Origin of the sequence: Aliihoeflea sp. 40Bstr573, from assembly GCF_024105655.1 — a bacterium.
In the GTDB taxonomy this organism is placed as follows: domain Bacteria; phylum Pseudomonadota; class Alphaproteobacteria; order Rhizobiales; family Rhizobiaceae; genus Aliihoeflea.
In genome coordinates this window covers 56347-113361 of the sequence record NZ_JAAAMH010000006.1, presented here as the reverse complement: position 1 = coordinate 113361, position 57015 = coordinate 56347, and the positions used below count along the sequence as shown (strand labels likewise).

General features: G+C 65.2%; 53 protein-coding genes (2 of these 53 cut by a window edge). 27 read left to right on the top strand and 26 right to left on the bottom strand.

What is annotated here, in order from left to right:
* Positions 1 to 178, top strand: partial view of an adenosine kinase gene (locus GTK01_RS09935; protein WP_252925724.1) — the end only. Its footprint begins 815 nt before the window's first position; the window shows 178 of its 993 coding nt (coding positions 816-993); its start codon lies beyond the left edge, outside the window; its stop codon occupies positions 176 to 178.
* 15 nt (positions 179 to 193) lie between these two features.
* Here the strand turns inward: GTK01_RS09935 and GTK01_RS09930 are convergent, their stop codons facing one another.
* From GTK01_RS09930 to gyrB, 3 genes are all read right to left on the bottom strand, one after another.
* Complete coding sequence (locus GTK01_RS09930) at positions 194 to 832, bottom strand: trimeric intracellular cation channel family protein (protein ID WP_252925723.1); 639 nt, start codon at positions 830 to 832, stop codon at positions 194 to 196.
* Positions 833 to 984: 152 nt separating this feature from the next.
* Positions 985 to 1644, bottom strand: a complete 660-nt coding sequence (grpE, locus tag GTK01_RS09925) for a nucleotide exchange factor GrpE (protein WP_252925722.1) — start codon at positions 1642 to 1644, stop codon at positions 985 to 987.
* A 115-nt stretch (positions 1645 to 1759) separates the two neighbouring features.
* Complete coding sequence (gene gyrB / locus GTK01_RS09920; protein ID WP_252925721.1) at positions 1760 to 4234, bottom strand: DNA topoisomerase (ATP-hydrolyzing) subunit B; 2475 nt, start codon at positions 4232 to 4234, stop codon at positions 1760 to 1762.
* A gap of 276 nt (positions 4235 to 4510) precedes the next feature.
* On the opposite strand from gyrB, the gene GTK01_RS09915 reads away from it, so the two are divergent.
* The 3 genes from GTK01_RS09915 (at position 4511) to GTK01_RS09905 (ending at position 8536) form a co-directional block, all read left to right on the top strand.
* Complete coding sequence (locus GTK01_RS09915) at positions 4511 to 6403, top strand: PAS domain-containing sensor histidine kinase (protein ID WP_252925720.1); 1893 nt, start codon at positions 4511 to 4513, stop codon at positions 6401 to 6403.
* A 117-nt stretch (positions 6404 to 6520) separates the two neighbouring features.
* On the top strand, positions 6521 to 7912 hold the full coding sequence (locus tag GTK01_RS09910; RefSeq protein WP_252925719.1) for a M20/M25/M40 family metallo-hydrolase: 1392 nt from the start codon (positions 6521 to 6523) through the stop codon (positions 7910 to 7912).
* Between the two features lie 6 nt (positions 7913 to 7918).
* Entirely contained in the window at positions 7919 to 8536 is a 618-nt protein-coding gene (locus GTK01_RS09905) for a ribonuclease D (RefSeq protein WP_252925718.1), read from the top strand.
* A gap of 49 nt (positions 8537 to 8585) precedes the next feature.
* On the opposite strand, the gene GTK01_RS09900 is transcribed toward GTK01_RS09905, so the two are convergent.
* Positions 8586 to 9692 carry an acyltransferase family protein gene (locus GTK01_RS09900; RefSeq protein ID WP_371924310.1) on the bottom strand — a complete coding sequence of 369 codons (1107 nt, stop codon included), beginning with the start codon at positions 9690 to 9692 and terminating at the stop codon, positions 8586 to 8588.
* A 204-nt stretch (positions 9693 to 9896) separates the two neighbouring features.
* Positions 9897 to 10586, bottom strand: coding sequence for a ribulose-phosphate 3-epimerase (rpe, locus tag GTK01_RS09895; RefSeq protein ID WP_252925717.1), 690 nt, complete (start codon positions 10584 to 10586; stop codon positions 9897 to 9899).
* A gap of 271 nt (positions 10587 to 10857) precedes the next feature.
* Between rpe and rpsU the strand changes: the two genes are divergently transcribed.
* A complete protein-coding gene (rpsU, locus tag GTK01_RS09890; protein ID WP_252925716.1) occupies positions 10858 to 11127 on the top strand; it encodes a 30S ribosomal protein S21 in 270 nt (89 codons plus the stop codon).
* 64 nt (positions 11128 to 11191) lie between these two features.
* Here rpsU and GTK01_RS09885 read toward each other — a convergent pair whose 3' ends face one another.
* Both GTK01_RS09885 and hrcA read right to left on the bottom strand, forming a co-directional pair.
* A complete protein-coding gene (locus GTK01_RS09885; RefSeq protein WP_252925715.1) occupies positions 11192 to 11368 on the bottom strand; it encodes a hypothetical protein in 177 nt (58 codons plus the stop codon).
* Positions 11369 to 11566: 198 nt separating this feature from the next.
* Positions 11567 to 12634, bottom strand: coding sequence for a heat-inducible transcriptional repressor HrcA (gene hrcA, locus GTK01_RS09880; RefSeq protein WP_252925714.1), 1068 nt, complete (start codon positions 12632 to 12634; stop codon positions 11567 to 11569).
* Between the two features lie 157 nt (positions 12635 to 12791).
* Here hrcA and rph point away from each other — a divergent pair, with 157 nt between their 5' ends.
* The 7 genes from rph (at position 12792) to GTK01_RS09845 (ending at position 18299) form a co-directional block, all read left to right on the top strand.
* On the top strand, positions 12792 to 13508 hold the full coding sequence (gene rph, locus GTK01_RS09875; protein WP_252925713.1) for a ribonuclease PH: 717 nt from the start codon (positions 12792 to 12794) through the stop codon (positions 13506 to 13508).
* A gap of 4 nt (positions 13509 to 13512) precedes the next feature.
* Positions 13513 to 13938: a VOC family protein gene (locus GTK01_RS09870; RefSeq protein ID WP_252925712.1), complete on the top strand. Its 426-nt coding sequence runs from the start codon at positions 13513 to 13515 to the stop codon at positions 13936 to 13938.
* A gap of 2 nt (positions 13939 to 13940) precedes the next feature.
* Entirely contained in the window at positions 13941 to 14588 is a 648-nt protein-coding gene (gene rdgB, locus GTK01_RS09865; RefSeq protein WP_252925711.1) for an RdgB/HAM1 family non-canonical purine NTP pyrophosphatase, read from the top strand.
* A 213-nt stretch (positions 14589 to 14801) separates the two neighbouring features.
* A complete protein-coding gene (gene hemW, locus GTK01_RS09860; protein ID WP_252925710.1) occupies positions 14802 to 15953 on the top strand; it encodes a radical SAM family heme chaperone HemW in 1152 nt (383 codons plus the stop codon).
* Positions 15954 to 16144: 191 nt separating this feature from the next.
* Positions 16145 to 17041 (top strand): 16S rRNA (cytidine(1402)-2'-O)-methyltransferase, encoded by an 897-nt coding sequence (gene rsmI / locus GTK01_RS09855; protein WP_252925709.1) that lies wholly within the window; start codon positions 16145 to 16147, stop codon positions 17039 to 17041.
* Positions 17034 to 17393 carry a YraN family protein gene (locus tag GTK01_RS09850; protein ID WP_252925708.1) on the top strand — a complete coding sequence of 120 codons (360 nt, stop codon included), beginning with the start codon at positions 17034 to 17036 and terminating at the stop codon, positions 17391 to 17393. The genes rsmI and GTK01_RS09850 overlap by 8 nt, the downstream gene beginning before the upstream one ends.
* Before the next feature lie 81 nt (positions 17394 to 17474).
* Positions 17475 to 18299 carry a cyclase family protein gene (locus tag GTK01_RS09845; RefSeq protein WP_252925707.1) on the top strand — a complete coding sequence of 275 codons (825 nt, stop codon included), beginning with the start codon at positions 17475 to 17477 and terminating at the stop codon, positions 18297 to 18299.
* Here the strand turns inward: GTK01_RS09845 and GTK01_RS09840 are convergent.
* Positions 18296 to 19663, bottom strand: coding sequence for a cytochrome P450 (locus GTK01_RS09840; RefSeq protein ID WP_252925706.1), 1368 nt, complete (start codon positions 19661 to 19663; stop codon positions 18296 to 18298). The genes GTK01_RS09845 and GTK01_RS09840 overlap by 4 nt on opposite strands.
* Positions 19664 to 19928: 265 nt before the next feature.
* On the opposite strand from GTK01_RS09840, the gene GTK01_RS09835 reads away from it, so the two are divergent.
* Positions 19929 to 20372, top strand: coding sequence for a response regulator (locus tag GTK01_RS09835; protein WP_252925705.1), 444 nt, complete (start codon positions 19929 to 19931; stop codon positions 20370 to 20372).
* 179 nt (positions 20373 to 20551) lie between these two features.
* Here GTK01_RS09835 and GTK01_RS09830 read toward each other — a convergent pair whose 3' ends face one another.
* The gene (locus GTK01_RS09830; protein ID WP_252925704.1) at positions 20552 to 21001 is read right to left on the bottom strand and encodes a host attachment protein; all 450 of its coding nucleotides are present in this window, start codon (positions 20999 to 21001) and stop codon (positions 20552 to 20554) included.
* 180 nt (positions 21002 to 21181) lie between these two features.
* On the opposite strand from GTK01_RS09830, the gene cysG reads away from it, so the two are divergent.
* From cysG to GTK01_RS09810, 4 genes are read left to right on the top strand one after another with little or no spacing between them, the layout of a single operon-like run.
* Positions 21182 to 22630, top strand: coding sequence for a siroheme synthase CysG (cysG, locus tag GTK01_RS09825; RefSeq protein ID WP_252925703.1), 1449 nt, complete (start codon positions 21182 to 21184; stop codon positions 22628 to 22630).
* Positions 22627 to 22935, top strand: a complete 309-nt coding sequence (locus tag GTK01_RS09820; RefSeq protein ID WP_252925702.1) for a DUF2849 domain-containing protein — start codon at positions 22627 to 22629, stop codon at positions 22933 to 22935. Before cysG ends, GTK01_RS09820 begins: the two co-directional genes overlap by 4 nt.
* Before the next feature lie 16 nt (positions 22936 to 22951).
* Positions 22952 to 24622, top strand: a complete 1671-nt coding sequence (locus GTK01_RS09815; RefSeq protein WP_252925701.1) for a nitrite/sulfite reductase — start codon at positions 22952 to 22954, stop codon at positions 24620 to 24622.
* Complete coding sequence (locus GTK01_RS09810; protein ID WP_252925700.1) at positions 24622 to 25143, top strand: DUF934 domain-containing protein; 522 nt, start codon at positions 24622 to 24624, stop codon at positions 25141 to 25143. The genes GTK01_RS09815 and GTK01_RS09810 overlap by 1 nt, the downstream gene beginning before the upstream one ends.
* Here the strand turns inward: GTK01_RS09810 and GTK01_RS09805 are convergent.
* The gene (locus tag GTK01_RS09805; protein ID WP_252925699.1) at positions 25140 to 25835 is read right to left on the bottom strand and encodes a UTRA domain-containing protein; all 696 of its coding nucleotides are present in this window, start codon (positions 25833 to 25835) and stop codon (positions 25140 to 25142) included. The genes GTK01_RS09810 and GTK01_RS09805 overlap by 4 nt on opposite strands.
* A complete protein-coding gene (locus tag GTK01_RS09800) occupies positions 25832 to 27202 on the bottom strand; it encodes a formimidoylglutamate deiminase (protein WP_252925698.1) in 1371 nt (456 codons plus the stop codon). Before GTK01_RS09800 ends, GTK01_RS09805 begins: the two co-directional genes overlap by 4 nt.
* Before the next feature lie 75 nt (positions 27203 to 27277).
* Between GTK01_RS09800 and hutI the strand changes: the two genes are divergently transcribed.
* The 4 genes from hutI to hutU all read left to right on the top strand — a co-directional run bounded on the left by hutI (position 27278) and on the right by hutU (position 32667).
* Positions 27278 to 28474 carry an imidazolonepropionase gene (gene hutI, locus GTK01_RS09795; RefSeq protein WP_252925697.1) on the top strand — a complete coding sequence of 399 codons (1197 nt, stop codon included), beginning with the start codon at positions 27278 to 27280 and terminating at the stop codon, positions 28472 to 28474.
* A complete protein-coding gene (gene hutH, locus GTK01_RS09790; RefSeq protein WP_252925696.1) occupies positions 28471 to 30003 on the top strand; it encodes a histidine ammonia-lyase in 1533 nt (510 codons plus the stop codon). The genes hutI and hutH overlap by 4 nt, the downstream gene beginning before the upstream one ends.
* 202 nt (positions 30004 to 30205) lie before the next feature.
* A complete protein-coding gene (gene hutG / locus GTK01_RS09785; RefSeq protein WP_252925695.1) occupies positions 30206 to 30997 on the top strand; it encodes an N-formylglutamate deformylase in 792 nt (263 codons plus the stop codon).
* Positions 30994 to 32667: a urocanate hydratase gene (hutU, locus tag GTK01_RS09780; RefSeq protein ID WP_252925694.1), complete on the top strand. Its 1674-nt coding sequence runs from the start codon at positions 30994 to 30996 to the stop codon at positions 32665 to 32667. Before hutG ends, hutU begins: the two co-directional genes overlap by 4 nt.
* Before the next feature lie 48 nt (positions 32668 to 32715).
* On the opposite strand, the gene GTK01_RS09775 is transcribed toward hutU, so the two are convergent.
* Together GTK01_RS09775 and gndA are read right to left on the bottom strand one after the other, a co-directional pair.
* Positions 32716 to 34308 carry a TadE/TadG family type IV pilus assembly protein gene (locus tag GTK01_RS09775; protein WP_252925693.1) on the bottom strand — a complete coding sequence of 531 codons (1593 nt, stop codon included), beginning with the start codon at positions 34306 to 34308 and terminating at the stop codon, positions 32716 to 32718.
* A gap of 112 nt (positions 34309 to 34420) precedes the next feature.
* Entirely contained in the window at positions 34421 to 35854 is a 1434-nt protein-coding gene (gene gndA / locus GTK01_RS09770) for an NADP-dependent phosphogluconate dehydrogenase (protein WP_252925816.1), read from the bottom strand.
* Between the two features lie 226 nt (positions 35855 to 36080).
* Between gndA and GTK01_RS09765 the strand changes: the two genes are divergently transcribed.
* From GTK01_RS09765 to GTK01_RS09755, 3 genes are all read left to right on the top strand, one after another.
* Complete coding sequence (locus GTK01_RS09765) at positions 36081 to 37055, top strand: complex I NDUFA9 subunit family protein (RefSeq protein ID WP_252925692.1); 975 nt, start codon at positions 36081 to 36083, stop codon at positions 37053 to 37055.
* Between the two features lie 3 nt (positions 37056 to 37058).
* Positions 37059 to 37826: a sulfite exporter TauE/SafE family protein gene (locus GTK01_RS09760; RefSeq protein WP_252925691.1), complete on the top strand. Its 768-nt coding sequence runs from the start codon at positions 37059 to 37061 to the stop codon at positions 37824 to 37826.
* Positions 37827 to 38052: 226 nt separating this feature from the next.
* Positions 38053 to 39216, top strand: a complete 1164-nt coding sequence (locus GTK01_RS09755; RefSeq protein ID WP_252925815.1) for an MFS transporter — start codon at positions 38053 to 38055, stop codon at positions 39214 to 39216.
* A 92-nt stretch (positions 39217 to 39308) separates the two neighbouring features.
* On the opposite strand, the gene GTK01_RS09750 is transcribed toward GTK01_RS09755, so the two are convergent.
* From GTK01_RS09750 to GTK01_RS09725, 6 genes are all read right to left on the bottom strand, one after another.
* Positions 39309 to 40142 carry an alpha/beta fold hydrolase gene (locus GTK01_RS09750; RefSeq protein WP_252925690.1) on the bottom strand — a complete coding sequence of 278 codons (834 nt, stop codon included), beginning with the start codon at positions 40140 to 40142 and terminating at the stop codon, positions 39309 to 39311.
* A complete protein-coding gene (locus GTK01_RS09745; RefSeq protein WP_252925689.1) occupies positions 40139 to 41248 on the bottom strand; it encodes a branched-chain amino acid ABC transporter permease in 1110 nt (369 codons plus the stop codon). The genes GTK01_RS09750 and GTK01_RS09745 overlap by 4 nt, the downstream gene beginning before the upstream one ends.
* 4 nt (positions 41249 to 41252) lie before the next feature.
* On the bottom strand, positions 41253 to 42248 hold the full coding sequence (locus GTK01_RS09740) for a branched-chain amino acid ABC transporter permease (protein WP_252925688.1): 996 nt from the start codon (positions 42246 to 42248) through the stop codon (positions 41253 to 41255).
* A gap of 199 nt (positions 42249 to 42447) precedes the next feature.
* Complete coding sequence (locus tag GTK01_RS09735) at positions 42448 to 43167, bottom strand: ABC transporter ATP-binding protein (RefSeq protein WP_252925687.1); 720 nt, start codon at positions 43165 to 43167, stop codon at positions 42448 to 42450.
* Positions 43164 to 43928, bottom strand: coding sequence for an ABC transporter ATP-binding protein (locus GTK01_RS09730; protein ID WP_252925686.1), 765 nt, complete (start codon positions 43926 to 43928; stop codon positions 43164 to 43166). The genes GTK01_RS09735 and GTK01_RS09730 overlap by 4 nt, the downstream gene beginning before the upstream one ends.
* A 193-nt stretch (positions 43929 to 44121) precedes the next feature.
* Complete coding sequence (locus GTK01_RS09725; protein ID WP_252925685.1) at positions 44122 to 45315, bottom strand: substrate-binding domain-containing protein; 1194 nt, start codon at positions 45313 to 45315, stop codon at positions 44122 to 44124.
* 192 nt (positions 45316 to 45507) lie between these two features.
* Here GTK01_RS09725 and GTK01_RS09720 point away from each other — a divergent pair, with 192 nt between their 5' ends.
* A complete protein-coding gene (locus GTK01_RS09720; protein WP_252925684.1) occupies positions 45508 to 46068 on the top strand; it encodes a LuxR C-terminal-related transcriptional regulator in 561 nt (186 codons plus the stop codon).
* A gap of 3 nt (positions 46069 to 46071) precedes the next feature.
* On the opposite strand, the gene GTK01_RS09715 is transcribed toward GTK01_RS09720, so the two are convergent.
* The 3 genes from GTK01_RS09715 to GTK01_RS09705 form a co-directional block, all read right to left on the bottom strand.
* Positions 46072 to 46806: an SDR family NAD(P)-dependent oxidoreductase gene (locus tag GTK01_RS09715; RefSeq protein WP_252925683.1), complete on the bottom strand. Its 735-nt coding sequence runs from the start codon at positions 46804 to 46806 to the stop codon at positions 46072 to 46074.
* 86 nt (positions 46807 to 46892) lie between these two features.
* On the bottom strand, positions 46893 to 49076 hold the full coding sequence (locus tag GTK01_RS09710) for a transglycosylase domain-containing protein (RefSeq protein ID WP_252925682.1): 2184 nt from the start codon (positions 49074 to 49076) through the stop codon (positions 46893 to 46895).
* Positions 49077 to 49211: 135 nt separating this feature from the next.
* Complete coding sequence (locus GTK01_RS09705) at positions 49212 to 49469, bottom strand: DUF1344 domain-containing protein (protein WP_252925681.1); 258 nt, start codon at positions 49467 to 49469, stop codon at positions 49212 to 49214.
* Positions 49470 to 49753: 284 nt separating this feature from the next.
* Between GTK01_RS09705 and GTK01_RS09700 the strand changes: the two genes are divergently transcribed.
* Positions 49754 to 50293, top strand: a complete 540-nt coding sequence (locus tag GTK01_RS09700) for a superoxide dismutase family protein (protein WP_252925680.1) — start codon at positions 49754 to 49756, stop codon at positions 50291 to 50293.
* Between the two features lie 9 nt (positions 50294 to 50302).
* Here GTK01_RS09700 and GTK01_RS09695 read toward each other — a convergent pair whose 3' ends face one another.
* From GTK01_RS09695 to GTK01_RS09680, 4 genes are all read right to left on the bottom strand, one after another.
* Positions 50303 to 50914: a LysE family translocator gene (locus tag GTK01_RS09695; RefSeq protein ID WP_252925679.1), complete on the bottom strand. Its 612-nt coding sequence runs from the start codon at positions 50912 to 50914 to the stop codon at positions 50303 to 50305.
* Positions 50915 to 50921: 7 nt separating this feature from the next.
* Entirely contained in the window at positions 50922 to 53858 is a 2937-nt protein-coding gene (polA, locus tag GTK01_RS09690; protein ID WP_252925678.1) for a DNA polymerase I, read from the bottom strand.
* 315 nt (positions 53859 to 54173) lie between these two features.
* A complete protein-coding gene (locus GTK01_RS09685) occupies positions 54174 to 54410 on the bottom strand; it encodes an Lrp/AsnC ligand binding domain-containing protein (RefSeq protein WP_252925677.1) in 237 nt (78 codons plus the stop codon).
* Between the two features lie 43 nt (positions 54411 to 54453).
* Complete coding sequence (locus GTK01_RS09680; protein ID WP_252925676.1) at positions 54454 to 55284, bottom strand: alpha/beta hydrolase; 831 nt, start codon at positions 55282 to 55284, stop codon at positions 54454 to 54456.
* Between the two features lie 134 nt (positions 55285 to 55418).
* Between GTK01_RS09680 and GTK01_RS09675 the strand changes: the two genes are divergently transcribed.
* Positions 55419 to 57015 carry the 5' portion of a bifunctional salicylyl-CoA 5-hydroxylase/oxidoreductase gene (locus GTK01_RS09675; RefSeq protein ID WP_252925675.1) on the top strand. 692 nt of this gene lie beyond the right edge of the window, so 1597 of the gene's 2289 nt are visible here — the first part of the coding sequence; its start codon is at positions 55419 to 55421; its stop codon lies off the right edge, out of view.

The window sequence follows — 57015 nt, the reverse complement described above, 5'->3', positions numbered from 1 at the left end:
CACCACCGGCGCCGGCGACCTCTACGCCGCCGGCTTCCTCTACGGCTATACGAGCGGCCGCACGCTCGCCGATTGCGGCCGCCTCGGCTCGCTGGCCGCGGGCCTCGTCATCCAGCAGATCGGCCCTCGCCCCATGCTCAGCCTGAAAGAGGCGGCCGAGGAACGTGGGCTGATCTAGAGGCGCCGTTGAGCGTCACCTCGTGTGCGTATCCTCCGGCGCCCGTCCCGGCCGGCTCTTGTAGGGCGGGAATGTCCAGCCATAGGCCAGCGCCCCTCCGCGCACGAAAAACGCCATCGAGAAGGCGATGAGCGCCGCGCCTCCGGCGGGCGAGCCGCCGAGGTCGGCGAGCACGTAGACGACGGAGCCGGCCAGCGCGGCGGTGACGTAAATCTCCGGGCGCAGCAGCACCGACGCCTCGCCCGCCAGAATGTCCCGCAATATGCCGCCGAAGGTCGCTGTAAGGACGCCGGTCACGACCGCAATGACCGGCGAGCCCGTCACCTCGAGCCCCTTGTAGGCGCCGAAGACGCAGTAGGCGGAAAGGCCCACCGCATCGAGCCAGAGCAGAAGCCGGTATCGCGATTCGACCAGATGTGCGCCGAAGAACACAGCAACCGCGACAACGCCGCAGACCAGCAGGTAGTTGTGATTGGCGATCCAGAAGACCGGGACGTCGAGAACCAGATCGCGGAACGTGCCGCCGCCGATTGCCGTGACGCCGGCAAGGAACAGGAAGCCGATGATGTCGAGCTGCTTGCGCGAGGCGGCCAGCCCGCCCGTCGCGGCGAAGACAGCGATGCCGGCATAGTCCAGGAAAAGAAGCAGGTTCAATTCGCCCTCCCTGGCAAAGTGGCGCGTCGATCATCCGAACAAGCCCGGGTTAGGGAGGAATGAAACCGCAGAGTCGACGCCGGCCGATATACGATTGCCTACGAAAAAGGCGCCCATGCGGCGCCCTTCTTCTCCCCGTTTCCCGTTTTGCGTCAGGCGTCCTTCTCGGACTGCGGGTTGGGCGGGCCGGGCTCTGCAGGCGCATCGGCGGCTCCCGCCTTGGGGCCGCCCTTCGAGACGCCGACCATGGCCGGGCGCAGCACGCGCTCGCCGATCACGTAGCCGCTTTGAACCACCTGCAGCACCGTATTGTTCGGCACGTCGGGATTGGGGATTTCGAACATTGCCTGGTGGAAGTTCGGATCGAAGCGTTCCCCCTCCGGCGCGAGCCGCTTGACGCCATGGCGTTCGAGTGCCCCGAGCATGTCGCGCTCGGTCATCTCCACGCCCTCGATCAGCGACTTGAAGCCGGCATCGTCCGAGGCTTTCGCCTCGGCCGGGATGGCGTCGAGCGCGCGGCGCATGTTGTCGGAGACCGCCAGCATGTCGCGGGCGAAATTGGCGACCGCGTAGCTCTTGGCGTCGGCCACCTCGCGCTGCGTGCGGCGGCGCAGGTTCTCCATCTCGGCTGCAAGGCGCAGCGCGCGATCCTTCAACTCCTCGTTTTCCTTTGCAAGGCGCATGAACGCCTCGAAATCGGCTTGGTTATCCTGGCCCTCGGCGATGTCCGCGCTGGCCTCGACATTGATGTCGGCCGGCCCGCCGGCATCGGTCTGGTCAGTCGCGCGTTCGTTTTCCGGACGATCGTTCATGGCTGATCCCGTCTTTCCTGCCAAATTCGTAAAGTGCCGCCGATATCGATGTTCGAGGCGCCAAAATCAAGGGGCCGCGCCCGAAAGCACGGCCCCGCATTCATCAATCGTCGCGCTAGATGTCGAGATTCGCGACCGACAGCGCATTGTCCTGGATGAACTCGCGGCGTGGCTCGACCTCGTCGCCCATCAGGCGCGAGAAGAGCGAATCCGCGTCGGTCGCGTCGTTGACCTTGACCTGCAGGAGCGAGCGCGCATTGGGATCGAGCGTCGTTTCCCAGAGCTGGTCGGCGTTCATTTCGCCAAGGCCCTTGTAGCGCTGCAGCGAGATGCCCTTGCGGCCCGTCGCGAAGATCGCGTCGAGGAGCGCCATCGGGCCGGAGATCACGTCCGTCTTGTCGTTGCGGCGCAGGACGGGCTGCTGCATGTAGACCTCCTGCAGCCGCGCCGTGTAGCGGTCGATCGCGCGCGCGTCAGCCGAGCCGATCAGGCCGGCGTCGAGCGTGACGACCTCGCGCACCGAGCGCACGGTGCGCTCGAACACGACGCCGCCAGCGCCCTCGTTCGACGGGTTGACGCGGCCTGCCCAGCCGCGTTCCGTCTCTTCGGAGATCATGTCGAGCCGCTCGGCCACCGTCTGGACGATGCCCGGCACCTGGGCCGGATCGCTCATGCGCTCGGCATTGAGAGCGCCGGCGATCGCCGCCTGCTCGACCACCGCGCGCGAATAGCGGGTGTGGAGGCCCTGGATCAGCGAGCGCACGGCGAGCGCGTCGTTGATGACGGCGCGCAGATCCTGTCCGGCCCGCACCTCGCCGCTCGAAAGCTCCAGCGACGCCTCGTCGAGCCCCTGCCCGATCAGATAATCCTCGAAGGAAGGCTCATCCTTGATGTACTGCACCGACTTGCCGCGCGAGACTTTGTAGAGCGGCGGCTGGGCGATATAGAGGTGCCCGCGCTCGATCAGCTCCGGCATCTGGCGGAAGAAGAACGTCAGGAGCAGCGTGCGGATATGCGCGCCGTCGACGTCGGCGTCGGTCATGATGATGATCTTGTGGTAGCGCAGCTTGTCGGCATTGAACTCGTCCTTGCCGATGCCGGTGCCGAGCGCGGTGATCATCGTGCCGATCATGTCGGAGGAGAGCATCCGGTCGAAGCGCGCGCGTTCCACGTTCAGGATCTTGCCGCGCAGCGGCAAGATCGCCTGGTTCTGGCGCGAGCGCCCGCCTTTTGCCGATCCGCCTGCCGAGTCGCCCTCGACAATGAAGATTTCGGACTTGGCCGGATCGCGCTCCTGGCAGTCGGCGAGCTTGCCGGGCAACGAGGTGATGTCGAGCGCGCCCTTGCGCCGGGTCAGTTCGCGCGCCTTGCGCGCGGCCTCGCGCGCGGCGGCGGCCTCGATGACCTTGCCGACCAGCACCTTGGCTTCGCCGGGATGCTCTTCGTACCAGGTCCCCAATGCCTCGTTGACGAGGCCTTCGACGACCGGCCGGACCTCGGAGGAGACGAGCTTGTCCTTGGTCTGGGAGGAAAATTTCGGGTCCGGCACCTTGACCGAGAGCACGGCCGTCAAACCCTCGCGACAGTCGTCGCCGGTGATCGAGACCTTCTCCTTCTTCGACAGGCCGGAAGCCTCGGCATAGCCGGTGACCTGACGCGTCAGCGCGCCGCGGAAGCCGGCCAGATGCGTGCCGCCGTCACGCTGGGGGATGTTGTTGGTGAAGCAGAGCACATTCTCGTGGTACGAATCGTTCCACCACATCGCCACCTCGACGGTGATGCCGTCGCGCTCGGCCTTGATGGCGATCGGCGCGGGGATCAGCGGCTTCTTGGCCCGGTCGAGATATTTGACGAACTCTTCCAGCCCGCCCGCGTAGAGCAGTTCCTGAACCTTCACGTCGGCATGGCGCTTGTCGGTGAGGACGATGCGCACGCCCGAATTGAGGAAAGCGAGTTCGCGCAGCCGGTGTTCGAGCGTGCTGTAGTCGAACTCGATCATGGTGAAGGTTTCGTCGGACGGGAAGAAGGTGATCTCTGTGCCCGAGCGCCCTTCGTTCGTGCCGGGTTGCCGGTTCTCGACATAGGTCCCGGTCACGGTCAGCGGGCCGTCCGCATTGCCGTGTGTGAACGACATTTCATGAACCTTGCCGTTCCGCCGGATCTTCATCTTCAGCCACGAGGACAGCGCATTGACGACCGAAACGCCAACGCCGTGCAGGCCGCCTGAAACCTTGTAGGAGTTCTGGTCGAACTTACCGCCCGCATGGAGCTGGGTCATGATGACCTCGGCCGCCGAGACCCCCTCGCCCTTGTGGAGATCGGTCGGAATGCCGCGGCCGTTGTCGGTCACGGTCACCGATCCATCGGGGTTCAGCGTCACCTGCACGAGGTCGGCATGACCGGCAAGCGACTCGTCGATCGCGTTGTCGACGACCTCATAGACCATGTGGTGCAGGCCAGATCCGTCATCGGTGTCGCCGATATACATGCCGGGGCGCTTGCGCACCGCGTCCAACCCCTTGAGAACCTTGATGGATTCGGCGCCATATTCGGCCGGGCTGCCGGGCAGGTCTTCGGGCGTGTCGTTCATGAAATTCCGATCTTCGTGGATAATCCCGCTCCGGCATGCAACGGTCAGCCGAATCGTGGGTTCTGATAGGCGGAATATAGGGATTTGAGCCGGATGCTCCAAGCTCACACCGTGGTCAATGCACGGATTATCCGCCCGAATCGGGCATTTTTACAGCCTCGGCCACCCCGCTCGCGCCAATATGCCCGGCTTGGTCTCATTCTTGATTGCGATCCGGGGCGACCGAATTTCAAATAGGCCTTACGTCCTGCCGACAAACACCCCTGCCCGAACCCGATGACCCCAGCCCAAACAGCCCGATCCGAGACCGCAGGCGCCATCAGCGCCGCCCGCCTATTCGAGACGACCGACTGGGCGGCGACCGACATGGGTGCGGCTGCCGGATGGCCGCGCGAACTCCTCGGCGCCGTGTCCATGGTGCTGGAAGCGCCGGTGCCGATGTGCCTTTTGGTCGGCGATGCGGCGTTGATGATCTACAACGATGCCTATTCGGTGCTCGCAGGAGGACGTCATCCCGGCTGTTTCGGGCAGCCGCTGCTCTCGGCATGGCCCGAAGTGGCCGAATTCAACCAGTCGGTGCTGGAGAAGATCCACGCCGGCGGGACGTTGTCCTTTCGCGACCAGCAGCTCGAATTCTTCCGCAACAAGACCCCCGAAACCGTTTTCCTCGACCTGCACTACAGTCCCGTGCGCGACATCGCCGGGCGCGTGATCGCGGTGATTGCGCTGGTCCAGGAGACCACCGGACGGGTCAACGCGCAAAAGGCGCTCGTGCAGAATCTCCAGCAGCTGGAACTGGCGGTCGAGGGAACCGGCTTGGTCGGCTATTGGGACTGGAACGTGGCTGACGACATCGTGACCGCGGATGCCAGCTTCGCCTCGCTCTACAACGTCGATGCCGCGTCGGCCGCAAGCGGCGTGTCCATCGCCCATTTCCTCAAGGCAATCCATCCTGAGGATCGGGATATGCTCGGTGGCCAGATCGACGCGGCGCTCGCCGCGCGCGGCCAGCTGCGCTCCCAATACCGCATCGTGCGTCCGTCCGGCGAAATTGTGTGGCTGTTGGCTCTTGGACGCGTGACGGGTGGCATCGATGGCGAGCCCCTGCACTTGCCGGGCGTCGCCATCGACATCACCGACCAGCAGCGCTCACAGATGGCGCTGGCCGAGTCGGAAGCGAAATTCCGGGCGATTGCGGACACCATGCCGCAAATGGTCTGGTCGACGACGCCTGACGGGCTGCACGACTATTACAACGCGCGCTGGTACGAGTTCACGGGCGCACCTGTCGGCTCGACCGACGGCGAGGGCTGGAACGACATGTTCCATCCCGATGACCAGGAGCGCGCCTGGGAACGATGGTCGCATTCGCTGAAGACCGGGGAGCCCTATGAGATCGAATACCGGCTCCGCCACCATTCGGGCGAGTATCGCTGGACGCTCGGCCGCGCCCTTCCGATCCGCGACGAGGACGACAACATCATCCGCTGGTTCGGCACCTGCACCGATATCCACGAGGCGATGATCGCCGCGGAAGAGCGCGAGGTCATCGCGCAGGAACTGTCGCACCGGATCAAGAACATCTTTTCGGTGCTCGGCTCCATCGTCAGCCTCACCGCACGGTCGCGGCCCGAGGCGCAGGGCTTCGCCGAGGAGCTTCGGGCCCGCATCCTTGCGCTTGGCACCGCGCATGAGTTCGTGCGACCCCGCGCGCTCGAGGGATCCGGCGAAACGTACGCTTCGCTGCATGGCCTCTTGCGTGCGCTCCTCGCCCCCTATGACGATGATGGACGCCACGTTACGATCAGCGGCCCCGACCTGCCGATCGCCGAAGGCGCCGCGACGCCGCTGGCGCTGGTCTTCCACGAACTTGGAACGAATGCGGCCAAGTATGGAGGCCTGTCCGGCGCTGGGAGCCGCGTCGACATCACGACGGCCGCCGTCGGCGAAAACTACCGGGTCACCTGGAAGGAACGCGTCGCGGACGCCGCCTCGGCCTCGCGTGAAGGTCTGGAGGGCGGGTTCGGCTCGCGGCTGATCGAGCTCAGCATTCGGGGCCAGATGGCCGGCACGATCGAACGCGTCTTCGAGCCGGACGGCCTTCGGGTCGAGATCTCGTTCCCCGTCTGGGCGCTGTCACGCGCTGCAAGGCTGCGCCGCGGGGTCTGATGCAAGGGGCCGGTGTCGCGGACCCGTCCGGCATCAAGGCGGCGCTTCCTGTCGCGCATTGCCAGCATCGCGCCAAACCGACTAGGGTCCGGCCCGACTGAATCGAAAGGCCTGCCCATGTCCGATATTTCTCCCGTCCTTTCCCGGCTCGACGCCGAGCTCGACGCCAGCGTCGAGCGTCTCGCGGCCCTCATCAAGATTCCCTCGATCTCCACCGATGATGCCTATGCCGCCGAGTGCCAGCGCGCCGCCGATTGGCTGGTCGCGGACCTGACATCGATCGGTTTCGAGGCATCCGTTCGCCCGACAGCCGGCCGTCCGATGGTCGTCGCCCACCACGCCGGTCCGGCGGGCCGGACATCGCCGCATGTCCTCTTTTACGGCCACTACGATGTCCAGCCGGTCGATCCCCTGGAACTGTGGCACGCCGATCCGTTCGAGGCGAAGGTGGTCGAGCAGGACGGCGTCAAGGTGATTACCGGCCGCGGCTCGGCCGACGACAAGGGTCAGTTGATGACCTTCGTCGAAGCCTGCCGCGCCTACAAGGCCGTGCATGGCGAGCTGCCCTGCGCCGTCACCATACTGTTCGAAGGCGAGGAGGAGTCCGGCTCGCCCTCGCTGAAGCCCTTCCTGGAGGAAAACGCGAAGGAACTGACGGCCGACTTCGCGCTCGTGTGCGACACCGGCATGTGGAACGCCGAGACCCCCGCCATCTCGACCGCGCTGCGCGGCCTCGTCGGCGAGGAGATCACGATCAAGGCGGCAGACCGCGACCTGCACTCGGGGTCATATGGCGGCGCGGCGGCGAACCCGATCCGCATCCTGGCGAAGATCCTTGCCGACATTCATGACGAAACCGGCCGCATCACCATACCCGCCTTCTATGACGGCGTCGAAGAGACGCCGAGCCAGATTCTGGAATCATGGAAGGGACTCGGCGAGACGGCCGAAACCTTCCTTGGGCCCATCGGTCTGTCGGAACCTTCGGGCGAAAAGGGCCGCCACGTTCTCGAACTCGTCTGGACCCGTCCGACCGCCGAGTTCAACGGCATTTCCGGCGGCTATACCGGCAAGGGATTCAAGACGGTGATCGCCGCAGAGGCGTCCGCCAAGGTATCCTTCCGGCTCGTCGGCACCCAGGACCCGGTCGCCATCCGGGCCAATTTCCGCAAGTTCGTCGAGGAGCGGATACCGTCCGATTGCTCGGTCGAGTTTCATCCGCATGGCGGCTCGCCCGCCATCAATCTGGGCTACGACGCGCCGTTTCTCGTCAAGGCGCAGACCGCGCTGACGGAAGAGTGGAACAAGCCGGCCGTCATGATCGCCATGGGCGGGTCGATTCCCATCGTCGGCGACTTCAAGCGCATGCTTGGCATGGAATCGCTGCTCGTGGGCTTCGGCCTCGACGATGACCGCATCCACTCGCCGAACGAAAAATACAATCTCACCTCCTTCGCCAAGGGCCAGCGCTCCTGGGCGCGCATCCTCGACGCACTTTCCAAGGCTTGAAACTCCATGACCGTCCGTTTTCACAAGGGCGACCTGCCCGACCTCGAAAATTATCGCGGCCTCGCCGTCGCCATCGACACCGAGACGCTGGGCCTCAACCCGCATCGCGACCGGCTCTGTGTCGTCCAGCTCTCGCCGGGCGACGGGACGGCCGACGTGGTGCAGATCGCGCCCGGCCAGAAGGATGCGCCCAACATCGTCGCGCTCTTGAACGACCCGCAGAAGACCAAGCTCTTCCACTATGGCCGTTTCGATATCGCGGTTCTCTACCATGCGTTCGGCGCCATGGCAGGGCCGGTCTTCTGCACCAAGATCGCCTCGCGCCTGACGCGAACCTATACGGATCGCCACGGGCTTAAGGACGTGTGCAACGAACTTCTCGGCATCAGCCTGTCCAAGCAGCAGCAATCGTCGGACTGGGGCGCGGCGCAGCTATCGCCCGAACAGCTCGACTATGCCGCCTCCGACGTTCTTTATCTTCACCAGCTGCGCGAAAAGCTTCTGGAGCGCTTGCGCCGCGAGGACCGGATGGCGGAGGCCGAGGCGTGCTTCGCCTTCCTGCCCACCCGCGCCAAGCTCGACCTGATGGGCTGGCCGGAAGAAGACATCTTCGCCCATAGCTAAAACGAAAAGCGAGCCTCACGGCTCGCTTTTTTCCCAGGATGTCGATGACTTACTCCGCCGCGACCATGCGGCCTTCTCCTCCGCGCCGTGCGTCGATGCGCGCCCAGGCGGGCCGCTCGAACAGGAACCGGCCATATCCGGTGAGCTGGACGAGGCCGTAGAGCATGACCGGGCCGAGGATGCCGGCGACGGTGACCAGCGCCGAGATCGTGCCGGTATCGAGCCCGGTCCGGATCAGCAACGCGCGGGAAATCGCCATCGGCAGGAAGAAGGCGAGATAGATCACGATCGAATGCGCGCCGAGCCAGGAGAGCCATCGGCTCCAGCGCCTATCAGCGACGAGCGCGGCGATAGCCACCACCGCCAGCGCGCCGGCAAGGCCGAGCGCCAGCGAGACGAAGGGCAGTTCGGCAAGCCCGTGTGTCGCGCCGGACTGGCCGAGTTCCGCCGTCAGGAGATGCGCGAGATGGGCCGGCGTCGAGGTGAAGACCAGCCAGCCATTGACCGGCGCCCATAGCGCCAGGATCGCCAGCGCCACCACCGGCCGGGCCTGCAGCCAGGCCGCGATGCGAAAGATGTTGGCGGCGAAGGCATAGCCTGCAAAGAAATAGACGAAGCGCGACGCGAACTCGTCGGCCAGCATCCAGCCGGTTTCGATCGGCAGAATCTCGAGCGCTGCCGCGGCGGCGAAGACGAGCACAACAGGCAGATTCTTGACCAGCCGGGTGAGGACGAAGAAGATCGGCAGGATGTAGATGAACCAGAGCGTTCCGAAGGGTTCGACGAAGGCCACCAGATAGTGGTGCAGCGGCGCCGCCGCGCCTTCCTCTATCGCGATTCCCGGCGCTTTGAACGCGAACTGGATGGTCAGCCAGAGCACGTAGAAATAGACGAAATGAACGACCTTGCGGTCGAGATAGCGCATCCAGGGACGGTCAATGACCAGACCGAGGAAGAGGCCGGAAATCAGGAAGAAGTCGGGCATCCGGAACGGCCGGGCAAACTCGACGACATAGTGCAGCCAGCCATGATCGTGCATCGCCTTGCCGACGCCAAGCGTCGAATGCATCATCACGACGAAGATGATGCAGATGCCCTTGGCGGCATCGACCCAGCCGACGCGGTCGGCGAATGGGGCTCGGTTGGCGGTCTGCACGGCGGTCACTCCGAACGATGAGGCTTTGTCCAGAGCAATACGCGGATAAGTTCGCCGATGTGTTAATGGCGGGTTAAAAACCGGCTGAAACCTTAACGAAAGCTGAAGTCTTGCGGTAAAATTTGCCTAAAATTGCTCCAAAAACACCGCCGTTCCGGCCATTTCGCGCTGGAAGTCGGGGCTTTTCGCGACGTGGGGACAAGTTCAGGCGATCAACCCGCGCGCGGCGTCGGAAGCGGTGCGGATCGCCGCGATGTTCTTCGCGTAGCTGTCGACCGAATTGCCCTTGAAGACCGCCGAGCCGGCGACGAGGACATTCGCTCCGGCCTTCGCGACCAGCGGCGCGGTTTCGGGGGTCACGCCGCCGTCGATCTCGATGTCGATCGGGCGGTTGCCGATCATCGCCTTGATGCGGGCGACCTTCTCGACCACCGCGGGGATGAAGGCCTGGCCGCCGAAGCCGGGATTGACGGTCATCAGGAGGACGAGGTCGAGACGGTCGAGAACGTATTCGATGACGTTCTCCGGGGTCGAGGGATTGAGCGAGACGCCGGCCTTCTTGCCGAGGTTCCGGATGGCCTGCAGCGAGCGGTCGAGATGTGGGCCGGCCTCGGCATGGACCGTGATGATATCGCAGCCCGCATCGGCGAAGGCGGCGAGATACTGGTCGGTCGGCGCGATCATCAGGTGGCAGTCGAACACTTTGTCCGTTCTGTTGCGGATCGACTTGATGACCTGCGGACCAAACGTGATGTTGGGCACGAAATGGCCGTCCATGACGTCGAGATGGATCCAGTCGGCGCCCGCCTCCACGATCGCTTCGACCTCGTCGCCGAGCCTGGAGAAGTCGGCCGAGAGGACGGAAGGGGCGATGAGGGTCGGGCTGGTCGTCATGGCTGCAGGATTTTTTCCGAGGCGATTTGCGGTGCGCTTCGCCTAAAGCCTCGAAGCGCCCGAGTCCAGAAGGTGAAGCGATCCGGTTTTGCCTTTTGGCGAAAAGCGCCTATATAGAGGTCATCCCGTCCCTGCTTCGGGCCATTGTCCCGCTACCATGCCGCCTGGCGGCGCAGGGGTGTTCGGTCGGTTCCTTCCGGCAAAATCCGCTTCATCGGCCCGCTCTGGCGGTGTTCGGTGTCATTTCAATTCGAGAAAGGACAGGATCACATTGCAGGTCGTCGTACGTGAAAACAATGTCGAGCAGGCGCTCCGCGCGCTGAAGAAGAAAATGCAGCGCGAGGGCATCTTCCGTGAGATGAAGGCGCGCAGGTCCTACGAGAAGCCGTCGGAAAAGCGCGCCCGCCAGAAGGCGGAAGCCGTGCGCCGCTCGCGCAAGCTCGCCCGCAAGCAGGCGCAGCGCGAAGGCCTGCTGCCGATGAAGAAGAAGCCGGCACGTCCCACGGGCCGCCCGGCTCGCCCCGCGACATCGGCTGCGTAAGCAGCACCCGAACGCAAAAAGGCGGCCCATGGGCCGCCTTTTTTGTTGCCACGACGCCGTTGCGTCAGTGCCGATAGGTGCGCGGGCCGCGCTCGGTCTCTTCCAGCCGCTCCAGCAAGGAGCGCAGGTTGTCGGGTAGCGACTGCTCGGTGCGCAGACCCGGGATCCGGTTGAGAAACCGGCGATTCGTATCCGACCCCAGTTCCCTGGTGATCAGGTTGGATATCTCTGCCTCTCGCATCTCTGTCCGCTTCCTTGCACACATGACTCAAAACCTCGCTTGCATGGGAAGAACCGACGTCGGGGCAGGTTGTTCCGGAAATCCGGGCCATTCGCCGCGAAACAAACAATTGTAGTAAAATTGTACTTAACTCTTTCTGAATCGATCCAGCGCTGCGGGAAGCAACCCGTTACGGTGCGGATGCGACGACTTTCGCCCTCAGCCCAGCATCCGCCCGATGATCTGCGCGGTATAGTCGACCATGGGCACGATGCGGGCATAGTTCAGCCGGGTCGGCCCGATGACGCCGAGTGCGCCAATGACCCGCGCGTCCTTGTCGCGATAAGGAGCGACGACGAGCGAGGAACCGGAGAGCGAGAAGAGCTTATTCTCCGAGCCGATGAAGATGCGCACGCCCGGGCCCTCCTCGGCCAGGTCGAGGAGCTGCAGCATTCCGTCCTTGGTCTCCAGGTCCTCGAAGAGGTGGCGCAGGAGCTCGAGATCGGCCTGCGCGGTGACGTTCTCCAGAAGGTTGGCGTGGCCGCGCACGATGAGCCGCGCCTGAAGCCCCGACCCCTCGCCGGCCCATACCGCCAGCCCGCGCTCCACGAGCCCCTGCGACAGCGTGTCGAGGGCGGTGCGCGTTTCATCTTTCAGTCGCGCGATATCGGCTTTCGCTTCGGCCAATGTGCGCCCACGGATATGGGCGTTGAGAAAGTTCGACGCCTCGACGAGCTGAGAAGAGGTGACCCCGGCTGGCAGGTCGACCACGCGGTTCTCGACGTCGCCATTCTGGCTGACCATCACGGCGAGCGCCTTTTCCGGCTCCAGCCGTATGAACTCGATGTGTTTCAGCGGCACTTCGCTCTTGGCGGTCATGACAAGGCCGGCGCCGCGAGAAAGGCCCGACAGCATCTGGCTGGCATCGGTGAGGATGTGTTCCAGAGTCTGGCCGGAGCCGGACGCACGCACCTGCGCCTCGATCTGCCGACGCTCTTCGACGGTCAGGTCGCCCAGTTCCATGAAGGCATCGACGAAGAAGCGCAGGCCGGCCTGTGTCGGCAGGCGCCCGGCCGATACGTGCGGCGAATAGATCAGACCAAGATGCTCGAGGTCGGACATGACGTTGCGCACCGTGGCCGGCGAGAGCGACCCGGGCAGAAGGCGCGTCAGATTGCGCGAGCCGAGCGGCTCGCCCTCGCGCATGTAGTTGTCAACGATCAGCCGAAAAATTTCGCGTGAGCGGGCGTCGAGATTGGTCAGCGTCAGGTCGTTCACCTTGTGCATGGCATCGCGGTCTTCAGACTCGTCATGCCTGCGAATATAGGCATTCCAGGCGGGTGCGGAACTGGTCTTGCGCGCAACGAGGCCGGTTTTCCTTTGCCTCGCCATCTTGAGGGCGTTAGACGGGGCAAACCCAACCGAACGAAAAGAGTCCTGACCAATGCGGCCATCCAAGCGCCAGCCCGACGAAATGCGGGCGATCTCCTTCGAATGCGGCGTCTCCAAGCATGCGGAGGGCTCGTGCCTCGTCAAGTGCGGCGACACGCATGTCCTGTGCACGGCGAGCCTCGAGGAGCGCGTGCCGGCCTGGCTGCGCAATTCGGGCAAGGGCTGGGTGACGGCCGAATACGGCATGCTGCCGCGCGCGACGGGCGACCGGATGCGCCGCGAGGCGTCTACCGGCAAGCAGGGCGGCCGCACGCTCGAAATCCAGCGCCTGATCGGGCGGAGCCTGCGAGCTGTCGTCGACCTGCAGGCGCTGGGCGAGGTGCAGATCACCGTCGATTGCGACGTCATCCAGGCGGACGGCGGCACCCGCACGGCGGCGATCACCGGCGGTTTCGTCGCGCTGCACGAGTGCCTGCGCTGGATGGAAGCGCGCCAGATGGTGCAGGTGTCCAAGGTCCTGAAAGACCACGTGGCGGCGATCTCCTGCGGCATCCATGACGGCTCGCCGGTCATCGACCTGGACTATCTTGAAGATTCGTCGGCCGGGACGGATGCGAATTTCGTCATGACCGGACGGGGCGGGATCGTCGAAATCCAGGGCACGGCAGAGGGCGAGCCTTTCTCCGAGGAGGAATTCGCGCAATTGCTGGGACTGGCCAAGAAGGGGATTGCAAGGCTGGTGGACCTGCAGAAAATGGCAATGGGGTAGGATAGTGACGGCGATCCTCGAATCCGCGCTCTATGTCGACGACCTGGACGCCGCCGAAGCGTTCTACCGCGACGTGATGGGGCTCGAGCGAATTGCCAGGGTCGAGGGTCGCCATGTCTTCTTTCGTTGCGGCCACGGCGTGCTTCTGCTGTTCGACCCCGCGCAAACCGTGAAGCCGCCGGCGCCCGATGCCAGACTTCCCGTTCCGCCGCATGGTGCGACTGGGCAGGGGCACCTGTGTTTCGCCGGGACCGAGGACGAGATCGAGCGCTGGAAAGCGCAACTGGAAAGCCGGGGCGTCGCCATCGAGGCCGATTTTCGCTGGCCGTCATCGAAACCCGACGAGCCGTCAGGCGGCCGGTCGATCTATTTTCGTGATCCAGCGGGAAACTCGCTCGAGATCGCCAACCCGAAGATCTGGGGACTCTAAGAATGCGCACATTGGACGACCGCAAGATCGTGGTGGCGAGCCACAACAAGGGCAAGCTGGCCGAGATCGCCGACCTGATCGCTCCCTTCGGTTTCGAAGCAAAGTCGGCGGCTGAATACGGCCTGCCCGAGCCCGAGGAAACCGGCACAACCTTCGAGGAGAACGCCTATATCAAGGCGCATGCGGCGGCGAGCGCCACCGGCCTGCCGGCGCTGTCGGACGATTCCGGCCTGATGGTGGATGCGCTGGGCGGCGATCCGGGCGTCTATACGGCAAACTGGGCGGAACTTGCCGACGGCACGCGCGATTTCCAGGTGGCGATGGAGCGGACCCAAAAGCTGCTCGACCAGAAGAGCGCCCACACGCCCCAGGATCGGCAGGGCAAGTTCGTCTCCGTCATCTGTGTTGCCTGGCCGGACGGCCATGCGGAATATTTCCGCGGCGAGGCGCAAGGTACGCTCGTCTGGCCGCCACGCGGCACGCGTGGCTTCGGCTACGACCCGATGTTCCAGCCTGCCGGTCACGAGCGGACCTTCGGCGAGATGAGCGCCGAGGAAAAGCACGGCTGGAAGCCGGGGCAGGACGAAGCGCTGTCGCATCGCGCGCGGGCGTTCCAGGCCTTTGCGCGCGAGATGCTGGGGGCGGGGTGAGTTGGGTATCGCCGGTTTTTCTGAAGTGACCCCCACCCTTTTCAGGGCGAGCCGCGGGTCTCGCCCGTCCTTCGGACCCCCACACAGGGGAGGGAGGACGTCGGCGTTGCGCCTTCTTTTCGGTGCCGGGTCAAGCTTTGGCGGGGAGTCGATATCCCCTCCCCCTTGTGGGGAGGGTAAGGGTGGGGGTGTGCAACGCTCGGGAGGTCTTCGATGACCGACGATCCGGGCTTCGGCATCTACATCCATTGGCCGTTCTGCGCGGCCAAGTGCCCCTATTGCGACTTCAACAGCCATGTCCGCCACCAGCCGGTCGACCAGGCGCGGTTTGCCGCCGCCTTCGACCGCGAGATGGCGACGATGCGAGCGCGCACGGGGACGCGCAAAGTCGATTCGATTTTCCTGGGCGGCGGCACGCCGTCCTTGATGGAGCCGGAGACGGTGGGCGCCGTGCTGGAGAGCGTCGCGCGGCACTGGAGCGTGCCGGACGGGGTCGAGATCACGCTGGAAGCCAACCCGTCATCGGTGGAAGCGGCGCGGTTTCGCGGCTACCGCGCGGCAGGCGTCAATCGCGTATCGCTCGGCGTCCAGGCGCTGAACGATGCCGATCTGCGGTTCCTGGGCCGGTTGCACGATGTCGACGGCGCGCTGCACGCGATCGGGCTGGCACGCGAAATCTTCCCTCGGCTCTCCTTCGACCTGATCTATGCAAGGCCGCGCCAGACACTGGAGGAATGGGCGGCCGAACTCGACCGGGCGATCGGCTATGCGGCGGACCACATGTCGCTTTACCAGCTCACCATCGAGGACGGGACGCGCTTCAAGCTTCTGCATGAGGCCGGCAAGTTCGAGATGCCGGAACCGGACCACGCGGCCGATCTCTACGCACTGACGCAGGAGGTGACCGCAGCGCGCGGTCTGCCGGCCTATGAGATTTCCAACCATGCGCGGCCGGGCGCGGAAAGCCGGCACAATCTGATCTACTGGCACTATGGCGAATATGTCGGCATCGGGCCGGGGGCGCATGGGCGCTTCGTGGAAAATGGCGAGCGGATCGTGACGTTCACCGAAAAGATGCCGGAAGCATGGCTCGAGCGGGTCGAGGCGCATGGCCACGGCATCACCGGAGGCGAGCGCCTGACGCGTGAGGAAGAAGCTGACGAATTCCTGCTGATGGGACTGCGGCTTGCCGAAGGGATCGACCTGGCGCGCTACGAATCGTTGTCCGGGCGATCCTTGTCGTCGAAGCGGATCGCGGTGCTCCAGGAAGAACGCCTCGTCGCGCCGGTCGGCAATTCACGGCTGCGCGCGACGGCGGACGGCATGATCGTGCTCGACGCGGTCGTCGCGGATCTGGCGCGCTGATTGTCGTTTCGCGCGGGCTTGCCGGCGTAATAGGATTCGAAACTATCCTGGATGGTCAGGGGCATGGGCTGGAACCTCCTCGTTTTGCCTTCGAACCGGGCAGATGCCCAAATTGTTCCCAACACGGCGATTTTCGGGCGCCTTGCGGGATGTCGGCGACGGTGTGAGATAAGCGGCGAGAGAGGGCGGCGATGGCGGAAGGCGAGCGGATCTACATGGTGGGCCAGACGCAGATGCGCGCGGCCGCGCTCGAACCCGCGCTCTATCTGGTGGCGACGCCGATCGGCAACCTTTCCGACATCACGCTGCGGGCACTGGAATCGCTGGCGGGCGCGGATATCCTCGCCTGCGAGGACACGCGGGTGACGCGCATCCTGCTCGAGCGCTACGGCATCAGGCGCAGGCTGATGGCCTATCACGAGCACAATGCAGCTGAGGCCGGTCCGAAGCTGATCACAGCGCTGAACGAAGGCCGATCGGTTGCGCTGTGCTCAGACGCGGGCACGCCGCTCGTCTCGGACCCCGGCTTCCGCCTGGTCGGCGAGGCGGTGGAGGCCGGGCATCGCGTGGTGCCGATTCCCGGCGCGTCGTCGACGCTGGCAGCGCTCTCGATCGCGGGACTGCCATCGGATGCGTTCTTCTTCGCCGGCTTCCTGCCGGTCAAGGACAGGCAGCGGCGCTCGCGGCTCCAGGACGTCGCGCGCATTCCCGGCACGCTGATCTTCTTCGAGTCCCCGCGCCGTCTGGCGGCGAGCCTCAATGCCATGCTGGACGTGCTGGGAGACCGGCCGGCGGCCGTTGCGCGCGAGCTCACGAAGACCTTCGAGGAAGCGCGGCGCGGGACGCTCGCCGAACTTGCGGCGCATTATGCAAAGGCGGATACGCCGAAAGGGGAAATCGTCGTCTGCGTCGGGCCGCCGTTGGCGGAAGCCGCGGCTGAGGGGGTGGATGTCGATCGTCTGCTGCTCGACCTTGCGCGCGACATGCCCGCATCCAAGGCGGCCGGCGAAGCGGCGAAGATGACAGGGCAGTCGAAGCAGGATCTCTTCCGCCGGCTGGTGGCGTTGCGGGACGGGAAGGATGGATAGGCTCAAGGCCTACAGGCACGGCAACCGGTCCGAATGGCTGGCGGCTGTCGCGCTGCGGCTGAAGGGCTACCGGATCGTGGCGCGGAACTTTCGCACGAAGGCCGGCGAGATCGACATCGTCGCCCGGCGCGGCGATCTCATCGCGATCGTCGAGGTGAAGGCGCGGCGCGATCTGGCAACCGCGATGGAAGCGGTCGGAAGCGTCGCACAGCGGCGGATCGAGGCGGCGGCGGATCACTGGCTCTCGCGCCAGCCCGACTACGCGCGGCTGTCGGTTCGGTTCGACCTCGTCGCCGTCCTGCCGCGGCGCTGGCCGGTGCATGTGGAGAACCTGTTCCAGGGACGAGCGTAGCTGCCGAAAATTTGCGCTTGCCGCTGCGTCAGTTCCGGTTCACCGTCAGCGTCTCCATCCACCATCCCGCTGGGGGTTCCCATGTGCCATGTCTGCGTCATTGAGAACGTGAAATCGAACATGCTGTCGCGCCGTGCATTCTTTCGCGGGGCAACGGCCACCGCCGCCGGCGCGGCGATCGCAACGGCCGGTCCGTTCGCGCGGCCCGCACTGGCCCAGGCCGCAAGCCGCGCCGAAGACCTGACGCATGAATTCTACGAAGAATTCCCCACCTTCTTCGGCGACCAGCAATTCTTCATCGAGCAGAAGTTCTCGTTCGCGAAGGATACGTTCAATCTCAACGAGTGGCGCATCAACGAGCATACCGGCACCCATATCGACGCACCGCTGCATTTTTCCGCCGACGGGCGTTCGGTTGCCGACATTCCGGTGGAGGACCTGATCTGCCCGCTCGCCATCATCGACATCAGGCAGAAAGCCGAGGCCGATGCGGATGCGCAGGTGACGCCCGACGACATCGAGACATGGATCTCGGCCAATGGCGAACTGCCCGAAGGCGCTTGCGTCGCCATGCTTTCGGGGTGGGGCGAGCATGTGAGCACCGACAAGTTCCGCAATGCCGACGCGGATGGGACGATGCATTTCCCCGGCTTTCACCTCGAGGCCGCGCAGATGCTGATGGAGGCAGGCAACGTCAAGGCAATCGCCGTCGACACCCTGTCGCTCGACCATGGCATGTCACCGGATTTTGCGGTCCACAACGAGTGGCTTCCCTCCGGACGTTACGGCATCGAGGGCATCGCCAATCTCGGCGCCCTGCCGGCATCGGGCGCAACGCTGATCGTCGGCGCGCCGAAAGTGCGCGGCGGCACGGGAGGGCCGGCCCGCATCTTCGCGATGGCCTAGCGGCGGCTGACCCGCATCGGCAGTCCGCCCTGCGGCTGGGTGGTGAGTTTTTGCACCGGCCAGGGCTTCGTTTCGGGCAGGACATCAAAGCGATAGCGCGCCATCAGGACGGCGAGCGCGATGACCGCTTCCTGCATGGCGAAGGCGGCGCCGATGCAGATGCGTGGGCCGGCGCCGAAGGGGAGGTACTGGTAGCGGTCGAGCGCGTCGCGGTTTTCCGGATGGAAGCGGGCCGGGATAAAGGCTTCCGGATCGTCCCAGATCTTGCGGTGGCGATGCACCGTCCACGGCATGACGAGAACCTGCGCGCCCTTGACGATCTCGAGGTCCTCGTAGCGGTCGGCTGCGATCGCCTCGCGGTTGATCGAGGGGGCGGGCGGGTAGAGCCGCATCGCCTCCTCGAAGGCTGCGCGGGTGTAAGGCATGGCGGCGATCCAGTCCTGCGGCGGCAGGTTCCCTGTCATCGCCGCGTCGATCTCCGCCTCGATCTTCTCGCGCTCCCACGGTGCTTCGGCCAGGCAGTAGAGCGTCCAGCCGAGCGCACGAGCAGTCGTTTCGTGGCCGGCGCCGATGAAGGTGATGATGTTGTCCTCGATCTCGGAGCGCGCCAGGCCGTCCGGTCCTTCGGCCTTCAAGAGCAGCGTCAGGAAATCGGCCGGCACGTCCTCGCCGCGATCCATGCGCGTCCTTCTCAGGCGGACCGTGTCGGCGACGATCTTGCGGAAGAAGGCGAGCGATTTCTTGCCGCGGATGCGGGTGAATCTCGGCAGCCAGTCGGGCGCGCCCAGAAGATCCATCGGATCGACGCGGCCCATCGTTTCGAACAGCCGGTCGACCTGATGCGCGAAGGAGCCGGGTTCGCCCGCGATCTCGCCGGAAAACAGCGTTTCGGCGAGGATGTCATAGGTAAGCATGGTCATGTCGCGGGAGATGTCGGCGCGGTCGGCGTCGCGGTAGCGCTCGGCGAAATCGAGCGAGGTCGACAGCATCGCGGATGCGAAGCCATCAATGTTCTTCGGCGTGAAGACCGGCGCCATCGCCTTGCGCGATCGCTTCCACACGTCGCCCTCGGCGGTGAGCAGCCCATCGCGCAGGATGGGGCGCAGGATTTTCTGGCGCACCCGCGCCATCTTGTAGTTCCTGGCATTTTCCACCAGCACGTAGCGGATAAGCCCCGGATCGTTGGCGATGACCAGCGGTCCGCCGATTCCCGTGGAAATGGAGATCCATTTCTCGTTGTAGGAGGGCTCGCCCCAAAGCTCGAGGGGGTTGTTGTAGACGATCCGCATCATCTGCAAGGTGGAAGGCGGCGACTGGCGCGGCCGGGGCGCCGGCGGCACGAAGGGGGCGGGCTTGGCATCCATGGCGACGCTCCTCGGGTTCACCTGAACTTAGGGCGGCGCGGGCACCGTCGCCAGCAACGCCACGCGCGCCTGCGACAATTAGGCCGCCCTCAACGCCTGGAACTTTTCCTTGCCTAACGATTTATGAGACGTAACGGCACCGCAATTGCGAGCCCGCGCGGCTTTCAGTCGCGCAAAGTCAAAATAAAGACTTTTCCGTTAGTCGTGCAACCAACCCGTCACCGACGAGTTAGATTACGCGCCAGCGCTTACAGGTAGACGTGCTTTGGACAACAACTGCAAAATCCTGGTAGTCGAAGACGAGATTTTCGTCGCGATCGAGATTGAATACGTGATCAGCGAGCTCGGTCATGAGCCGATCGGCATCGCCGCCGACCGAGCCGCCGCGCTGGAACTGGGCCACCGCGCCGATGTCGCTCTGGTCGACCTCAATCTGCGTGACGGGGCAACAGGGATCAACATCGGACGCGAACTTGCCAGACGGCACGATGTGACCGTTCTCTTCATGACCGCAAATCCGAGCCAACTGGGCGACGGCGTCCCCGGTACGCTTGGTGTGATCTCCAAGCCAGTGGCGGACAGCGAGCTGCGCGCGGCCATCCGCTACGCGGTCGCCTGTCACACCGAGCACATGGACGCAGAACCGCCAGCGCGGCTCCAGCTTTTCATGACAGCGGATAACGCATCGGCACGCCGCGCACACGGCTAAGAGCGACTGTTCAGAGCGCGTAACAGGCTTGTTGCCCCAGACCCGCGCCGAACTGGATCAATCCCGCGAGCTCGTCTTGCGTAGCAGAGACTGCGAAGCTGCCAAGGCAGCACGTTATGCGTCCAGCTGAACCGAGTGGGAGAACCCGCGACACGATCGTGCCGCGGGTTTGCGGCCTATCAAGCCGCGAGCAGGTGTTTTTCGATCTCGTCGATGGGATGGTTGGTGAGCGTTTTCGGCACTTCCGCGACGATGCGATCACTCACCTCCTTATGGAGTTCCTTGCGCAGGTCGCCAAGCACGGTCGGCGGCGCGACGACGATCAGTTTCTTGAACGCGCCGCGATGGGCCAGCTTATAGAGCCGTTCGGCGATTTCGGCCGCGAAGCGTTCCTTTTCGATGCGGTGCCAGTCGGTCTCCTCCACGGCGCTGCGGTGGCGTCCCCCGATGTTGGGCATGCGCCCGGGTCGATCCGTTCCCTGCTCGTGCGTCGGCGGGTTGTCGTCACGCATCTCGCGAAAGACCTGGAGATTGGGATAGACCGCATCGCCCTCGTTACGAAGAAACAGTGCCTTTTCACCGTCGGCGACCACGACCCAAGCGTCGTGTTCGATCTTGAGAACGGACATGAAACTCTCCTTCGGCTGGTTCCTCAACTGAACGCGCCCCTGCGTACCGGCGTTCCAGGACAAGAGAGAGGAATAATATTCTCCTGACCGGGAGATCGCGCGAAAAGCGATTGTGCCTGGCGGATGGGCGCACGACGCGATTTCTTACCCGCGATGCCCGCTTCGGCGAGAATACCGGCTATGTCGACATTCACCTATACCCCTGCGCCCGCACGGCTGAACGCCTTCCCGATCTTTGCCAAGGTCGAGGGCCGCACAGTCGTCATCGTCGGCGATGGCGACGAGGCACTGGCCAAGGCGCGGCTGATGGCGCAGTCGAGCGCAGATGTGCGCGTGATCTCAGACGAGCCCGAGGCCGAGCTTGCCGGCTGGGCCGAGGCGAACGGCGCTTCAATCATCCGGCAGGCCTATAATGCCTCGCTGATCGAGGATGCCGCGCTGGTGTTCGCCGCAACGGGCGAACACGACCGGGACGCGCGGATCGTCGCCGATGCGCGGGCGCGCAAGATTCCCGTCAATGCCGTCGACCGGCCGGAACTTTGCGACTTCTTCACGCCGGCGCTGGTCAACCGTGCCCCTGTCGCGGTCGCCATCGGCACGGAAGGCGCTGGGCCCGTTCTGGCGCAAATGATCCGCGCGCGCATCGACCAGATGCTGAGCCCGCAACTCGGCCCCCTGGCTTTGCTTGCCGCTAGCTATCGCGATGCGGTCGAGAAGCTGCTGCCGAAGGGCGTCGCGCGGCGCCGGTTCTGGAAGGAATTCTTCACCGGCGAGACCGCCCGCACCGTCGATGCCGGCGATTTCTCGTCAGCGCGGCGGACGGCCTCGCGGCTCCTGCGCGAGCGCGGCGCGGTTCCAGGCCATGTGGCGCTGGTCGGCGCCGGTCCCGGCGCAGAGGACCTTTTGACGCTGCGCGCGCATCGTCTCCTGATGGAAGCCGACGTGATCGTTCACGATGCGCTGGTGCCGGAGGCGGTGATCGCCATGGGCCGACGCGACGCCGAGCGGATCGCGGCCGGAAAGCGCAAAGGCTGCCATTCCAAGACGCAGGGCGAGATCAACGCCTTGCTGGTCGAACTCGGCCGCGCCGGCAAGCGCGTCGTGCGGCTCAAATCCGGCGATCCGCTGGTCTTCGGGCGCGCGGGCGAAGAAATGGCGGCGCTTCGCGATGCCGGCATTTCCTATGAAGTCGTGCCGGGCGTGACCGCCGCCTTCGCGGCCGCCGCAGATTTCGAACTGCCGCTGACGCTGCGCGGCGTTTCGAGCTCGATGGTGTTCACCACCGGGCACGACCTCAAGGGCGCGACGCTGCCCGACTGGGCACGGCTTGCCATCGATGGCGCGACGGTCGCCGTCTATATGGGCCGCTCGATCGCAGCCGACGTCGCCGAGCGGCTGATCGCTGCGGGGCTCTCGCCCGACACCGCCGTCGCGGTGATCGAGAATGCAAGCCTGGAAGGCAAACGCCTCTTCCACGGCACGCTGGCCGATCTGCCCTCGCTGCAGGAACGGACCGACCTTACCGGCCCGGTCATGACCATTATCGGCGACGCCGTCGCCGGCGCCAATTTCAACCGGTCGCAGGCGCTCTACCGCCAGCCGGCGTTCAGCACGGAGAACTCACGATGAAGATCCTGACCGCAAACCGCCTGACCGACGGCGAAGCCGTGTGGCTTTGCGCCGACCATAGCTGGGCCGAGACGATCGATGCGGCCGAGATCGCGCGCGACGCGGCAACCGAGGAAAAGCTGGAGCGCGCCGGCAAGGCGGCTGTTTGCAAGAACGAGGTCGTCGACCTCGCGCTCGTCGACGTCGAGCTCGTCGACGGCCGCATCTGGCCGAAGCGCCTGCGCGAGCGCATCCGCGCCGCCGGCCCCACCAACCGGACCGATCTCGGCAAGCAGGCCCGTCCGGACATTTCCATCGCCGCCTGAGCGAGACGAGGATTTCATGTATCGTTACGACGAGTTCGACCACCAGTTCGTAAAGGCCCGCACCGCAGAGTTCGCCGACCAGGTGGACCGGCGGCTTGCCGGCGAACTGACCGAAGACCAGTTCAAGCCGCTGCGGCTGATGAACGGCGTCTACCTTCAGCTTCACGCCTACATGCTGCGGATCGCCATTCCCTACGGCACGCTGTCGTCCAGGCAGCTGCGGATGCTGGCGCACATCGCGCGCACCTACGACAAGGGCTACGGCCACTTTACGACGCGCCAGAACCTGCAGTTCAACTGGCCGGCACTGTCGGACATCCCGCAGATCCTCGCCGATCTCGCCTCCGTCGAGATGCACGCAATCCAGACGAGCGGAAACTGCATCCGCAACGTGACGGCCGACCATTTCGCGGGCGCGGCCGCCGACGAGGTCGCCGACCCGCGGCCCTATGCCGAAATCCTTCGGCAGTGGTCTTCGGTGCATCCCGAATTCTCGTTTCTGCCGAGGAAGTTCAAGATCGCCGTGACGGGCGCCGAGCGCGACCGCGCGGCGATCCAGGTTCACGATATCGGGCTGCATCTGAAGAAGAACGCGGCAGGCGAGCTGGGCTTTGCCGTCTATGTCGGCGGCGGACAGGGGCGCACGCCCTTCGTCGCCAAGAAGGTTCGCGACTTTCTGCCGGAAGAGGATCTGCTGACCTACACGACGGCGATCCTGCGCGTCTACAACCTCAACGGTCGGCGCGACAACAAGTACAAGGCGCGCATCAAGATCCTCGTCCACGAGACCGGCACGGAAGAGCTGACGCGCCAGATCGAGGCGGAGTTCGCCGCGATCCGCGAAGGCGAATTGAAGCTGCCGCAGGCCGACATCGACGCGATCGAGCGCTATTTCACGCCGCCGGCACTGCCCGCGCGGCCGGAAGGCACGGTCATCGAGACCAGCGCGAAGCTCGCCAACCCGGCTTTCGCAAGCTGGGTGAAACGCAACGTCAATCCGCACAAGAACCCGGACTATGCCTCGGTGACGATCTCGCTGAAGGGCATCGGCGAGGTGCCGGGCGATGCGACCGACGCGCAGATGGATGCGGTGGCAGACCTCGCCGAGGAACTGGCGTTCGACGAAATCCGCGTCAGCCATGAGCAGAACCTGATTCTGCCGCATGTCGCGCGGGCCGACCTGAAGGAAGTCTACAAGCGGCTCGAAGCGATCGGTCTTGCGACCGCCAATGCGGGCCTCGTCACCGACATCATCGCCTGCCCTGGCCTCGACTATTGCGCACTTGCCAATGCGCGCTCGATCTCGGTCGCGCAGGAGATTTCGAACCGCTTCGGCAGCCAGGCGCGGCAGGAGGAGATCGGCGAGCTGAAGCTGAAAATCTCCGGATGCATCAATGCCTGCGGCCATCACCATGTCGGCCATATCGGCATTCTGGGCGTCGAGAAGAAGGGCACCGAGCTCTACCAGATCACGCTCGGCGGCTCGGGGGACGAGAACACGTCGATCGGCGAGATCGTCGGCCGGGGCTTCACCGCCGAGGAGATCGCCGACGCGATCGAGACCGTGGTCGAGACCTATCTGGCGCTGCGGACCGACAAGTCGGAAGACTTCCTCGCCGCCTATCGCCGGGTCGGGGCGGCACCGTTCAAGCAGGCGCTTTATGGCGCTGAAGCGAAGGCTGCCTGATGAGCGAGGGGAATGTGACGCGCCTTTGGACGCAGGCGGGCTTCATCGACGATTTGTGGACGCGCGGCGACGCGGAGACGCCAGCGGGCGATCACGTCATCATGCCGCTCGACGCCTTTCTGGCCGCCATCGAGGCCGGGACGAATGCGGGGCCGCTCGGCGTCCATCTGGCGCCGGGCGAAAGTCACGATGCGATCCTGCCGCATCTGGACCGGCTGTCGCTGATCTCCCTCGGCTTCCCCGCCTATAATGACGGGCGGTCGTTCTCGAAGGCGGAACTCTTGCGCAGCCGGCATGGATTTACCGGAACGCTCCGTGCGCATGGCGACGTGCTGATCGATCTCGTCAACCACATGCTGCGCACCGGATTCGACGAGCTGGAAGTGACGAACGGCCCGACGCTGGCGCGGCTGGAAGCCGGCAGGCCCGGCGGGCTCGGCGTCCACTACCAGCCCGCGGCGAAACAGTCCGCAAAGCCTGCGGATGCGCCGGCCTATGCCTGGCGGCGGGTGCCGGCCTAGAGCTTCGTCACCATGCGATAGGTCGAGGGGTGGATCATGCGCACCAGCGTGATCGGCCTTTCGCCGAGCCAGGTGATGCGCTCGCCGACAAAGACGGGCGCGCCCTTTTCCACGTTCAGCAATTCCGCTTCCGCGCCCGCAGCGTCGGCGTGGAAGGTGAATTCGGCATGGGTGAAGGGCGCCGTCTCGACGAGCCATTCGTTCGGACCGGTTTCGGTGAAATCGGCGTCTTTAGCGGCGGACACGGTTTCAAGCACGATGTAACGATCCTCGAACTGGTAGGGCCGGCGGTCGGCCAGGTGCAGGGCGCGGACATGGCGCAGCAGCGCGTCCGCCGAAAGGCCGAGGCGGGCGCGGATGAGCGGGGGGGCCTCGATCGTCTCGCTCGAAAGCAGCCGGTACTGGTAGGCCGCGCCGCCCGCCTCGACCTCCTGGCGCACGAGCGGAATGACGAAGCGCGCCTCGCGCACCGGATGAAGCGAAACGCGAGTGCCGGCCTTGCGGCGGCGCTCGATGAGCCCGGCTTCGGCGAGTTCGCGCAGCGCGCGGTTGACGGTCGCGCGGGCCGCGCCGAATTCCACCGACAGGGCTTCCTCGCCGGGGATCAGCGCGCCCGGCAGCCAGACGCGGCTGGCGATGCGGCGCGAAATCTCGTCGCGGATGGCGCGGTAGGAGGAACGGGCGGCGGTCACAGACGGTCCATGATCGAGGTCAGGCGGGACTTGTAGCGGGCGGCGATCGCGTCACGCGCGACATGCCGGCCCTGCCTTATCATATGTCGGCCCGCCGACCAGAGATCGGTGACGCAGGTTTGCGAACCCGCGAAGACATAGGCATCGAGCATCATGTCGCCTGCGAGGCCGTGGAGACCGGCGCGGGCCGGGTCGATGGCGAGAAGATCGGCCCAGTTGCCGGCCTCGATGGCGCCTGATGCTCGGCCGAGCGCCTGCGCGCCGCCTGAGGATGCGAGATCGTAGAGCTTTCGGCCAGCCGATCCGCCGGGGTCGGCAAGGACCACGCGCGCGCGGTCGCGCAGGCGCTGCGAATAGTCGAGCTGGCGCAACTCGCCGATGGTCGAGATGGCGATGTTGGAATCCGAGCCGACGCCGAGCCGGCCGCCATTTTGGAGATAGTGGTCGCCATCGAAGATGCCGTCGCCGAGATTGGCCTCGGTGATCGGGCACAGGCCGGCGACCGCCTTCGTGCCAGCAAGCGCTGCCGTTTCCCTTAAGTTCATGTGGGTGCAGTGGATCAGGCACCAGCGCTGCCTCACGTCATGATTGGCAAGGAGCCACTCCATCGGCCGCGCACCGAGGACGTCCTGCGTTTCGGCAAGCTCGGCTTCCTGCTCGGCGATGTGCATGTGGAGCGGCAGATCGGGTTTCCAGCCTGAAATTTCGGCGAGGTCGGACACCGGGACGGCGCGTAGCGAATGTGGCGCAAGGCCGAGGCCGGTATCTGTCGACGCGGCGCCGACGATGGCCTCGCAGCGGGCGACGAGTTCGCCATAGCCGTCGAGATCGTTGGCAAAGCGCAACTGGCCGCCCTTCAACGGCCGGCCGTCCACGCCGCCTTGGACATAGTGGACGGGAAGGAGTGTCAGGCCGATGCCGGTCGTCTTCGCGGCGGCCGCGATGCGGGCCGCGAGTTCGCCTCGGTCGGCGTATGCCGCACCGCCCGGTTGGTTGTTCAGATAGTGAAACTCGGCGACGGCGGAAAAGCCCGCCTCCTGCATTTCCATGAAGGCGAAGGCGGCGATGGCTTCGATATCGTCGGGATCGAGCAGGTCGAGGAAGCGATACATGATCTCGCGCCATGTCCAGAACGAGTCGCGGCCCGATGGGCCACGCCGCTCGGCAAGGCCGGCCATGGCGCGCTGGAAGGTGTGGCTGTGCAGGTTCGAAAGCGCGGGGAGAAGGAGCGGCACGGCTTGATCGTCCGCGCCACGCACCGCTTCCCCCTGCACGGATTCGATCCGCCCATCGGCGCCGAGTACGACCCGGACATCAGCCTTCCAGCCGGAAGGTAGAAGCGCGGTCTGGGCGAAAATGTAGGTCATGGGGAATCCCGATTGACATATTATGTCTATACATAATAGCGTAAACGCGGATTTGAATTTGCGCAAGCGATAGCGATGACCCCGACGCTTCTCACCAATCTCAGCCTGGCCGCCATGACCGCCGATCGGCCGTACGGCCTGATCGAGGATGGCGCGGTCGCCATTCACGACGGGCGGATCGTCTATGCCGGGCCGGGCGGGGATTTCGAGGAGGGGTTCGACGCGTTCGAGACACGCGACATGGGCGGGCGGCTCGTTACGCCGGCGCTGATCGACTGCCACACGCATCTCATCTTCGCCGGCAATCGCGCGCGCGAGTTCGAGATGCGGCTCGACGGCGCCACCTATGAGGAAATCGCGCGGGCGGGTGGCGGCATCGTCTCGACCGTTTCAGCCACGCGCAAAGTCTCCCAGCAGGAACTGGCGCGTCAGGCGCTGCCCCGCCTCGACGCGATGATCGCGGAGGGGGTCGGCACGGTCGAGATCAAGTCCGGCTACGGGCTGACCGTCGAGGACGAACTGAAGATGCTGCGCGCCGCGCATGAGCTCGGCCGCCTGCGCCACGTGCGGGTAAAGACGAGCTATCTCGCCGCACACGCCGTACCGGCCGAATACAAGGGCCGCGCGGATGCCTATATCGACGAGGTGGTCCTGCCCGGCATGGAAGTCGGCGCCGAAGAGGGGCTGATCGACGCGGTCGACGCGTTCTGCGAGGGCATCGCGTTCAGCCCCGAGCAGATTTCCCGCGTCTTCGACAAGGCAACCGCGCTTGGCCTGCCGGTCAAGCTCCATGCCGAGCAATTGTCGGACCTGGGCGGGGCCAAGCTGGCGGCATGGTACGGCGCACGTTCGGCCGATCATCTGGAATATCTGGGCGCCGAAGGCGTGGCGGCGATGGCGGAGGCGGGAACCGTCGCAGTGCTCTTGCCGGGCGCGTTCTACACCTTGCGCGAAAAGCAGATGCCGCCGGTCGAGGCGCTGCGCGCGGCGGGCGTTCCGATCGCCGTGGCCACCGACTGCAATCCCGGCTCCTCGCCGCTCGCCTCGCCGCTTCTGGCGATGAACATGGCCGCGACGCTGTTCCGGCTGACGCCGGAGGAGGCGCTGGCAGGTCTGACGCGCAACGCCGCGCGGGCGCTCGGGCTGGGTGAAGAGATCGGAACGATCGAAGCCGGCAAGCGCGCGGAACTGGCCGTGTGGGATGCCGAGCATCCGGCCGAACTGGTCTACCGGATCGGATTCAATGCCTTGAGCGAGAGGATCGTAGCTTGACCATCACCCTCACCCCTGGGGCCGTCACGCTCGACCAGCTTCAGGCGATCTACTGGAACGGCGCGTGCGCGCGGCTCGATGAGGCCTGCCGGCCGGGCATCGCAAGCGCTTGCGCAGTGATCGACCGGATCGCGAAAGGCGACGCCGCTGTCTATGGCGTCAATACGGGGTTCGGGAAGCTTGCCTCGGTGAAGATCGCGGCGGCGGATGTGGCGACGCTGCAGCGCAATCTCATCTTGTCGCATTGCTGCGGCGTGGGCGCGCCGCTGGCGCCGGAGATCGTGCGGCTGGTGATGGCGCTGAAGCTTGCTTCGCTGGGGCGCGGGGCGTCGGGCGTCAAACCTTCGACCGTCGAACTGATCGAGGCGATGCTGGAAACGGGCGTCGTTCCGGTGATACCGGAAAAGGGCTCGGTGGGAGCGTCCGGCGATCTCGCGCCGCTGGCGCATATGACGGCTGTGATGATCGGAGAGGGCGAGGCTTTTTTTGCCGGGGAACGATTGGTCGGACGGGTCGCGCTGGAGCGCGCGGGGCTCAGCCCCATCACGCTTGCCGCCAAGGAAGGACTGGCGCTGATCAACGGCACCCAGGTATCGACCGCGCTGGCGCTTGCAGGGCTCTTCAAGGCGCATCGCGCGGCCAATGCGGCGCTTGTGACCGGGGCACTCTCGACCGACGCGGCGATGGGCTCGTCTGCGCCGTTCCATCCCGAGATCCATGCGCTGCGCGGCCATCAGGGGCAGATCGATACCGCGGCGGCGCTCTGGGCACTGCTCGACGGATCGGAAATCCGCGAAAGCCATCGCGAGGGCGACGAGCGCGTGCAGGACCCCTACTGCATCCGCTGCCAGCCGCAGGTCGACGGCGCATGCCTCGACATTCTGCGCCAGGCGGCGCGAACCTTGGTCATCGAGGCGAATGCGGTGACCGACAACCCCCTGGTGCTGTCGGACGGACAGGTGCTTTCGGGCGGGAACTTCCATGCCGAACCGGTGGCGTTTGCCGCCGACCAGATCGCGCTCGCCATCTGCGAGATCGGCGCGATCGCGCAGCGGAGGATCGCGCTCCTGGTCGATCCGGCACTCTCCTTCGGCCTGCCGGCGTTTCTGGCCGCAAAGCCGGGGCTGAATTCCGGCCTGATGATCGCCGAGGTGACCTCGGCCGCGCTGATGAGCGAGAACAAGCAGATGGCGCACCCGGCCTCGGTGGATTCGACGCCGACCTCGGCCAACCAAGAAGATCATGTGTCGATGGCCTGCCATGGCGCACGACGGCTGCTCGCGATGACCGACAATCTGGCAGCCATCATCGGGATCGAGGCGGTGACCGCGGCGCAGGGGCTGGATTTTCGCGCGCCCTTGAAGACGAGCGCTGCGCTGCAAGCGGCGTATGGCGTGGTGCGCGGGTCGGTCGCGGGGCTGGAGGTGGACCGGTACATGGCCGGGGATCTCGAGGCGGCGGCGGAACTGGTGCGGTCCGGGGCGCTGAATGCGAGCGTGGGGGATGTGTTGCCGGGGTTGGTATGGTGAGGGTTTTTGCGAAGCGGACCGCCATGCTCTCGGTGAAGGGGACCCCCACCCTTTATCCCTCCCCACAAGGGGGAGGGATACATCCACGCTGCGAGCAGTATTGCAGCGAAGGATCAAGCATTCATTGTGACGCCGACGACTCCCTCCCCCTTGTGGGGAGGGGTACGGGGTGGGGGTCCCCGTCGAAAGAAGGGGTGTCTCCATGAGACCTGTTTCCGTCACCCAGGGAACCTCGCCCGTCATTCTCGGCATGCCGCATGTCGGGACCTATGTGCCCGATGCGGTAGCCGCGAAGCTCAACGCGGAAGGCCGCAAGCTGCGGGACACGGATTGGCACATCGACCGGCTGTATGAGGGGCTTCTGCCGGGTGCGTCGGTGGTGAGGGCGAATTTCCATCGCTATCTGATCGACGCCAATCGCGACCCGTCGGGCGTCAGCCTCTATCCAGGGCAGAACACGACCGGGCTGGTGCCGCAGACCGATTTCGACAACCAGCCGATCTGGACGGACCTGCCGGACGCAGCGGAGTGCGAACGGCGGCTCGCGGAATGGCATGCGCCCTACCACGCGGCGCTCGCGGCCGAGGTCGCGCGGGTCAAGGCGACGCATGGGATCGCGGTGGTTTATGACTGTCATTCGATCCGCTCGCGCTGCCCCTTCCTGTTCGAAGGCGAACTGCCGGTGCTGAACATCGGCACCAATGACGGGGGGACCTGCGACCCAGAATTTGAGCGGATCGCGATCGAAATCGCCAAAAATTCGGGTTTCCCTTTCGTCGCCAACGGTCGCTTCAAGGGCGGCTGGACGACGCGCCATTGTGGCAGGCCGCAGACGGGCGTTCACGCGATCCAGATGGAGATCGCGCAATCGGCCTATCTCGCCGACGAGACGGAACCCTGGACATACGATGCGATCAAGGCCGCGCCGCTGCGCCATACGCTCACGACATTGCTCGCCGCACTTGAAGACGCGGCTTTCGGAGGACGCTCATGACCGATCCACGCCACAACATCCGTGAGATCCGCGCGCCGCGAGGCCCGGAAATCACTGCGAAGCACTGGACGACCGAGGCGGCGATGCGGATGCTGATGAACAATCTCGACCCGGACGTGGCGGAGAACCCGAACGAGCTGGTCGTCTATGGCGGGATCGGGCGCGCGGCGCGGACCTGGGCGGATTTCGACCGGATCGTCGCGAGCCTCAAGGATCTGAGCGAGGAGGAGACGCTTCTCGTCCAGTCCGGCAAGCCGGTGGGCGTGTTCCGCACGCACAAGGACGCGCCGCGCGTCCTGATCGCCAATTCCAACCTCGTTCCGCATTGGGCGAACTGGGCGCATTTCAACGAGCTCGATCGACGCGGCCTGATGATGTACGGCCAGATGACGGCCGGCTCGTGGATCTATATCGGCACGCAGGGGATCGTGCAGGGCACCTACGAGACCTTCGTGGAGGCCGGGCGGCAGCACTATGGCGGCAACCTTAAAGGTAAGTGGATACTTACGGCTGGGCTGGGCGGCATGGGCGGCGCGCAGCCGCTGGCCGCCGTGATGGCGGGCGCATCGTGCCTTGCCATCGAGTGCGACGAGACGCGGATCGATTTTCGAAAGCGCACCCGCTATGTCGACGAGAAGGCGACAAGCCTCGACGAGGCGCTCGACATGATCGCGCGCTGGACGAAGGCCGGCGAGGCGAAGTCGGTCGGGCTTTTGGGCAATGCGGCCGAAATCTTGCCCGAACTCGTCAGGCGCGGCGTCAAGCCGGACATGGTGACCGACCAGACCTCGGCGCACGATCCGCTCAACGGCTATTTGCCCAAGGGATGGTCGCTCGCTGAATGGAAGGCGAAGCGCGAGAGCGATCCTAAGGCGGTGGAAACGGCCGCGCGCGCGTCGATGCGCAGCCACGTCGAGGCGATGGTGGCTTTCTGGAACGATGGCGTTCCGACGCTCGACTACGGCAACAACATCCGCCAGGTGGCGAAGGAAGAGGGCTTGGAGAACGCCTTCGTGTTTCCCGGCTTCGTGCCGGCCTATATAAGGCCCCTGTTCTGTCGCGGCGTCGGGCCGTTCCGCTGGGCGGCGCTCTCGGGCGATCCCGAAGACATCTACAGGACCGATGCCAAGGTGAAGGAACTGACGCCCGGCAACGATCATCTGCATCGCTGGCTGGACATGGCGAAGGACCGCATCGCGTTCCAGGGCCTGCCGGCGCGCATCTGTTGGGTGGGCCTTGGCGACCGGCACCGGCTCGGCCTCGCCTTCAACGAGATGGTGGCGAAGGGGGAACTAGAGGCGCCGGTGGTGATCGGCCGCGACCATCTCGATTCGGGCTCGGTCGCCTCGCCCAACCGCGAAACGGAAGCCATGAAGGACGGGTCGGACGCGGTGTCCGACTGGCCGCTTCTCAACGCGCTGCTCAACACCGCATCGGGCGCGACCTGGGTGTCGCTGCACCACGGGGGCGGCGTCGGCATGGGGTTTTCGCAGCATGCGGGCATGGTGATCGTCGCCGACGGCACCGAAGACGCCGCGCGGCGGCTTGAGCGGGTGTTGTGGAACGACCCGGCAAGCGGCGTCATGCGCCACGCCGATGCAGGCTACGACATCGCGCTCGACTGCGCCCGCGAAAAGGGGCTGAAGCTGCCGGGGATTTTGGGGAACTGAACGCGGCAACGGGGGCGTTAAGCCCCCGTCCCTCGTCATTTTCGGCGATCAGCGTGCCAGACGTACGACCTGAAGCGACTGGGCAATGCCGGAGAAGGCTGCCGAAAGGATCGAAGCGTTGGCGGCCTCGAAATAGTGCTGCGAGGAGGTTGCGCAGGCTTTCAGCATGTCGCGGGCGACCGGGTCCTCGACCATGAAGGCGACGGTGAATATCTCGATGTCGTGGCCCTTCATATTGGTGCAGATGGCGACCGTGTCCTCGTTGGTTTGCGCGTATGCATCCTTGCCGATCGGGTCGAGATCGCAGCCCTCACCATCCACGGGAGCGCCGCCCTCATCGTCATCGTCGTCATCGTCTTCGTCTTCGCATTCCTTGCGAACATATGTCTGGCGCTCGGACCCGGTCAGTTTGCTCGCCGATGTGGTCGAGCGGCCGTCGCTCTTGCGGTAGAGGAGCGTATTCGAACCGTCCGTCATCAGGACGACGACCTTGCGCGGGCGCAGATTGCCTTCGTCATAGGGCAATCCATCGGCGAAAGGTCCTTTCGGCGAAAGCGTGTTGTGCCCCCAGATGAGGCCAGCTGGAATGAAGGTGTTCGGCGAATAGGAAGGCAGGCTCGTCACCATGCCCGTGATCGCAGCCTTGAGCGCGGCGCGGTCGCTCGTCAGGCGCACGATCGGCGTCACGCATTTCTGCCGCACATCGGTGTAGCCGGGATAGCGAACCGCAGGATTGGCATCGGTGAGGCGATTGGTCCCGCCCATGCGCGAACCGATGCAGCCAAACCATTTCGTGGTCGACGACGTGGTCTTTTCGGGCTGCGCCTTGGTGCAGACCTCCTTGGGCGGAATCTCAACCGTTTCGTAGTTCCACCCGCCGCCGCAGGTCGTCTCGAAGGTCGCGCCGTCGACTTCCTTGGTGCAGGTGTAAGTTGGGTCTTGCGTGGTCTTGCGCTTTTCGGTCGTGACCGTCGTACAGCTTTCCGCCTTGGCAGGCGTCGTAGTGACAGTCGTCACGTCGTCGGGAACGCTGGTCCACGACGCATTGCGGTAGGCCAGTCCGACATTGACGTTGTCGGCGTAGGGAACCAAAGCAATGCGCACCGACGTGTCGCCGTTTTTCAGCAACGCATCGACGAGCTCCGTGGCGGCAGACTTGAGCGCGGCGATGCGCGTCGTCGCCGAGCCGGCCGTCGCCTCCATCGACTTCGTATTGTCGAGCACCAGCGACACTTCGACGGTGCCGCGCGTTGCGCGCTCGGCGAGCGCCGACGCACCGACGTCAAGTTGATGATAGCCGGCGAGGCCCATGAAAGTGGTCGGGATCGAGCCGCGAAGCTCGACATCGACGCTTTCGCTCGACGCCACGACGCTCGCCACCCGAACCTCTTGCACCCGCGAACCCTTGCGGTTGGCCGCCAGATAGTCGCTGGCGAGTTGCTCGAGGCGAGCCTGGTTCTGTACCTTGGTCGACGCCAGCGCGAGCGACGTGGAATCGGCAATTTCCTGCAGGTGCCGCTGCGCCGAGTGATGGCGCGAGTAATCGATCGCCACCCCTGCCGCCAGGCACAGAGGAATCATCGTGACGCCGGAAAGAATCGCGAAGTTTCCAGAGCGCGATTCAAGGAATTTTCTCAACATGGCAGGCCCCCGCCTTGGACACATGCATGACGCATGGCGCCAGACTTGGGCTGCGCTAGTAAAGGATAGATTACCGGGCCTTACCTGCTTGCCGACTGGGTAAAGAGAGGGTTTAGGTTCCGGCCTTGCTTTGCCTCAACCAGTCACCATGGTGTTCGCCGGGCGCGTCGATCCGCTCGAAGCCGTGAGCGCCGAAGAAGTCGCGCTGGCCCTGAATGAGGTTGGCGGTGCTGCGGCCCTGCCGGAAGGCATCAAACCAGGTGATCGCGGCGGCGAGCGCGGGAACCGGCAGCCCGGCTTCGACCGCGCGGCCGACGACGCGGCGCAGCGCCGGACTCGCCATCATCATCGTGTCGATGAAGGCAGGCATCAAGAGAAGATGCGCCGGCTCAGTCGCCTGGTCGTAGGCGGCAGCGATCTCGCTCAGGAACTGCGAGCGGATGATGCAGCCGGCGCGCCAGATGCGCGCCACGGTGCCGAGCGGCAGGTCCCAGCGAAATTCGGCCGACGCTGCCTCCATCACGGCGAAGCCCTGCGCGTAGGCGACAAGCTTGGCGGCGAGGAGTGCGTGTTCGAGATCGCGGATGAACGCGTCGTCAGCGACGATGGGCGTGGCGGGGACCGAGCCTGCATAGATGCTTTCAGCCCGCAGGCGCATCTCCTTTTCCGCCGAAAGGCTGCGCGCGGCGACCGCGGTTTCGATGGTGGTGGCGGGTATGCCCATCAACTGGGCTTCGACCGCCGCCCAGCGGCCTGTGCCCTTCTGGCCGGCTCGGTCGAGGATCGCGTCGACCAGCGGTCCGCCGGTCGCGGGGTCGGTCGCGCGCAGGACCTCGGCAGTAATCTCGACAAGGTAGGATTCGAGCGGGCCGGAATTCCACCGCTGGAAGATGGTTGCCATCTCGCCCGCCGACAGGCCCGCGCCATCGCGAAGGAGGCCGTAGATTTCCGCGATCATCTGCATGTCGGCATATTCGATGCCGTTGTGGATGGTCTTGACGAAGTGGCCGGCGCCACCCTCGCCCAGCCACGCAGCGCAAGGCTCGCCCTGGAAGCGCGCGGCGATGTCCGTCAGGATCGGCTCGATCTGCCGCCATGCAGCCTGCGCGCCCCCGACCATGATTGACGGGCCGTGACGTGCGCCCTCCTCGCCGCCAGAAACGCCCATGCCGACGAAGGTGAGGCCGGAGCCGTCGAGTTCAGCGAAGCGGCGGATCGTGTCGCGGAAATTGGCATTGCCGGCGTCGATGATCATGTCGCCGGCCTGCAGATGATCGCGCAGCGCGGCGATCTGCTCGTCCACCGCCTTGCCGGCCTGGACCATGAGGATGACCGGACGCGGCGGCTTTATCTGGGCGACGAATTCCGCCAGCGTCGCGCAGGGCACGATGCGCTCGCGCAGTTCGCCGGCATTTTCGAAGAATGCGCCAGTCTTGGATGCCGTGCGATTGTAGACGGCGACTGCATGGCCCTTCTCGGCGATGTTCAAGGCGAGATTGGAGCCCATCGTTCCGAGCCCGATGAGGCCGATATGCGCTTTGGTCATGTCCATCCCTGATCTTCTGGCGGAGCAAGAACGCGATGCCCCGATTATTATTGCGCCGATCACCCAGCGGAAGGGAAGGTGTCGCGCCGCTGCAGCAACCGGTCAACAGACGAGACGGAATGCCTGCCATGCACAAGCAACATTGTTGGCCGCGCCGTTCTTGACCCTTTGCGTTTCAAGCCAAAGTGATTAAGACAGCCGCGAAGGCTTCAAAGAGCAGGACGCGATGACCACCGTCACCCAGATTCCTCCCCTCGTCACGATCATCGGCGGTTCCGGTTTCGTCGGCCGCTACGTCGTCCGCGCGCTGGCAAAGCGTGGGTACCGCATCCGCGTCGTCAGCCGCAATCCGAACACGGCGCACCATCTGCAGCCGCTCGGCAATGTCGGCCAGATCCATGCCGTGCGCGGCAATCTGCGCAACCGTGCCTCGATCGACAAGGCCGTCGAGGGCGCCGGCTGGGTGATCAATCTCGTCGGCATCCTCTCGGAAAGCGGCACGCAGACCTTCAACGCGGTGCAGGCCGCCGGCGCGCGCATGGCCGCGCAAGCGGCGCGCGACGCAGGTGCCCGCTTCATCCAGATGTCGGCGATCGGCACGGATGCGAATTCGCGTTCCGACTACGCCCGCACCAAGGCCCAGGGCGAGGCGGGGGTGTTCGCGGTGCTGCCGGACGCGATCGTCTTCCGGCCCTCGATCATTTTCGGACCCGAGGACGGGTTCTTCAACCGCTTCGCCGCCATGGCGCGGCTCTCACCGGCGCTGCCGATGATCGGCGGCGGGGACACGAAATTCCAGCCGGTCTATGTCGGCGACGTCGCCGAGGCGTTCGCGCGCGCCGTCGACGGGCAGGTCGAGGGCGGCAAGGTCTACGAACTGGGAGGGCCGGAGGCGCTCTCCTTCCGCGATTGCATGAAGCTGATGCTCAAGATCATCGACCGCAAGCGGCTCTTCGTCCCGATCCCGTGGAAGATCGCCGAGCTGCAGGGCGCGATCCTCGGCCGCCTTCCCAAACCGCTGCTGACGCGCGACCAGGTCGAACTTCTCAAGACCGACAATGTCGTCTCGCCGCAAGCCGAGGACGAAGGGCGCACGCTCGAAGGGCTCGGCATCCGTCCGCAGGCGATGGAGGCGATCTTGCCGACCTATCTGTGGACCTACCGCGCGGCCGGCCAGTTCACGCGCCCGCAGGGCATGTAGGCATTGCAGGCGATTGCCGGCTTTCTTCCCGATGGATTGGCAATCTGGGCAGCAGCGCTGCTCGTCGTCGCGAGCTTTTTCACCTCGGCGCTGACGGCCGCCTTCGGCGTCGGGGGCGGGGTGGCGATGCTGGCGCTGATGGGGCTCTTCCTGCCCGTCATGGCGCTGATTCCGGTTCATGGCGCCGTGCAGCTCGGCTCCAATACGGGCCGGGCCTGGCACCAGCGGCCGTTCATCCGGCACGACATCTTCGTGCCCTTCCTGATCGGGTCGCTCGTCGGCGCGGGGGCCGGCGCGCTCGTCGTGGTGCAGCTGCCCGACGCGCTCTTGAAGCTCGTGCTCGGCGGGTTCATCCTCATCGTGACCTGGGGAAAAATTCCCGGCTTCGACAGGCTGGGGCGGATCGGGCTCGCGGTGGGAAGCGCCGCAACCGCGCTCCTGACCATGATGGTGGGGGCCACGGGGCCGCTTTTATCCTCCGTCTTCGCGCAGATCATTCCCGATGACCGCAAGGCGCTGGTCGCAACGCATGCCGCCGGCATGACGATCCAGCATGCGTTGAAGATCGTCGTCTTCGGCCTGGCAGGCTTCGCGTTCGCGGCATGGGTACCGCTCGTCGCGCTGATGATCGCATCGGGGTATCTCGGCACGGTCTACGGCTCCACATGGCTGGAACGGTTGCCCGAAGCGCAGTTTCGCCGCTGGTTCAGGATCGGCATCTCGCTCCTGGCGCTCGACCTTTTGCGCCAAGGCTTCATGCGGCTTATCTGACGCGTCGGGAGCCTCCGGAAACCCGCTCCCTGTTCGGACCGATGCCTGGAACTGGCTCGGTCGTTGGCGCGCTCTGGCGCTGACGGCCGTCGCGACGGGCCGGTAACCAAGGGGGGAGGAGAATCCATTGGAACCCATACCCGCGCCCGCCCGGCCCGCGCCCGACCGGCCCGCACTCGACCGGATCAGCCAGATCGACGGCCGCTACGCCTGGACGCGCCTCGTCATGTCGGTGCTGATCGCCACGATCGGCTCGGTCGGCATGTGGTCGGTCGTGGTCGTGATGCCGGCGATCGAGGCCGAGTTCGGCACGATGCGCGCCGCCTCCTCCCTGCCCTACACGATGACCATGGTCGGCTTTGCCATCGGCAACGTCTATATGGGCCGCTTCGTCGACAAGGCCGGCATTTTGCTGCCCGTCATCGGCTCGGCGCTGGCGCTCGGCATCGGCTACGCGGCGGCGGCGCTCGCGCCTTCGATCTGGGTCTTCGCGATCGTACAGATTCTGATCGGCTTCGGCGCGGCGGCGACGTTCGGCCCGCTGATCGCCGACATCTCGCACTGGTTCGTCAAGCGCCGCGGCGTCGCTGTGGCGGCGGCGGCGAGCGGCAACTACTTCGCCGGCGCGATCTGGCCGCTGGTCATCCAGGCCGTGCTGCCGGACTGGGGATGGCGGACGACCTATCTGGGCCTCGGCGCGTTCGCGCTCGTCACCATGGTTCCGCTGGCGCTGATGTTCCTGAAGGCGCGCGCGCCGGACCTCGGCTCCGGCGCCCATGCCGTGGTTCCGAAGCCGGTACGGTCGATCGACCTTTCGCCGCGCCAGCTCCAGATCCTGCTTTCGGTCGCGGGGCTGGGCTGCTGCGTCGCCATGTCGATGCCGCAGGTCCACATCGTCGCCTATTGCGTCGATCTCGGCTTCGGCATGTCGACGGGGGCGGAAATGCTGTCGCTGATGTTGATCGGCGGCGTCGTGAGCCGGCTCGCCTCGGGCTTTCTTGCCGACCATATCGGCGGGGTGAAGACGCTGCTCATCGGCTCGGTGTTCCAGATGCTGGCGCTCGCCGCCTACATCCCCTTCGACGGCCTCGCCTCGCTTTATGTCGTCTCGCTGGTCTTCGGCCTGTCGCAGGGCGGCATCGTGCCCAGCTACGCGATCATCGTGCGCGAATATCTTCCGGCGCACGAGGCGGGACAGCGCGTCGGGCTCGTCATCATGGCGACGATCATCGGCATGGCGCTTGGCGGCTGGCTGTCGGGACTGATCTACGACATCACCGGATCGTACCAGGCGGCGTTCCTGAACGGGATCGCCTGGAACCTGATGAATGTCGCGATCATGACCATGATCCTGTGGCGGACGAAAATGCGGGGTACGCGGACAGCGTAGGGCTTTCGAAAGAGAACCCCCGCCCTCTATCCCTCCCGCGAGAAGGACAGGCGCCATCGTCGAGCTCTGCCCTTAGAGCTGACGCCTTGGCATCACGCGAGGAATTCCCGCAGCAATGCGATCTCGCGCCCGCTGGCAAGCGTCGGGGCGTGGCCGTATTCCTCGAAGGTGACGAGGCGGGGCCTGGGGCCGCGCTTCGTCATTTCCCCGGCTGTCTCGGCGGAAAGGACGTCCGACGTCCTGCCGCGCAGAAGAAGCGTCGGGATCGTCAGCCGGTCGTAGGATGACCAGATGTCGAGATCGCCCTTGTGGTGAGTGAACTGGGCGACGATCTGCGGATCGTAATGGACGGTGATGCGGCCGTCGTCGGTCCGACGCGACGAGGTGTCGGCCATGCGGCGCCAGAAGGCGGGCGTGTTCTCGCCGAAGGGGGCATAGTTCCGGCGCAGCCAGGCCTCCAGCTCCTCGATGCGCTGGTAGACGGGCGGATTGCCGACATATTCGACGATGCGGCCCGTGCCCGCTTTGGGAATGTCGGGGCCGACATCATTGATGACGAGATGGGTGATGCGCCCTTCCAGCACGCCGGCGGCGAGCGTGACGCCGATCAGCCCGCCCATCGACGTGCCGATCCAGCGGGTCTTCTCGACGCCGTAATGGTTGAGCATCGCCTGCGCGGTGGCGCCGAAGGTGGCGTAGGAATAGTCGGTCGCCGGGTCGCGCGCCCAACTCGACAGGCCGCGGCCGAGCGTATCGGGACACATGACGAAATAGGTGTCGGAGAGCGCTTCGGCGACCTCGTCGAAATCGCGGCCCGTGCGGGCAAGGCCGTGCCACATGACGAGGGCGGGCCTGGAGCGGTCACCCCACTCGGTGACGTGGAGTTCGAAGCCGGCGGCGGGGATGTAGGTCGAGACGGGTTTCATTTGCGGCCACCTTTGCCGAGCAGCGTGCCTGCGATGCCCGACGGGAAGAAATAGACGAGCAGGATGAAGAGGATGCCGAGCCACAAGAGCCAGCGGTCGGGATTGAGAAGCTCCGGGATCAGCGGCAGGTCGGCCGTGGCCTGCGCGCCCGCTCCCATCAGGTCCTTCAGGTAGAACTGCGCGAGCGTCATGATGACGACGCCGACGATGGCGCCGACCATGGTGCCCATGCCGCCGATCACCACCATCAACAGAACATCGATCATGATGTCGAAGGAGAGCGTCACGTCCGGCCCGGTATAGCGCAGCCAGACGGCGCGCAGGACGCCGGCCAGCGCGGCGACGACGGCGGCGATGCAGAAGACGGAAGTGCGGTAGGCGACCACGCGGTAGCCGATCGCCTCGGCGCGCATCTCGTTTTCGCGGATCGCCTGCAGGACCGTGCCGAGCGGCGAGCGCACGATGCGCACCATGAGGTAAAAGAGTGCGAGCGAGGACAGGAAGACGAAATAGTAAAGATAGAGCCGGCCGGTGACCGGGACGCCGAACAGGCGGACCTGGTCGCCATTGGCGTCTTCCAGCCGGTTGGCCGGGGAGAAGAAGCGCGGGATCTCGTAGGTGATGCCGTCCTCGCCGCCGGTGAAGTTCGAGAGCTGGCTGGCGAGCACCAGCATGACGGAAGCGGCGGCCAGCGTGACCATGGCGAAGAAAATCGCCTTCACGCGCAAGGACAAGAGCCCGATGAGGACGGCGAGCACGAAGGCGGCGAGCACGCCGAGCGAGCCGCCGACGAGGATGGCGTCGAAGCCGCGCCCCATGGTCTTGAGCGCGATGGCGGTGCCATAGGCCCCGAGACCGAAGAACATCGTGTGGGCGAAGGAGACGATACCTGTGTAGCCGATCAGGAGATCGTAGCTGGCGACGAGCACGATGAAGACGCAGATGCGCGCGGCGACTTCCTGCGCCCGCACGTCCGGGAAGAGGAACGGCGCGAAGAGAAGGCACAGGCCGACGATGGCGGCGAAGCCGTAGACGATGACGCGGCCGATGGTGACGCGTGTGGAGGTGGCGGCGCGTGCAGGGACGGCGAAGGTTTGAGCGGTCATATCCTCACCCCTTCACGGCGGGCTTGAGGCCCCAGGGCCGCCACAGGAGCACGATCATCATCAGGATCATGGTCGAGGCGAGCGCCAGCTTGGGAAACAGGAAGGCGACGTAGTTGGTGGTGAGGCCCACCATCAGCGCGCCGAGGAGCGAGCCCTGGATGGAGCCGAGGCCGCCGATGATGACGACGATGAAGACCATCACCATCAGCTCTGAGCCGAGCGCGGGCGTAATCAGCCCCTGATAGCCCGCCCACATGGCGCCGCCCATGGCCGCGAGCGCCGAACCCGCCATGAAGACGCCGATGAAGAGACGGTCGATGCGGAAACCGAGCGCCTCGACCATCTCGCGGTTTTCGACGCCGGCGCGGATCAAAAGGCCGATGCGGGTGCGGTTCAGCGTCAGGTGCAGAACGAGGTACACGGCAAGACCGAGCAGGAAGGCGAAGATGCGGTAAATCTCGACCGCGACGTCGCCGATCAGGAACGAGCCGGTGAGGATCGCCGGGCGCGGGACGGGCATGGGGGTGCCGCCCCAAATGACGAGCAGGATTTCCTCGGCGACGATCAGCGCGCCGACGGTGATGAGGATCTGGCGCAGGTGATCGGAATAGACCGGCTTGATGATGACGCGCTCGAAGAACCAACCGGCAAGCGCGCCGAAGGCCGTGGCCGCACCGATGGCGGCGACGAGAGCGGCGATGTTGAGGAACGCGCTATCGCCGCTGACCCAGATGCCGAGCGATGCGAGCACCGTCGCGCCGATGAAGGCGCCGAAGGAGACGAAGGCGGAATGGCCGAAATTCAGAACATCCATCAAGCCGAAGATCAGCGACAGGCCCGACGCCATCAGGAAGATCATCATGCCCATGGCAAGGCCGGCAATGGTGAGCGTGGCCCATGAGGACGGTCGGCCGATGAGAACGAAGGCGACGATGGCGAGGATGAGCGGGAGCAGCATGACGCCGCCGAAACGATCGAATGTGGCGGAGAGGGATTTCATTGGAGGGGGCTCCGCGAAGCGCAGGTGTTTTTTGCGAAGTGACCCCCACCCTTCATCCCTCCCCACAAAGGGGAGGGAGTCGCAGGCGCTGTGCCCGTGCTTTCGGCGAGGTGCCACGCGGCAAGGGAACCGGGATGTGGACGGCCTCCCGCCCCCTTGTGGGGAGGGATGAAGGGTGGGGGTACGCGGCGTAAGACCATCAATGCGCCTCCAGCGACAGGCTGAGCAGACGGGCTTGCAATTCCGCGTCGGCCGCGAGTTCAGCCATCTCCCCCCGATGGACGATGCGTCCGTCGTCGATGACGGCGACCGTCCGGCCAAGCGCCTTGGCGAAGAGGAAGTTCTGCTCGACCAGCAGGATCGTCGTTTCCTCGCCGATCTCGCGGAAGGCGTCGATCATGTTGCGGATGATGGCGGGGGCGAGGCCTTTGGTCGGCTCGTCGATCAAGATCAGGTCGCGGCGCTCGATGATGGCGCGGGAAATGGCGAGCATCTGCTTCTGGCCGCCCGAAAGCGCGTGGGCCTGACGGTCCCAGAACTTTTCCATCGCCGGAAAAATCGCGAAGACGCGGTCGAGGCGGGCCCTGTCGAAGCGGCCGCGGGTGGCGGCCAGGCGCATATTCTCCTCGACGGTCAGGCCGCCGAAGATGCCCATGTTTTCAGGCACGAAGGCGATGCGGAGGCGGGCGATGTCGCAGGTGTGCATCGCCGTGATGTCATGATGGCGAAAGACGATCGCGCCCTTTCTCGCCTTCCACAGCCCCATGATCGTTCGCAGCGTCGTCGTCTTGCCGGCGCCGTTGCGGCCGAGAAGGACATGGACGCCGCCTTCGGGTACGTCGAGCGAGATGCCGTGCAGGATGTGGTATTGCGCGATGTCGGTGTGGACGTCGTCGAGCCGCAGGATCGAATTCGTCATGCCACCTGCTCCGCGCCGACGCCGAGATAGATCTCGCGCACGATGGGCAGCGCCATCACCTCGGCCGGCTTGCCGTCGGCGACGAGCTCGCCATTGTGAAGCACGACGATGCGATCGGCGAGCGCGCGGACGACGTCCATCTTGTGCTCGACGAGGAGGATGGTCTTCGACCGGTCCTTCTTCAGCTCCGCGATCAGTTCGAGGATCACCGGCGCCTCGTCGACGGACATGCCGGCGGTCGGTTCGTCGAACATGAAGATGTCGGGCTCCATCGCTGCCAGCATGGCGACTTCCAGCTTGCGCTGGTCACTGTGCGGCAGGGCGGAGGCCGGCAGATGAGCGACGGCGGACAGGCGCGTCTGTTCAAGATAACGCGCGGCCTTGTCGCCAAGGTCGGTGAGGCTGGCCGCATTGCGCAGGGCGGACGGTCCCTGCCCGGCCTTTGCCTGGACGGCAAGTCGGACGTTCTCCAGGACGGTCAGCTTGGGAAAGAGATTGGTCAACTGGAAGGCGCGGCCGATGCCCGTCTTTGCGCGGGCCGAAGCCGACAGCCGCGTGATCTCCGTTGCGCCCTTGAAGATGCGTCCCTCGGTCGGCTTCAACTGGCCGGAGACAAGATTGAACCATGTCGTCTTGCCGGCGCCGTTGGGGCCCACGATGACGGTCAGCTCGCCCGGCTGGAACGCGCAGGTGACGTCGTTCACCGCAGCGTGGCCGCCGAAGCGGATCGTCAGGTTCTCGGTGCGGATGAAAGCGGTCAATGTCTCTACCTGCTTGTGGGCCCAACTGCGGCCCTTCGTGTCACCTCTCCCCCCGGCTCAGGGGAGAGGTGCGTGGCCGCCATGCCGAGGCTTATCCAGCGTGGGTCCCTCTCCCCCCGCAGGAGGAGAGGTGGCGCGCGAAGCGGATCGCAGTGGCGGCATGCGTTCCGGGCAAAGGTCGCCGGGAAAGACGCTACTCCTGGTTATTCCGGCCGACCGGAATGTCCATTTCGGAGGCCGTAATCTCGCGCACCAGTTCCGGCACGGCCCATTCCACGCCGTCCTCGACGGCGATCTTGAAGTGGTACATCGACTGCAGCGCCTGATGGTCTTCCGGACGGAAGGTCATTTCGCCCTTCGGCGTGTCGAAGGACATGCCTTCCATGGTGGAGATCAGCGTTTCGGTGTCCCAGTCCTCGGCCGTCTCAAGCGCCTTGACGATAGCCATGGCTGAAGCCATGCCGCCGGCGGTGAAGAAGTCCGGCGGGGAGTTGAAGCGCTTCATATGCTCTTCGACCAGCCAGTCGTTCACCGGGTTTTCGGGCAGTTCATAGTAATAGTAGATCGCGCCTTCCATGCCCGGCACCTGCTTGTAGGAGACGAGCGCGGGCAGGATGTTGCCGCCGGTCGAAAGCTCGATGTCGAAGCGGTCGAGATTGGCGGAGGCGAGCGGCGTCATGGCGTCGATGCCGGCGACATAGATCATGATGACCTTGCGGCCAGGCTGGTCGCGCAGCGCCGCCGTCAGACGCTCGATGGTCGCGGTGAAGTCGGTCGTCTGCTGGGGAACGTATTCCTCGGCGACGAGATTGGCGCCGGTGCCTTCGAGCGCGGCCTTGAAAGCGGCGACGCCGTCTCGGCCAAAGGCGTAGTCCTGCGCCAGGGTTGCGACGTAGAGGTTTTCGTCGGGCTGGAGCGCGAGTGCCTGGGCCTGCATGTCCATCGACGAATTGCGCGAGGTCTTGAAGACGTAGCGGTTGGAATCCGCGCCCGTCAGGCCATCTGCGACGGCTGGCTCGACGACGAGGATGCGCTCATACTCGGCTGCGACGGGCAGAAGCGCCATCGCGACACCCGAGGACGTGTCGCCTACCGCGATCAGGGCATCGTCGTCACCGTAGGCTTCGGCGAGCAGCGCGCGGGCAACGTCGGGCTTGAACTGCGTGTCCTTCCTGATGATCTCGATCTTGCGGCCCTTGACCTCCATCGTGCCGTCGGTCGCGTATTCGAGGCCCATTTCGAAACCGGTCTGTGTCTGCTTCGAATAGGCTTCGAGCGGCGAGCCGGACAGGCCGTGCAAAAGCGCGATCCTGACAGGGTCTTCCTGTGCTCCGGCCGGCAGGACGAAGGCGCAGGACAGGGCCAGCGCGGCGAACCATTTCTTCATTGAACTTCCTCCCGAAAGCGATTGACCTGGTGGCAATCCGGCAAAGCACCGCCGCAACCGCCGATGGCGGTTGATTTTTGGTCCAGCAATCGCGACTGTCCTCCCGGATACCGGCGCCGCGATCACGCAGCTCGAATCCTGCCCGAACTATCGGCGAAAGCCCGCTTTTTGCGCAATATCGTAGAAATACGCATGACCGACGCCAATCCGGACTATGCAAAGCTCGCATTCGACCATGCGCCGGTGGGCCTGGTCGTGACCGAAAGCCGCGTCATCCGCGCGTGTAATTCGGCATTCTCCGCCATGTTCGGCTATCAGATCGACGAGCTTGTCGACCAGTCATTCGCGCTTCTCTATCCCAGTCAGGAGGAGTTCGTTCGCATCCGCGACGTCGGCGTGGAGCCCTTGAAGAAGGACAACCGCTATTCCGACGAGCGCATCATGGCCAAGAAGGACGGCGCGCTGTTCTGGTGCCGGGTGCGCGGCCACTCGCTGACGCGCGACGACGACCCCTTGCGCCGCGCGGTGTGGAGCTTTGCCGACCTGTCGGCGACGCGGCCCGTTCTGGCGCTTTCGACGCGCGAGCGGCAGATAGTGATGCATCTGGGCGAAGGGCGCACGTCGAAGGAAATCGCGCGGATGCTCGACGTGTCGCCGCGCACCGTGGAGGCCTACCGGGCGCGGCTTTTGAAAAAGTGCGGCGCGGTCAACGTGGCGGAACTGTTATCGCACCTCTCCTCAATGCCGCATTGAGGATCAGACGTGCTGGCCGCCATTGATGTGGATCTCGGCGCCGGTGACATAGGACGACTGGTCGGAACACAGGAAGAAGATCGTGTCGGCGACCTCCGAGGTGGAGCCGAGGCGGCGCAACGGGATGGTTTCGACGATCTTGTCGGTGCCCGGCGACAGGATTGCCGTGTCGATCTCGCCCGGCGCGATGGAATTGACGCGGATGCCGTGCGGGCCGAAATCGGCGGCCATCTCGCGCGAAAGCGAGGATAGCGCAGCCTTCGACGTGGCGTAGGCTGTGCCGGCGAAGGGGTGGACACGGCTGCCCACGATCGATGTGACGTTGACGATCGAGCCCTTGGCGGCCGCCAGTTCCTTGAACAGGCCGCGCGCGAGCATGATCGGCGCGAAGAAATTCACCTGGAAGACGTCGCGCCAGACATGCATCGGCGTGTCGATCGAGTTCATCCGCTTGCCGCCGTTGAGCTTCGGCGAGATCGCGGCATTGTTGACGAGCGCGTTGAGCTGGCCGCCATTGGCCTCGAGACGGTGACGAATTTCCGAAACGGCCGAGCCGACGTCCTCGGGGTCCGACAGGTCGATCTTGATGTGATCTTCGGGACCAGCCGGCCACGGGCAGTCTTCAGCGAACGCGTTGCGCGAACAGGTGATGACGCGCCAGCCCTCGCGCGAGAAACGCTTGACGGTCGCGTGGCCGATGCCGCGGCTTGCACCGGTCAGAACAAGGGTCTTTTGCATTATCTCTCCGGGCGAAGGGGAAAACCTGACGCTATGTAGAGAGTTTGCTCAAGGGAAGCGAGAGCAACTTCGCGTGTACGCCCGCCTCAGTTGCCGCCCATGATGATGTCCATGATCGAGCCGATCGGACCGGAGCGTTGCTGCTGCTCCTGACCGACGTCCGCCGGCGGGGCGATCGACCCGGTGGTGTCGCCTGCGGGATAGGATGCCTGCTGCGGGATGCCGCGGTCGCTCGCCAAGAGGTCCTCGATGCGCTCGAAGGTGCCTGGCGTCCAGCGGCCGGGCAGGGACGCGACCGGCACGCCATCATGCGCGCCTTCCATGAAGATTTTCCACGCCTTGGCCGGAAGCTGGCCGCCGGTGATGTTCTTCATCGGCTTGCCGTCGTCATTGCCGAACCAGACGCCGGTCGTCAGTTCGGCGGTGTAGCCGACGAACCAGGCATCGCGCGAGTTCTGGCTGGTGCCGGTCTTGCCTGCGGCGGGCCAGCCGAAATCGGCGTTGCGGCCGGTGCCGGTTCCGACCGTTTCCGCCATCATGTAGTTCATCATGCCGATGGTCTCGGGCCGGGCGACCTGCGTGCCGGCCGAGGCCGGGCGCTGGTAGAGCACCTTGCCGTCGATCGTCGTCACCCGTTCGACGAAATGGATGTCGGGGCGGATGCCTCCGGTGGAAAACGGGACGAAGGCGGCGGTGAGTTCGAGCGGGGTGACCTCGGACGTGCCGAGCGAGATGGACAGGTTCGGCTGGAGATCCGATTCGATGCCCATGCGCCATGCCGTCTCGACGATGGCCGAGGGGCCGACCTCGTGGGCAAGGACAGCGGCGATCGAGTTCGACGAGCGGGCGAGCGCCTGCGACAGCGTCATCGGCCCGGCATATTTGTTGTTGAAGTTCTGCGGCGACCAGTTGCCGATCTTGACCGGCGCGTCGTTTCGGATCGTGTCGGGGAAGAGCCCCTGCTCCATCGCCGCCATCCAGACGAACGGCTTGAAGGTGGAGCCCGGCTGTCGCCTGGCTTCGGACGCGCGGTCGAACTGCGAATTGGCGTAGTCGTAGCCGCCGACCATCGCGCGCACGGCGCCCGTCGGGTCGATCGAGACGAGCGCGCCCTGGGAAACGTCGAGTTCCGCCTTGTTCTCGTCGACCATCTGGCGGACGGCCTTTTCGGCAAGGTCCTGCAAGTCGAGGTCGACCGTGGCCTCGACGATCAGGTCGTCGCGCACATCACCGCCGATGAGGCCGGGCAATTCGCCCATGATGCGGTCGGCGACGTAGTTTTCCGAACCGGTCCAGTAGGCTGCGGCGCGGACCGGCGGGGCGGAGATGGCGGAAGCCAGTTCGTTGTCGCCGATCATGCCCTGGTCGCGCATGGCGGACAGGACGAGCTGGGCGCGGTTTTCGGCCGCGTTCGGATCACGCGCCGGAGACAGGCGCGACGGGGCGACGAGAAGGCCGGCGAGCAGCGCGGATTCGGACAAGGTCACGTCGCGCGCGCTCTTGCCGAAATAGCGCTGCGAGGCGGCCTCGACGCCATAGGCGCCGGAGCCGAAATAGACGCGGTTCAGGTAGAATTCGAGAATCTGCTCCTTCGAATATTCGCTCTCCAGCCAGAACGCCATGAGCACTTCGCGGATCTTGCGATCGTAGGAGCGCTCATTGGTCAGGAACAGGTTCTTGGCAAGCTGCTGGGTCAGCGTCGAGCCCCCCTGCACCACCCGGCCGTTGACGGCATTTTCGTAGACCGCGCGGACAAGGCCGAGCGGATCGACGCCGAAATGCTGGTAGAAGCGGCGGTCCTCGATGGCGACGACGGCTTGCGGGATATAGGGCGACATCTCGTGCAGGCCGATCGATTCGCCGCCCATCATGCCGCGATTGGCGACCTGACGGCCCTCGACATCCATGATCTTGACGTTGGGCGGACGATCCGGGATCGCCCAGGTCGAGGCGGAGGGCATCTGCGCCGCATAGAAGACGAGCACGCCGGCCGCAGCGACGCCGCCCCAGATGGCGAGGACGAAGGACCAGTAGGTCGCCTTGCGCAGGAAGCCGAACAGGCCGCCGCTCGACGAGCGCCGCGACTTGCCGCGCTTTTTGCCGCGTCCCTGGCCACGCGATTTCGGCTCCGCCTTGCGCGAAGACGATTTCTGCGTCGAACCGCGCTTTCTCGGCTGTCCCACGACCCGGTCCTCCTCGCTCACGAAAAGGCCGGAGCCCTCATCCGAAGCCGCCCCGCCAAAGGTCGGCTCGATCCGTCTGTCGCCCATCGCCCCGATGTCCGCTTCTTGTCTGCCTGATGGTCGCTTTCGCTGAAGATTAAATGCGGCGCTTTAAGGGAGCGTTAAGGGTGCGGAGATGCCCACCGCCCCGGCCAAGGCGGTGGGCACGATGCCGTTATGGCGTTACTTGACGGCGGTCACCGTCGTCGCCTGATGCTTGCCGGCCTTCATGTCCCAGTTGATGCTCACCTTTTCGCCGACCTTCAGGCCGTTTTGCTTGAACGATGTCGGCAGCGTGTAGGCGGTTCCGTTGTCCAGCGTGACCGTGTGATTCTTGGCGTCGATCGACTTGATCATGCCGGTCGCGGTCTGGGCGGCGAAGGCTGCGGGGGCAAGGGCGAGTCCGGCGGCGAGAGCCACGGGAATGAGATAAGCTCGCATTTCGGTCTTCCTTGGAAAAGGCGTCCCGGAAGGGGGCGGAGGACGCCCGTCGCGAAGTCGTCTGGAGCACGTCGCGTCGCGGCCGTTTCTTCCTGCCGCCGGCGTTTCCCGACTTCGCGGCAAACATGCTCCCGCATGCCGGCGAACTCAAATTAAGGAAAGATAATTTTCCGCGCAGCAATTTCCGCCGCAATCGAGGAAGCCGCCGGCTGGCTGTTCGAGGGAACAATTCTGCCACCGCGGCCATTCCCCCTATCGCGGACCAACAACCGGGAGATGCGGAAATGAGAATTCTATTGCCAGCTACGGCTGCACTTTCCCTGATGACGGGCATGGCCGTTGCGCAGGACAACGCTGAACAGGCGCCGGCCGTCGAGACGACGTCGGCAAGCGCAGAATTCGTCGACAGAGAGGGGGCCGAGAACGGCTCCGCGACGCTGACGGCCACGCCGAACGGCGTCCTGATCGAACTTGAGGTTTCGGCCCTGCCCGCGGGCGAATGGCTTGCCTTCCACATCCACGAGACAGGCACCTGCGACCCCGAAAGCGACCATGAATCGGCCGGCGGTCACTTCAACCCGACCGACGCCGCGCACGGCTATCTTGCCGAAGGCGGACCCCATGCCGGCGACATGCCGAACCAGCACGTCGGCGACGACGGCGTGTTGCGCGCGCAGGTGTTCAACCACATGGTCACGCTCGGCGACGGCGGCGAGGCCGACATCGCAGGGCGTGCGCTCATGATCCATGGCGGCACGGACGACTATCAGACCCAGCCGACCGGCGATGCCGGAGACCGCCATGCCTGCGCCGTGATCGAGTAGGGATCGGTCCTATCTGGCGGTCGACCAGATCAGCCAGACGGCGACGAGAGCCAGAAGGCTCGACAAAATGCGCCGGGTCGCGATTTCGCGGCCCGGCTTTTGCGTGAACGCGGTCAAAGCGCCGGCAAGCGTGACGATGCCGGCATGGACGATTGTCGCGACGGTCACATAGATCGCCGACAAGGAGAGCGTCTGGGCGAGCAGCGGGCGGGCCGGATCGAGGAAGGTCGGCAGGACCGCGACATAGAAGAGCGCCGCCTTCGGATTGAGCATGTTGGTGATGAGGCCACGCAGGAAATAGGTGCGGTCCGAGCCGGCGCCTGCCTGCGCCAGGTCGCCATCGCCGCGCCAACCGTCCCATGCGAGGTAGAGCAGAAAGAGCCCGCCGGCCCAGCGCAGAATCTCGTAGGCAAGCGGCGAGCGATGAAGGAGCTCGGCGACGCCGAAGGCAGCAGCGAGGCCGAGCACAGCCAGCCCGAGCGCGACACCGGCGACCGCCGCATAGCCACGCCGGCGCCCCTCGCCGGCGGCGACCAGCGCCAGCCAGGTCATGTTCGGGCCGGGCGTGAGCTCGATCAGCAGCGAGGCGAGGGCGAAGGAAAGGAGCGGGCCCGCCTCCATGGCAATGTCAGTGGGCCTCGTCCCAGTTCGACGCCGCGCGCGCGTCGACCTGCAGCGGCACCCGCATCGAAAGCGCCGGCATTGCCGCGTGCTCCATCGTCTCGCGGATGACCGGGATCGCAGCCTCGACCTGAGATTCAGGCGCCTCGAAGATCAGTTCGTCGTGGACCTGAAGAAGCATCAGCGTTTCGGAAAGCCCGGCCTCGGCAAGGCGGTCCTCCATGCGGATCATGGCGCGGCGAATGATGTCGGCGGCGGAGCCCTGGATCGGCGCGTTGATCGCCGCGCGCTCGTTGAAGGCGCGCACGGAGGGATTGGGCGAGCGGATTTCGGGGTAGTGGACGCGGCGGCCGAAGATGGTCTCGACATAGCCATTGTCACGGGCAAAGGCCTTGGTCGCGTCCATGTAGTCCTTGATGCCGGGGAAACGCTCGAAATACTTGCGGATGTAGCTGCCCGCCTCCTCGCGGCCGATCGACAACTGGTTGGCGAGGCCGAAGGCGGAGATGCCGTAGATGATGCCGAAATTGATCGCCTTGGCGCGTCGCCGCACGTCCGACGGCATCCCTTCCACCGGAACGCCAAACATTTCCGAGGCGGTCATCGCGTGGATGTCGATGCCATCGGCGAAGGCCTGGCGAAGCTGCGGAATCTCGGCGACATGGGCGAGGACGCGCAGCTCGATCTGGCTGTAATCGGCCGAGATGAGCTTGTGGCCCGGCTCGGCAATGAAGGCCGTGCGGATCTTGCGGCCCTCGGCGGTGCGGATCGGGATGTTCTGCAGGTTCGGCTCGGACGAGGACAGGCGGCCGGTCGTCGTCGCGGCGAGCGCGTAGGAGGTGTGGACGCGCTTCGTCTCGGGGTGGATATAGCCGGGCAGCGCGTCGGTGTAGGTCGACTTGAGCTTGGTGAGCTGACGCCAGTCGACGATCTTGCGCGGCAATTCGTGGCCTTCGGCGGCGAGTTCTTCCAGAATCTGCGCCGAGGTCGACCATTGGCCGGACTTCGTCTTTGAGCCGCCAGGCAGGCCCATGCGGCCGAACAATATGTCGCCCAGCTGCTTCGGCGAGCCGATGGTGAAGCGCTCGCCGGCGAGTTCGTAGACCTCGTCCTCGAAAGCCGCGGCGCGCTGGGCAAGCTCGCCTGACAGCCGCGACAGGATCTGCCGGTCGACCGAGATGCCGCGGCTTTCCATTCGCGCCAGAACAGGCACGAGCGGGCGCTCGAGTCGCTCGTAGACGGCGTTGAGCCCCTTGGCGGTCAGGCGCGGCTTGAGCACATGCCAGAGGCGCAGCGTAACGTCGGCGTCCTCGGCGGCATAGGCCGTCGCCTTCTCCAGGTCGACGAAATCGAAGGTGATCATCGACTTGCCGGAGCCGCAGACATCCTTGAACGGGATCGGCACGTGGCCGAGCCAGCGTTCGGAGAGCGAGTCCATGCTCTGCGAGCCCGAGCCGCCATCTGTGACGTAGGAGAGCAGCATCGTGTCGTCGCAGGGCGCAGCGGCGATGCCGTGGCGCAGGAGGACGAGATAGTCGTATTTCAGATTGTGCGCGATCTTCAGGACCGAGCGGTCTTCCATCAGCGGCTTGATCGCGGCCAGAGCCTCGCGGATCGGGATCTGGTTCTCGACAAGACCGCCGCCAAGAAGATCGCCCGCGCCGGATTTGTGGATCAGCGGGACATAGGCAGCGCGGCCGGGCGCGACAGCGAGCGAAAAGCCGCAGAGCTCGGCCTGCATCGGATCGAGCGAGGTCGTTTCGGTGTCGAAGGCCACGATGCCCGCCTCGCGCGCCTCTGCAACCCAGGCCTGAAGCGTCGCAAGATCGCGGATCGTCACATAGGCGGTGCGGTCGATCCTGCCGGCGACGGCGGCATCGGCGCGGGCCTTGGCAAGATCGGCGGGGGTTGCCGGGCCTGTCTTCGGCTCGGCGGCGACGTCGCCCTCCTCGCCGGGCGCGACGGAGGCTGGGTCCGGCACCTCGAGGTCAGGGCCGTGCGCGGCCGCGCCCGACTGCACCTCGACATGCATGGGTTCGATCTCGGCGGCTTCGGCGCCCGTCGCCTCAGCGACGCGGCGGGTGAGCGAGGTGAATTCCATCGCCTTCAGAAAGCCAATCAGCTTCGGCCCGTTCGGCGGCTGCAACTCGAGCGCGGACAATGGCTCGGGCACCGTGACGTCATCGCGCAGGCGCACGAGCTCGCGCGACAGGCGCGCCATCTCGGCGTGCTCTATCAGGTTCTCGCGGCGCTTCTGCTGCTTGATCTCGGACGCACGGGCAAGCAGCGTGTCGAGGTCGCCATACTCCTCCAGAAGCTGCGCGGCCGTCTTCGGGCCGATGCCGGGAACGCCGGGGACGTTGTCGATGGAATCGCCGGTGAGCGCCTGAAGATCGATCATCTTTTCGGGCGGCACGCCCCACTTCTCGACGACTTCCGGAACCTTGATCTCGCGGTCCTTCATCGGATCGTACATCGACACGGTGGGGCCGACGAGCTGCATCAGGTCCTTGTCGGAGGAGATGATGGTGGTGTCGCCGCCCGCTTCGCAGGCGAGCTTCGCATAGGTCGCGATCAGATCGTCGGCCTCGAACCCCTCCATCTCGATGCAGGGCAGCTCGAAGGCGCGCGTGGCCTGGCGGATGAGGCCGAACTGCGGGACGAGATCTTCCGGCGGCGCCGTGCGGTTCGCCTTGTACTTGTCGTAGAGCTCGTTGCGGAACGTCTTGGACGAATAGTCGAAGATGACGGCGAAATGAGTCGGCGTGACCCCGACCTCCGTGTCGCGCGCGTTCTGCATCAGCTTCCACAGCATGTTGCAGAAACCGGACACCGCGCCGATCGGCAGCCCGTCCGACTTGCGTGTCAGAGGAGGCAGCGCGTGATAGGCGCGGAAGATGTAGCCGGAGCCGTCGACGAGGAAGAGATGATCGCCTTTTTTCATGGGCAATGAGGTAGCGTCTGGCGCCTGCCCTGTCCATGCCAAAGCCTGTCCACAAACGGCCTGCTGACAAGGGATGCGGCTATCACGCTGACGTTACGTACTTGTAATGTTCGTGCCCTTGAATTGCCACGTTCAAATTCTCAGATGATCACTATCGGCACCATATAAGCCGAGTCCGGAACAAGGCCCGTCCCCCGCCTAACCGGACATCAAGTGCGGCAGCCTCATCCCCCTCTCCGGGCTGCCGCATCGTTTCGAGTATAGCCGCCGTGGATCCCCCCTCCCCACGGCGGCTTTCTTCGTTCTGGAGCGGCTTCAAAACGCCTTGAAGGTCAGCGTGGTCAGCGAGCGGACGATGCCCGGAACGTTGGCGACGTTCTCGGAGACGAATTTGCCGATATCGGTCTGGTCATCGATATAGACCTTCAAAAGAAGGTCGTAGTCGCCGCTGGTCGAATAGAGCTCGGACGCGATCTCGCGCTTGTAGAGTTCGTCGGCGACTTCATAGGTCTTGCCGGGGACGCAGCGCAACTGCACGAAAACGGGTCTCATCAAAATGCTCCGGTTGAATGCCGCCAAGACTCGGATGCGGCGTTCAGCCTGTCAACAAGGTTCGCGTCAGGGCGTGGTCGGGATATGCGAGGCCGTCGATGACGCCGAAATGATGCCGGTCGGGCTCCTCGACGCAGGAAGTGACAGCGCCGAGGCCGGTCCACATGTTGGCGAGGAGCGCGTTCTGGCGCCGGAATTCGGCGCGCTCGGCGCCGCCGACCCAACAGGTCACGCGGACGTTTTCGAGCGGGCGCAGCAGCGCCGGGCTCTCCGTGAGCGCCTCCGCCTCGTCGATCTTCAGATCGGCATTCATGGCGGTGCGCATCATCGGCCGCAGGTCGTGGACGCCCGCGATCGAGACGGTGTTCGCGATGCGGGTACGGGTCGCTTCGGATAGAGGCGAGGTGGCGGTGACCATGCGCGTTGCCAGATGCCCCCCGGCGGAGTGGCCGGTCAGCCGGATCGGGCCTTCGATGAGAGAAGCCGCCTTCTCGACGGCTGCGCCAATTTCCTGCACGATGCCGCTTATCCGGATGTCCGGGCAGAGCGTATAAGAGGGCATGGCGACGGCGTGGCCGTGTGCGAGCGGGCCGGCGGCGAGGTGCGACCAGAAGCTCTTGTCGAGCCGCAGCCAGAAGCCGCCATGGATGTAGACGACGAGGCCCTTCGCCCTTCCCTCGGGCAGGAACAGGTCGAACCGGTTGCGCGGGCGCTCGCCGTAGGGCTGATCGAGTTTCGCCCGGCTCTGTGCCTCCAGCACCTTGCGGAACTGTTCTGCCGGCTCGATCCATTGAGCCGGCCAGCGCTCGCCACGCGCAATGTTCGGGCCGTTGGCATAAGCGTCGTCGAAGTCCGTCACCTGATGGAAAAACATGGTCTCATCCCCGCAGTTCGCACCGCATCATCCCTGCCGCGGTGCAATATTTCAACCTTGAAATTTCATGCTTGAAACAAAGTCGCTTCGGTGCGATCCTGCCATCCAACGATAAGAAATGGGAGTGCGCGGCGATGAAGATTGCGGTGCTCGGCGCCGGACCTGCGGGTCTCTATTTCGCGATCAGCATGAAGCTGCGCGACGCCGCCCACGATATCACCGTCTACGAACGCAACAAGGCCGACGATACGTTTGGCTGGGGCGTGGTGCTGTCCGACGAGACGCTGGACAATCTGGCGGAAAACGACGCCAAAAGCGCAGCGGCGATCCGCGAACACTTTGCCTATTGGGACGACATTGCCGTCATCCACAAGGGCGTGCGCACGGTTTCGACGGGGCACGGCTTTTGCGGCATCGGGCGCAAGAAGCTGCTGATGCTGTTGCAGGAGCGGGCGCGCGAACTCGACATCAAGCTGGAATTCCAGACCGACATCGCCGACCCGCGCCCGTTCATGGAAAGCCATGACCTAGTGATCGCGGCGGACGGGCTCAATTCGCGCTCGCGCGCGGCGTTCGCCGACCATTTCGAGCCGGACATCGACACGCGCAAATGCAAGTTCGTCTGGCTCGGCACGCACCAGAAATTCGACGACGCCTTCACCTTCATCTTCGAAAAGACCGAGCATGGCTGGGTGTGGGCGCACGCCTACCAGTTCGATCCGGACACGGCGACCTTCATCGTCGAGTGCAGCCAGGACACCTGGGACCGATTCGGCTTCGGCGGCATGAGCCAGCAGGAATCCATCGCGGTCTGCGAAAGGATCTTCGAGAAGCATCTCGGCGGCCATTCGCTGATGACGAACGCGAACCACATTCGCGGCTCGGCCTGGATCAACTTTCCGCGGGTCCTGTGCGAGCGCTGGTCGTTCCAGAACCTCGCGCTGATGGGGGATGCCGCCGCGAGCGCGCATTTTTCGATCGGCTCGGGCACCAAGCTCGCGCTCGAAAGCGCAATCGCGATGGCCGATTATGTGCAGTCCGAGCCGACACTCGAAAAGGCCTTCGCGAAATACGAGGACGCGCGGCGGACCGAGGTCCTGAAGCTGCAATCGGCGGCGCGCAACTCGCTGGAATGGTTCGAGGACGTGGAGCGCTATCTCGGCCTCGACCCGGTGCAGTTCAACTATTCGCTCCTGACCCGCTCGCAGCGCATCAGCCACGAGAATTTGCGCCTGCGCGACGAAAAGTGGCTCGGCAGCGCGGAAGAGTGGTTTCAGAAGCAGGCCGGATCGGTCTCGCACCGCCCGCCGATGCTGGCACCGTTCAAGCTGCGCGGCATGGAACTGAAGAACCGCATCGTCGTCTCACCGATGGCGCAATACAAGGCGATCGACGGGACGCCGACCGACTGGCATTTCGTCCATTATGCCGAGCGTGCCAAGGGCGGCGCCGGGCTCGTCTATATCGAGATGACCTGCGTTTCGCCCGAAGGGCGGATCACGCCCGGCTGCCCCGGCTTCTACAAGCCGGAACACGAGGTGGCATGGAAGCGGCTGGTCGATTTCGTCCATGCCGAGACGGATGCGAAGATCTGCGCGCAGCTCGGCCATGCAGGCGCGAAGGGCTCGACCCAAGTGGGCTGGGAAGACGCCGACGCGCCGCTGAAGGAAGGCAACTGGCCGCTGATGGCGGCGTCGCAGGTCGCCTGGTCGCCGGAAAACCAGATGCCGA

Bases quoted from the DNA above. Each gene is read 5' to 3' on its own strand.
- grpE (WP_252925722.1), bottom strand. From the start codon at position 1,644: ATGAACGATCGTCCGGAAAACGAACGCGCGACTGACCAGACCGATGCC.
- gyrB (WP_252925721.1), bottom strand. From the start codon at position 4,234: ATGAACGACACGCCCGAAGACCTGCCCGGCAGCCCGGCCGAATATGGC.
- GTK01_RS09915 (WP_252925720.1), top strand. From the start codon at position 4,511: ATGACCCCAGCCCAAACAGCCCGATCCGAGACCGCAGGCGCCATCAGC.
- GTK01_RS09910 (WP_252925719.1), top strand. From the start codon at position 6,521: ATGTCCGATATTTCTCCCGTCCTTTCCCGGCTCGACGCCGAGCTCGAC.
- GTK01_RS09905 (WP_252925718.1), top strand. From the start codon at position 7,919: ATGACCGTCCGTTTTCACAAGGGCGACCTGCCCGACCTCGAAAATTAT.
- rpe (WP_252925717.1), bottom strand. From the start codon at position 10,586: ATGACGACCAGCCCGACCCTCATCGCCCCTTCCGTCCTCTCGGCCGAC.
- GTK01_RS09885 (WP_252925715.1), bottom strand. From the start codon at position 11,368: ATGCGAGAGGCAGAGATATCCAACCTGATCACCAGGGAACTGGGGTCG.
- hrcA (WP_252925714.1), bottom strand. From the start codon at position 12,634: ATGCACAAGGTGAACGACCTGACGCTGACCAATCTCGACGCCCGCTCA.
- rph (WP_252925713.1), top strand. From the start codon at position 12,792: ATGCGGCCATCCAAGCGCCAGCCCGACGAAATGCGGGCGATCTCCTTC.
- rdgB (WP_252925711.1), top strand. From the start codon at position 13,941: ATGCGCACATTGGACGACCGCAAGATCGTGGTGGCGAGCCACAACAAG.
- hemW (WP_252925710.1), top strand. From the start codon at position 14,802: ATGACCGACGATCCGGGCTTCGGCATCTACATCCATTGGCCGTTCTGC.
- rsmI (WP_252925709.1), top strand. From the start codon at position 16,145: ATGGCGGAAGGCGAGCGGATCTACATGGTGGGCCAGACGCAGATGCGC.
- GTK01_RS09850 (WP_252925708.1), top strand. From the start codon at position 17,034: ATGGATAGGCTCAAGGCCTACAGGCACGGCAACCGGTCCGAATGGCTG.
- GTK01_RS09845 (WP_252925707.1), top strand. From the start codon at position 17,475: ATGTGCCATGTCTGCGTCATTGAGAACGTGAAATCGAACATGCTGTCG.
- GTK01_RS09840 (WP_252925706.1), bottom strand. From the start codon at position 19,663: ATGGATGCCAAGCCCGCCCCCTTCGTGCCGCCGGCGCCCCGGCCGCGC.
- GTK01_RS09830 (WP_252925704.1), bottom strand. From the start codon at position 21,001: ATGTCCGTTCTCAAGATCGAACACGACGCTTGGGTCGTGGTCGCCGAC.
- cysG (WP_252925703.1), top strand. From the start codon at position 21,182: ATGTCGACATTCACCTATACCCCTGCGCCCGCACGGCTGAACGCCTTC.
- GTK01_RS09820 (WP_252925702.1), top strand. From the start codon at position 22,627: ATGAAGATCCTGACCGCAAACCGCCTGACCGACGGCGAAGCCGTGTGG.
- GTK01_RS09815 (WP_252925701.1), top strand. From the start codon at position 22,952: ATGTATCGTTACGACGAGTTCGACCACCAGTTCGTAAAGGCCCGCACC.
- GTK01_RS09810 (WP_252925700.1), top strand. From the start codon at position 24,622: ATGAGCGAGGGGAATGTGACGCGCCTTTGGACGCAGGCGGGCTTCATC.
- GTK01_RS09800 (WP_252925698.1), bottom strand. From the start codon at position 27,202: ATGACCTACATTTTCGCCCAGACCGCGCTTCTACCTTCCGGCTGGAAG.
- hutI (WP_252925697.1), top strand. From the start codon at position 27,278: ATGACCCCGACGCTTCTCACCAATCTCAGCCTGGCCGCCATGACCGCC.
- hutG (WP_252925695.1), top strand. From the start codon at position 30,206: ATGAGACCTGTTTCCGTCACCCAGGGAACCTCGCCCGTCATTCTCGGC.
- hutU (WP_252925694.1), top strand. From the start codon at position 30,994: ATGACCGATCCACGCCACAACATCCGTGAGATCCGCGCGCCGCGAGGC.
- GTK01_RS09775 (WP_252925693.1), bottom strand. From the start codon at position 34,308: ATGTTGAGAAAATTCCTTGAATCGCGCTCTGGAAACTTCGCGATTCTT.
- gndA (WP_252925816.1), bottom strand. From the start codon at position 35,854: ATGACCAAAGCGCATATCGGCCTCATCGGGCTCGGAACGATGGGCTCC.
- GTK01_RS09765 (WP_252925692.1), top strand. From the start codon at position 36,081: ATGACCACCGTCACCCAGATTCCTCCCCTCGTCACGATCATCGGCGGT.
- GTK01_RS09755 (WP_252925815.1), top strand. From the start codon at position 38,053: ATGTCGGTGCTGATCGCCACGATCGGCTCGGTCGGCATGTGGTCGGTC.
- GTK01_RS09750 (WP_252925690.1), bottom strand. From the start codon at position 40,142: ATGAAACCCGTCTCGACCTACATCCCCGCCGCCGGCTTCGAACTCCAC.
- GTK01_RS09745 (WP_252925689.1), bottom strand. From the start codon at position 41,248: ATGACCGCTCAAACCTTCGCCGTCCCTGCACGCGCCGCCACCTCCACA.
- GTK01_RS09740 (WP_252925688.1), bottom strand. From the start codon at position 42,248: ATGAAATCCCTCTCCGCCACATTCGATCGTTTCGGCGGCGTCATGCTG.
- GTK01_RS09735 (WP_252925687.1), bottom strand. From the start codon at position 43,167: ATGACGAATTCGATCCTGCGGCTCGACGACGTCCACACCGACATCGCG.
- GTK01_RS09725 (WP_252925685.1), bottom strand. From the start codon at position 45,315: ATGAAGAAATGGTTCGCCGCGCTGGCCCTGTCCTGCGCCTTCGTCCTG.
- GTK01_RS09720 (WP_252925684.1), top strand. From the start codon at position 45,508: ATGACCGACGCCAATCCGGACTATGCAAAGCTCGCATTCGACCATGCG.
- GTK01_RS09715 (WP_252925683.1), bottom strand. From the start codon at position 46,806: ATGCAAAAGACCCTTGTTCTGACCGGTGCAAGCCGCGGCATCGGCCAC.
- GTK01_RS09710 (WP_252925682.1), bottom strand. From the start codon at position 49,076: ATGGGCGACAGACGGATCGAGCCGACCTTTGGCGGGGCGGCTTCGGAT.
- GTK01_RS09705 (WP_252925681.1), bottom strand. From the start codon at position 49,469: ATGCGAGCTTATCTCATTCCCGTGGCTCTCGCCGCCGGACTCGCCCTT.
- GTK01_RS09700 (WP_252925680.1), top strand. From the start codon at position 49,754: ATGAGAATTCTATTGCCAGCTACGGCTGCACTTTCCCTGATGACGGGC.
- GTK01_RS09695 (WP_252925679.1), bottom strand. From the start codon at position 50,914: ATGGAGGCGGGCCCGCTCCTTTCCTTCGCCCTCGCCTCGCTGCTGATC.
- polA (WP_252925678.1), bottom strand. From the start codon at position 53,858: ATGAAAAAAGGCGATCATCTCTTCCTCGTCGACGGCTCCGGCTACATC.
- GTK01_RS09685 (WP_252925677.1), bottom strand. From the start codon at position 54,410: ATGAGACCCGTTTTCGTGCAGTTGCGCTGCGTCCCCGGCAAGACCTAT.
- GTK01_RS09680 (WP_252925676.1), bottom strand. From the start codon at position 55,284: ATGTTTTTCCATCAGGTGACGGACTTCGACGACGCTTATGCCAACGGC.